This is a genomic window from Candidatus Paracaedimonas acanthamoebae, assembly GCA_017307065.1.
Classification (GTDB): Bacteria; Pseudomonadota; Alphaproteobacteria; order Caedimonadales; family Caedimonadaceae; genus Paracaedimonas; species Paracaedimonas acanthamoebae_A.
Genome location: JAFKGL010000014.1, coordinates 1 through 57,671, shown reverse-complemented (window position 1 = coordinate 57,671; position 57,671 = coordinate 1). Strand labels below are relative to the sequence as shown.

The window sequence follows — 57,671 nt, the reverse complement described above, 5'->3', positions numbered from 1 at the left end:
GATTGGCAAGAAATATACTTACCTATGGAGGAGCTGCTATCTTAGATATTGTTGCGACCTTTTTTGAAGAAGGTGGTATTCAAGAATACTTTAACTCTATTTTTAAAAACGATTTTCCCTACTGGTATGCTGAAAATCACCCGAAAATACGACGCACGATTGGAATCAGTAGTCTTATTTTGGGAGGGGTTCTTGCAATACCAGATTCTTGGTATGCATGGACTAAATTAACAGCTTTACCAAGAGGAGATTTAAAGACAGAAAACCATATTGATAATGATATAAGAATCCCAATTTTATTGTTTATGGTGTTTGATGGTTGGCCTAGAAATGGAGCTTTCCTGGCATCAGGATATGATGAGTTTATCTCAAATGCACGCCACAGAGGGCGTCAATTATTTTCGTGTCTATCTTGCCGCCGTATCAAGGCAATTGGGCGAGGAGATAAAATTGATCGAATCAGTAGAGCGGCTAAAAAACTTCAAGAAGTTGTTGATGATTTAAATCCAGACGGAGTAGACCAAATATATGATTGGCTCTTTAAAGGTCCTTCAGTAAATGGGGTGCAATAGGAAATAATTGATTAAAAATATGAAAAGAGGCAAGAGTTGACCTCATTTTAATTTAAGAATATAATTAAAAGATAAATATAACAGGGGAGAATATTATGACAGATCAAGCAAATTCCGATAAAAAAACACAAAATAATCCGTTTGAATTTTTTAAAGATATGAAGATGCCCTCAATTGATTATGAAGCACTTCTTGCTATTCAACGCAAAAATCTTGAAGCTTTTGCCGGTTCTCAAAAATCGACCATGGAGGCCATTAAAACAATTGCGGGTCTTCATCAAGAATATACAAAGAATGCCGTTGAACAAGCAAACCAAACGCTTAAGCAAGCCATGAGTGCTAAAACACTCGAAGAACAAATGAAAGTTCATGGCGATGCGGTTAAGGCGGGTTTTCAAGATTGGATGAAACATACGCAACATGTTGGAAAACATTTAACAGAAGCCAGTAAGAATTTCCATGAAGATATGAGCGCTTCAGTTAAGCAACACATGAAAAATGCCCAAGATTTTTATGAAAAAGCAAAGAAAACGCATTAATTTAAAAAGTTTTCTGAATGAATTATGAAAGGAGAGGCGAGATCCTCTCCTTTATTTTTTTAAGATAAGAGACATATGACTAATTTCATAAGCCTGATCTTTTACTCTCAAAGCATGAGGTTCAGTGCCCCATATTTTGAAGCCACAGGATTCATATAATTTTCGTGCAGCATTATTTGTCGTTTCAACCCCTAAATAAACGACGTGACATTCAATTATTTTTTGAGCGTGCTGAAGAGCTGACTCCATTAGCAGTTTCCCTACACCCGCCTTTCGATAGAGAGGTTGGACATAAGTTCCCCAGAGAGTGCATTTATGCTGAATGTGGGGGAGTTTTTCTTGAAAAAGACCAATAAATCCAACGAGTTTTTGGTCTATAAATGCCCCTAGAATAATTTCTTGCATACTTGTTTGACTGAGGAGGCTTTTATAGGCATTCATCCCACGAGATTTTTCGGCTTCATAGGAAGTTAGAAAACTTGTGGGAGAATTTTGCAAAGCCTCAAGGCGTAATTGAAAAAAGCTTTCTAAGTCATTCTCATTTAGGCGGCGCGTATAAGTTGAAGAATTCATGATTTATTGTTTCAATATTTCTTCATCTTAAGGAGATTAATCCTCGCCCATTCTCAAGGCCGCTAAGAAGGCACTTTGAGGGATTTCAACCTTTCCGAATTGGCGCATGCGTTTCTTTCCAGCTTTTTGTTTATCAAGCAGCTTACGTTTACGGGAAATATCACCGCCATAGCATTTCGCAAGAACATCTTTACGAAGGGCAGAAATCGTCTCACGTGCAATGACCTTAGCGCCAATAGCAGCCTGAATTGGGATCTTAAATAATTGCCGAGGGATCAGATCTTTTAAGCGTTCGCAAAGGGCACGGCCGCGCGTTTCGGATTGAGCTCTGTGAACGATACAAGAAAGAGCATCGACAGGTTCTGCATTAATTAAGATCGTTAACTTAACAAGATCGCCTTCACGATACTCATCAATCTCATAATCGAAGCTTGCATACCCTCGTGAAACGGATTTTAAGCGATCATAGAAATCAAACACGACTTCGTTTAAAGGAAGTCTATAAACAACCATCGCGCGATTCCCGACATATGTTAGGTCAATTTGTTCGCCACGACGGTCAGTGCATAAAGTTAATATCGCACCTAAATGTTCATCAGGGACCAATATAGTTGCTTTAATCCAAGGTTCTTCAATCGTATCAATTTTGCCGGCATCAGGAAAATCTGCAGGATTATGAAGTTCAATGTGTTCGCCATTTGTGAGGCGGATTCGATACACAACACTTGGGGCTGTTGTAACCAAATCAAGGTCATATTCGCGCTCGAGGCGTTCTTGAACAATTTCAAGGTGTAAAAGACCTAAGAAACCACAACGAAAGCCGAATCCAAGGGCTGCTGAACTCTCAGCTTCAAAGCTGAAGCTGGCATCATTCAGACGTAGTTTCGCGAGACTTTCCCGTAGATTTTCGAAATCATCTGCTTCAGCGGGGAAAAGGCCACAAAAGACGACAGGAATACTCGGTTTGAACCCTGTAAAAGGTTGATCTGTTGGTCGCTTTTCTTCGGTAATTGTATCACCGACTTTACAGTCAGCAACATGCTTGATACTTGCCGTGATGAAACCAACTTCGCCGGGATAGAGGCCATCAACCATCACTTTTTTGGGGGTAAAAACACCCACACTATCAACTTGGTGAACAGCGCCTGCGGCCACCATTTTTACTTTCATTCCTTTTTTAAGAATACCATCTTTAATGCGGACTAAAATGATAACGCCTAAATAGGGATCATACCAACTATCGATCAAAAGAGCTTTAAGAGGTGCATCAGGATCGCCGTCTGGAGCCGGGAGTTTAGCGACAAGAGCCTCTAAAACATCTTCAATGCCTATGCCACTTTTAGCGGAAACAACAACAGCTTCTGACGTATCCAGTCCGATGACATCTTCGATTTGCTTTTTGACGCGATCGGGATCGGCGGCCGGTAAGTCAATCTTGTTGAGAACAGGAATGATTTCATGATTGTTATCGATCGCTTGATAAACGTTTGCAAGAGTTTGCGCTTCAACGCCTTGGCTTGCATCAACAACTAACAGAGAACCTTCACAGGCGGCTAGAGATCGACTGACCTCATAGGCGAAATCCACGTGGCCTGGCGTATCCATGAGGTTAAGCTGGTATGTTTTTCCATCTTTCGCTTTATAGCTGAGTCTAACGGTTTGAGCTTTAATGGTAATGCCGCGTTCACGCTCAATATCCATGCTATCAAGGACTTGATCGACTAACTCACGTTCGGTCAAGCCACCACAGACTTGAATAAGGCGATCAGCCAAAGTTGATTTACCATGGTCAATGTGTGCAATAATTGAGAAATTGCGAATATGTGACTGAAGGGTCATGTGCGTAACTGGGCTCCGATTTGTTGTGCGGCTGAAATGATCTTGTCAGAAAGATCAGAGATTTGAGCTTCTGTCAAGGTTGCCTCGTGGGGTTCAAGTCGAATTGAAAGAGCAATTGATTTTTTGCCTTCAGGAATGCCAGTTCCTTGATAGACATCGAAAATACGGATCTCTTTGATAAGGTGTGGGTCACTCTTGCGAATTCCCGAAAGAAGCTTATCCGCTGGAAGGCTTTCATCTAAAATAAACGCAAAATCTCGTTCGACAACTTGATAGGGGCTTAACACTAAAGATTTTTTACGAAAATCTTTTTTTGGAAGCGGAATTGAATCGAGATAACATTCAAAAGCGATCACAGATGTCTCTAAATCAAACTCTTTTAAAAGGGTTGGGTGAATTTCACCAAAAGTGGCAAGCGTAACTTTGGGACCCAATTTTAAAGAAGCTGAGCGTCCAGGATGATACCAAGAAGAAGCTTCAGCGTGTAATTGAGGTATTGAAGCTTCAATGCCGAGGGAAGTTAAAAGGGACAAAACATCGGCTTTAATATCAAAGAAATCAATTGGTCGTTGAGGTGATGCCCAATGCTTTGCATTGGTTTCACTTGCTCGAATTCCGGCAACGACGAGCGTTTGTGTGCTCGATTGAAATTGAGGGCCAATTTCAAAGAGAGCTGGATTCTTAATTCCGCGAGAAAGATTACGAGAAATTGCCGATAAAAGATTGGGCAACAAAGAAGGTCTCATGTCTGAAAGGTCCCCGCTAATCGGGTTTTCAATTTTTAAATCAGAATGTCCGCCATTAAAGAGTTTAGCTTGTTTTTCAGAAAGAAAGGACCAGGTCAAAGCTTCATGAAATCCACGGCTAGCAAGAGTTCGTCTTGCAATCCAACGACGTTTCTGAGCGGCAGTAAGAGGCGTGTTATCTGAAAGTTGCTCATCTATATGAAGAGGAGGGAGATCTTCGGCAGGAATTGATTCATACCCTTTGACTCTTAAAACTTCTTCTACAAGATCTGCGCTTCCTTCGAGATCTTTACGCCAAGAAGGTGTGCGGACTTCATTTTGCGTGATATGACAGCCAAGCTTTTCTAAAATGGTGCGACTCTCGTCTTCAGGCAGATTCAATCCTCCTAAAGTACGTATCCGATTAAAGTCAAAAAGTATAGTCTTTGTCGTGTCTAGTAAATGACCTGTTCGGACCATTTCACTAGGTTCCCCCCCGCAAATATCTAAAATAAGCTGGGTGGCTTGTTCAATACATTCATCAATAAGGGCAGGATCTACACTACGTTCAAGACGATACCGTGAATCGGTTATAATTCCTGTTTTGCGGCCCGTCATCGCAATACTAATTGGATCAAAAAAAGCACATTCTAAAAAGGCATTTTGTGTCTCCAGTTGAGTGCCACTTTCCAGGCCCCCAATAATGCCACCGACAGCCACAGGTCCTTGTGTATCGGCTACAATGGTCATATCAGTGTCGAGCGTATAGCTTTTGTTATTCAGCGCCAACAAAGTTTCATTCGTTTGAGCAGTTCGTACTGTAAGATTGCCGTGAAGTCTGTCTGCATCAAAGATATGCATAGGGCGACCACGATCAAAACAAATGAAATTGGTAATATCGACGAGAGCTGAAATAGGACGAATGCCAATAGCTTTAAGCTTTTTTTGGAGCCATTGAGGACTTTCGCAATTGGTAAGACCCCGGATAAAGCGACCGGCGAAATAAGAGCATGCCTGTGAAGTCTCGAGTGTTACTGCCAGAGGGCTTTTATAAGAACCTTGAATCGGAGGAATTTTTAGATCTGTCAACGTGCCGAGGGGGGTGGCGGCTAAGTCCCGCGCAATACCTCTGACGCCAAGGCAATCTCCGCGATTCGGGGTAATTTCAACGTCTAGAATAGGATCATCAAGTCCGGCATAGACGGCAAAATCCATCCCCACAGGGGCTTCTTCCGGTAGCTCGATAATACCTTCAGATGTTTCCGCAAGCTCTAGCTCTTGCTCCGAGCACATCATGCCATTGCTCTCAACGCCTCTCACAGCTGCAATTTTCATGGTCATACCATTGCTTGGAATGGTGAGGCCTGGAAGAGCTAGGACCCCTTTCATTCCTTGACGAGCATTTGCGCCTCCACAAACAACTTGTAGTTTTTCTTGCCCTGTATCGACCAATAAAACCTTTAAACGATCGGCATCAGGGTGAGGGGTTGCTTCAAGCACATGAACAATTTTAAACCCTTTTAGGCGCTCACCAGGATGTTGAATACTATCCACGACGAGTCCCAAAGAATTGAGACGCTCAACGATTACCTCTAAGGAAGCTTCTGTTAAAAAATGTTCTTTAAGCCAAGAAAGAGTAAATTTCATTCGGATGTTCCTTCCATCAAAGCTTCAAAAGGAGAGAAGCCATAGTGTCTAAGCCATCTAAGATCGGCTTCATAAAAAGAGCGTAAATCAGGAATGCCGTATTTCAGCATCGCAACTCTTTCAATTCCCATGCCAAAGGCAAAGCCTTGATATTTTGTTGAATCAATTCCGCAATTCTCGAGAACCTTCGGGTGAATCATTCCACATCCTAAGATTTCAAGCCAATCTTGTCCGGGACCCACGATTAATTGACCATCTTTACGATAACAAGCAATGTCAATTTCGGCAGAGGGTTCTGTGAAAGGAAAATAGCCGGGGCGAAACCGTAACGGTAAATGAGGTTGATTAAACATCTCTTCACAAAAAGTTTGAAGGCATGCTTTTAAATGCCCCATATGGACGCCTTCAGCTACATATAATCCCTCAATTTGATGGAAAGTTGGGGTATGGGTGGCATCATAATCACTGCGATACACACGTCCTGGGGCAATAATACGAAGAGGTCCTTTTTTCTTTAACATGGACCGAATTTGGACAGGAGACGTATGCGTTCTTAAGACTTTTCTTTCTGTCCCTTCTGCAGTCGCGGGGAGATAAAACGTGTCATGATCTTGACGTGCAGGATGTTCAAGCGGGATATTGAGAGCCGTGAAATTATAAAAATCTTCTTCAATATCGGGGCCTTCGGCAACAGAAAATCCCATGTTCTTAAAGATGGCAATCATTTCATACATGACTTGAGAGATAGGATGAATCGTGCCAAGCGTTTGAGGACGAATAGGTAGCGTCACATCAATCTTTTCTTTTTCAAGGCGTGATTGAAGCTGAGCCGCTTCCAAAATTTCTTTTTTAGCTTCTAGGCTCATTGTAATCTGATCACGCAATGTATTCAATTGAGCCCCACGTTCTTTACGTTCTTCAGGATTTAAAGATCCTAAAGTTTTCATAAGATTTGAGATTTCTCCCTGCTTTCCGAGAGCTTGGACTCGAAGAGACTCTAACTCTTGCAACGCAGAGGCATCATTTATTTGCGTGAGAAAACGCTCAGCAATGGAGTGAAGTTCATTCATTTCCTTATCCTGTTAATCATTTAAAAGTGGTGCGATTATGCCATAGATTTTTAAAATGTCAGCAAATGAGTGACAAAAACCATACCCAACTTTTTTTATTTATTTTTCTACCATCTTGTTTTGTAAGGCGCGCTCAATAACCCTACTCTTATAATATACCACAGGAGCCTCATTTTTGGAAGAAAAAAATGAAAAATGTTCAATAAATATTTTATTTAAAATCAATTAGATATTGTAAAAAATAGAAGTTAGATAGAGTGATAAGCTTAAATAAACGAAAACGTTAAATTTTGACTCCTTTTGAGCGAAGGTAGGCCTCTATTTCTTGCTTTTCTTGAAGGTTTTCAAGAATAATAGCTTGATAGAGAGAGTAGCTAGCCATTTTTGGCGGGCGACCATAAAGCATTGTCCACTCATTCTTAAAAGCCATAATAAGCGCATGATGTTCTGGCGTCATTTTTTCTTTTAAATGATGCATAATTTTTTGATTTTCTTGCAAAGTTAAAGGATCGAGTCCCCAGATATCAATTTTCCAAAAATCTTGGATATTCTCATCAAAAGCGTTAAGGCTTAAACATAATCCTGATGTCATGGGAGGGCGAGGATAATTAAGAAAATCAATAAATTTTAATTTCTGAAGGCCTTTTTCTTTGATTAAAGAAGCAGAAATAATGCTGAGAATTTCTTTTGGATCTTGTTCTACTTGAAGGCCTAGTTGCAGATCAAGATCGCGCCATGTCATGGTCTTTAGAAAATAGCTTCCTGTGAAATAAAGAGGCCCGTGAGCCCGAATAATTCCAAAATAAGGAGCTGTCTGAATAAACTTATCAGCATTTTGTTGAAGATCATTCATGATAAATAAGTTACTCAGTTTTTATGATTTTATAGATAGCCTTCATTCTACGCTTAATTTTGTAACGTACAATGCTTAAGACAAAAATTAGAGAAGTGATTTCAATTGGTACGTTGTTGATAAGATTAGTAATAATTATTTTCTTAGGATACTTAATAAAAGGATGGAAAGACAAAGTGAGATGCATTAGAGCATATCAAAGATCTTAATAAAAATTAGACAATTGGATAAATTAAGAATATACTTATAGGGTGAGCCAGAAAAGTTTCTCTATATTCCCTCCCCTTTGACTTGCTGGTTCATCTTCTTTTCAAGAAATATTCCAGCTCGCTTCAATAAGTATATCGAGAATGTGAGATTAGGTGATTAAAAACACGAGAAATGAATCTAACTTCAATCCCCTCTCTTATTACTTATTAAAATAGCAGGAGAGGGGAGAGACGTTGTTTTTATAAGCTTAGGCTGCTTGAAGCGCTTTGTTTGCTTGATTAACAATTGCTTCAAATGCTTGTGGTTCACGAGCAGCAAGATCAGCAAGTACTTTACGATCAACTTCGATGCCAGCTTTATGGACACCGTTCATGAACTGTGAATAGGTAAGACCAAATTCACGTGCTGCGGCATTAATACGTTGGATCCATAAGGCGCGGAAATTGCGCTTACGTGTACGGCGATCGCGATAAGCATATTGAAGGCTTTTTTCAACAGCTTGAACGGCTGTACGATAACAATTTTTGCGACGACCAAAATAGCCAGAAGCCATTTTGATAATTTTTTTATGACGAGCGTGGGTTGTAGTCCCTCTTTTTACACGGGCCATGGTAGTATCTCCTCTTAAAGTCCGTAAGGAATAAAGTTACGTTTAATGATTCTAGCATCTTGGTCACACATGACGGTTGTTCCGCGTGCATTACGAATCATCTTCTGAGTACGCTTGATCATTCCATGGCGTTTTCCGGCTTGGGCCATAACAACTTTGCCTGTACCAGTCAATTTGAAGCGTTTTTTTACGCTACTTTTGGTTTTAAGTTTGGGCATTTTTCATTCCTATTTAAAGTGAATATTTAATAAAACTTGAGTGGATAGGCATGCCCTAAAGTTCTAATAACCTTACGCCAGGCCACTCATAAGACATCTTATAACAATCTTTATTGCCTTAATCAATACTTGAGTTTTTAGCTTTTCTGATCTTGTTTATTTTGATGCTGGAAAAATTTTGAGAACAATCATTCCTTATAAATAAAGAGTGTTTTGTAAAAAATGCAATGCTTGTATGTTAATTCCGCACTTGAAGATTTTTGATTGTTGTCTATATGTAAAATGTAAACAGTCGCCAATATGGAGTTAAATATGAGTCACCCTAACGCTCTTAAATTATACGCAGTTCTTAGATTAGGTTCCCTTCTTCTTATGGGAACAGCCTATGCCGGTGGGCATGGAGATAGTGAAATTCTTGGGGAAGAAAACCGAGAAGTCATGCCTCTTCAAGTTGGAAGGCACTATGATGCTGCATATCAATCAAGTTTTGTGGAAGGTGAGACAAGTGAGCCTATTGTGCATGCTTCTAAAAAACAAGTTGAGGCATATAAACGGCATGAAGCCCAATATGAAGAAGCACTTGTAAAGTCTCTTAAAGCCCATGATAAGCTTGAAAAAGCAAAGAAAAAAGGTAAAGACACATCAAAATTAACGAAAAAAGTTCAAAAGCGGGATCAACGTGTCCACGAGATTGAAGAAAAGCTAGAAGAAGATATTAAGGTTGGTGTTCAACAAGCGCTTTTAGAAAAAGAAGTTGAAAAATTAGACAAGAAAAGTTTTCTTCAACAAACTAAAGAAAAGGTGATTAAGGCTTTTTCTTCTAAGAAGAAAGCCAAAACTTCAGAATCGATTATCAAACCCGATTCTCAAGAGGAAAGCGACAATATTTTAGCGCTTCATGGAGGTGGATTTCGAGGAATTCTTGAGCTCATGCAATTGAAGGCACTCGAGGAAGAGACAGGCTTGAAAACTTTTGAGCTTTTCAAAGGAGGTATTTATGGCACGTCGACAGGAGGGCTTGCAGCTCTTATGTTAGCGCGCGGCATGTCTGCGGGTGAGGTTCTTGATGTTTATCTTAATAATGGAAATAGAATTTTCTCATGGAGTTATTCGGATTATTTCACGAATCCATTAGGACTTTTTCGTTCTGCCTATGATGCAACACAACTTGAAGCAGTTATTGAGGAACAAGTTGGAGATGCAATGCTTGCAGATGTAAAAGTGCCAGTTGGTGTAGTTGTGCAAAATGTAGATACAGAGGAAGGCATTTTGCTTTCTAGTGCTTCACATCCTGAAGTTTCAATGTTGGATGCTGGCCGTGGAACAAGTGCTGCAACAACCTACTTTGATGCTAAAGAGATTAAAACTAAGAATGGAACTTTTATTGCGCGAGATGGTGGGTTTTCCGCTAATGATCCAAGTGAACTTGCGTTGAGAGAGTATCGTAGGCTTAATCCTGGTAAAAAGCCAAGCATTCTTACCCTGGGAACAGGAGAAGTATCTGTGTATAAGCCTCACACGATGGCTGGGTTGTGGGCTTTTATTCACCCAGGTACAGATATGGAAATGATGTTCCATTATCAAATGACTCAAACTCGTAAGGCAATGAAGGATCATAAGGAGATAGGTGACATTGATGAGTATGATTACTTCAATATACAGTTGCCTACTAAAATTGACCTTGCAGATATAAGTTCAAAATCAGTTGCATTAATGCAACAATTAGCAACAACATTTATCCAAACAAATGAAGGGTTTAGGGCTTATATTGAAAGACGAAAACAAGAAGTCCAAAAAGGTCAAATGTTAAGACTTCCTCAAGAACGCGAACAAGTAAGTATTGTTAATGAACCAGCTCAGACAAACAACATAATAGACATAGCCGCTTAAGGAAAAGGCCCCTTTATGTAAAATCAAAGGGGCCATCTTATTTTCTCAAAAAAATAAGTTTAAAATGAATATAAAAATCTAACATGAGTTGAATTTTGATTCTTCATTTATTTGTTAACTATTTGTTAATTCTTGCTTTTCATCCTTATGTGTATTTGATGAATCTTATGTATGCATTATAGGCAATTGCGTACTTTCTTAAAATTTCTTATCAATAAGATCGTGAATTGAACCCTAACTTTAGGAGGTAGATCATGAAAGCACGACAAAACCCAAAGTGCGCACAAAAGAAATCCAAGTTAAAAATTTATGCAGCCACTCGATTAGCTTCTCTTTTATTAATGGGAGGCGCTTATGGCGTTCACGGAAATGGGGGGTCTCTCACTGAAGAAAATCGTGACGTTATGCCATCAGCCAGCAGGATGCATAGTATTGCTTGCGAATCAAGTTTTGTGGAAGGCGAGACAAGTGAGCCTGCTGTAAGTGCGTCACAAGTCACCGAATATAAGAAGGATGAAGTAGAATATGCGAAAGCTGTCAAAGATGCGTGGCAAGTTAATAAGAAACTTGAAAGAGCAGAGGCTGGCGCAGGATCTGAATTAGAACAACAAGCTCAAAACCTTGCTCAAAGTATTCATCATTATGAAGATAGATTAGAAGAAGCCATAGATGGTGGGGTACAGCGGGCTGTCCTTGAAGAGGGAATAAGCACTTCTTTTTCTAAGAAGCCAAACATCATAAAAAAGTTCATAACAGGTGCAGGTTCTAGAGAAGAAGAAAATATTCTTTGTCTTGATGGGGGGGGAATGCGTGGAGTTGGGACTCTTACAATGCTTGCAGCTCTTGAAATGAAGACAGGGCTAAGAACTCATCAATTATTTGATCGTATTTATGGAACATCAACAGGTGGATTAGCCGCAATCTTGTTAGCGCGTGGTCTTTCTGCAAATGAAGTTCTCGACCTCTACGTGAAAGAAGGTAAAGTTATTTTTGGGCGTAGTACCTGGGATATAATTTCAAATCCCGGTGGTTTCTTAGGAGCTACTTATCGGCCTGAAGGGCTTGAGAGTGTTATTAAAAAGTATGTTGGAGAGGCGGCACTGTCTGAAGTTAAAGTGCCTGTTACTGTAACTTCTGTTGATAGTAAAACAGGAGCACTGAAATTATTGAGCAGTGAAGATGGAGATACAAAAGATGTATCAATGCTTGAGGCAGGACGTGCAACAAGTGCGGCTCCCACTTATTTCCCTGGAATAGAGGTCACAACAAAGAAAGGATCGTACACAGCTATTGATGGAGGCGTTGGCTATAATAACCCTGCAACTATCGCCTTTGAACATGCGCGGGATCGTTATAAAGAGCAAGGGAGAAAAGTTAGAATAAACATGCTTTCCCTTGGGACGGGTACCGAATCATTCCTTCAGCTGAATAAAAATGCAGGAAAGTTAGGTTTTGGAAATCCTGGGAACATTCCTGGATTTTTTATGGGAATTACCGGGCAAGGTGTGGAAGATACAATGGCAAGGTTACATAAAAAAGGAAAACTTCAACATTATGCGCGGATACAATTTGGGCTCGAACAAAAAGTTGATCTTGCAGACTATAGTGAGTTAACACTGAAAAAATTACAAGAAGTTGCTTGGGCAACTGCTCATGGTGAAGAAATGTCAGCCTTTGCAAAATTATTAAATAAACAAAAAAGAGATATTAAACGCTAAGATAGTTCTTTTGTGAGTTAGTAAAAATGCCCTAGAAATTTCTTAGGGCATTTTTTTATGTAAATTTTCTTTACCTCTCATCATTTCTCGATTAAATTGCCGGTGAGTGCTTACTTAATAGATTAAAAATTGAAAGCATCTCATGCGCCCTTAGCTCAGTTGGATAGAGCGTCGGCCTTCTAAGCCGCAGGTCGCAGGTTCGAATCCTGCAGGGCGCACCATTTTTCTTATGCAATAATATCAGGAAGTAATTGACTTTTAAGTCTTAGGATTTGATCTTTTAAGAGTAATTTACGTTTTTTGAGCCGTTGTACTGCAACTTGATTGACGATGCGCTCTTCCATCATCTTTTCAATCATATGATCAAGTTCACGATGTTCCTCGCTAACTTTTTCAAGCTGCATTTTAACAATTTCCATTGATTCCATTGGCTTTAGTACTCGCGATTAATTAATTTTTTGACCATTGTACTATCACATTTATAAAAATTTTTTAAGTCATCTTGCGCATGTTATACCAAATGAGATAGGTTCTGAATAGTCTGTTCAATAGAAATAATTGGAAAACAATGACAAAAAAAATTGGAATTTTAACGAGTGGTGGCGATTGTGCCGGATTAAATGCTGTTTTAAGAGCGGTAACTGTGCGGGCAATCGATGGGTATGGCTGGCAAGTTTTTGGTATTAACCATGGAACGATAGGCCTTTTAAATCGTCCTGTGGGATATCGACCTTTGACAATAGAGACATTTGAAGAAGGCGTGTTCCATCGAGGTGGAACAATTTTGGGTACCACAACTAAAGGAGACCCTTTTGCATTTCCTATGCCGGATGGATCTTTCAAAGATCGTTCGATGGAAATTGTTGAAGGTTGTCGTATGCTTGGATTGGATGCTCTTATTGGTATTGGTGGTGATGGAAGTTTAAAGATTATTCATGAGCTTTGTCGGCGAGGTAGCATCCCCTTCGTCGCTATTCCTAAAACGATCGATAATGATTTAGAATGTACAGACCAATCAATTGGTTTTATGACTGCTGTAGATGTAGCGACAGAAGCTCTCGATCGTCTACAACCGACAGCTGCAAGCCATGATCGAGTCATGGTTTTAGAATTAATGGGACGAGACGCTGGGCATATTGCTTTAACAGCAGGTATTGCGGGGGGAGCTGACGTCATTTTGATCCCTGAAATACCTTACAAATTAGAACATGTTCAGAATAAGATAAATCAACTTTTAAAACGTGGGCGTAACTTTGCTCTTGTTGTTGTTGCTGAAGCTGTTAAAACTGAGGAAGGTCAACCTATTCAAATTAAAGATCTTTCTGGACGCGCAAGATATGGCGGAATTGGGCATTATTTGAGTGATCAAATTACGCGTCTTACAGGAGCAGAAACCCGTTTTATGGTTTTGGGTCACGTCCAAAGAGGGGGGCAGCCTGATGCTTCAGATCGTATTTTGGCGTCAGCTTTCGGTGTAAAAGCAGTTGATTTAATTGCTGAACAGAAGTTTGATCGAATGGTTGCTTGGCAAAATAGAACAGTTATTGATGTGCCTATTCTTGAAGCTATTGCGCGAAATAGAGCTGTTGATCCTGAAAGTGTGCTTGTACAAACCGCGAGAGGTTTAGGCATTTGTCTTGGGGATGAAAGTTAATTGAGTTATACTCAAAAACTATTACTTATGAGATTATAAAAGAAAGATTATCACCTAACTAATAAAAGTGATTATCCTTAAAGAAAGGAAGAAAAATGGTTGTTCCATTAATGCCAAAGGCAACGGCACTTTGGCTTGTTGAAAATACGACATTAACGTTTGAGCAAATAGCAGCATTTTGTGAATTACATCTTCTTGAGGTGCAGGCCCTTGCTGATGGTGAAATTGGTATTGGTTTGGTGCCTTTTGACCCTCTCGCTAATAATCAATTAACAGCTCAAGAAATTAAGCGATGTGAAGAAGATTCATCTAAGCATTTAATTCTTAAAGAGCATGACTCTATTTTAGATAAGAATCTGAAAAAAGGACGCTATACACCGGTTTCTTTGCGTAAAGATCGACCTGATGGTATTGCATGGATCTTAAAACACTATCCGCAAATGAATGATACTTTATTATGCAGACTTTTAGGGACAACAAAAGCAACTATTGATGCAATTCGGAATAAAACCCATAAAAAAGCATTAAATATTAAGCCACGACACCCTGTAACGTTAGGGTTGTGCACCCAAAGAGATCTTGATCAAACTGTTGAAGAGGTTTTGAAAATGCACCCAGAAGGGATCTAGCTTAGAAATCTTTTTTAAAGTTGAATTTTTTGCATTATAGATCATGTTGTTATTTGTAAGGGAAAATTTATTTTTTCCTAAGAATATCTCAACTATCTAAAGTAATCGCTCTTGCTATTTCGGCGAAGTCTAATAATTATGTAAATAATGCTAAGGGATTTTAAGAGAAAAAGCGGCCCTGCTTCTTGAACAGGCTTAGTGTGTTCACCAATAAGCTTTTAAAGGAGATGTCTCTAAGGCCATTTTAGACTTAGTTACAAGAGGCTCTCATTTTATATTTTATTGTACAGGAAGATGTTCTTAAATTTTCCTTCACAAACCTATTCATTCTTAATGCTATTTATCAACATCAGATTATTTAAAAAATTATGCGATGATGAGAGACTATATTTGGCTTCAAGAAACAATATTCTCTGAGGGAATCTTTAATAGGGACAATAATTTTAATAAAACTGCTTCTTCAAATTAACAGTAAAATGATTCGAAGAGATAGAGTTAGATAGTTTTTAAAAAAATAGCTGAGATTTTTATATTTACTGCCTTAAAGAGCAAGGAGAAATAAATCCTGTGCAATATTACACTAAAATATTAGCTGCATAAAATAGGATATTTGATCAGAAGTTTCTTTAGATAAAGCCCTTTGTAACATAACAACACTTAATCTTAATAAGCATTCAATGCAGCCAAATGAAGTGAAAATCACTTACGCGAAAATTTATAATTGAAATCATCTAAAAAAAATTAAAAACATTAGTAGGGCTCTACATTAAGTAAAGTTTTATTTTTACAATGGTTGAATCTTTCAATACTTGAAAACAAAATGACGTATGTTTACGAAAAGAAGTTGACTTTTTGAAATAGAATAATTATTTTTCATCCATTGATGGTTATATGGACTAAGAAAAACTAAGATAAAGAGTTTAGTTTACTAGGGCATTATAAACCAATGGAGGATGTATTCCTTATCAGTGTAGAATAAAAATTTAAGTATGTACTTAATATTTGTATAAGTACTTTTTGTATATGCTTTGAGATTAAATACATGTGAAAATGAAGCATCCACCATTTAGAATTTGTGGATAATAGGGCGTTATTGAGGCCTTCTGTAAAAAAGCCCCTTATAAAATAAAAAAAATCATAAGAACTAATTAATATTGAAAAAGGAGGCAAACGTCTAGAGTAACATGGGGTTAACATATGATTTCGGATAAGATAAGTAATTTGCAAGATACATTTTTAAATCACCTTCGTAAGAACAAAAATCCTGTAACTTTGTTTCTTGTAAATGGTGTAAAGTTACAAGGTATTATCACATGGTTTGATAATTTCTCTGTATTATTAAGAAGAGATGCGCATTCACAGCTTGTTTATAAGCATGCCATATCAACGATAATGCCTACAAATCCAGTGCAATTATTTGATGCTGAGAATGTAGATAACGAAAGTTAATGTTTGGTTTTTTCTGTGGCAATTAAGGAATTTTCTGAGCTTATAAAAAAATCGCAAAGAACAATTCTATTATATCCTAATTTTAAGAGCAATATTAGTTCTAATAGAGATCCTAATCTTAGATTGGTAGAAGCTAAAGGGCTTGCTAAAGCGATTGACTTAGAGATTGTTTACGCTGAAATCATAAATGTGCGAACACCAAAACCTTCTACTTTACTTGGAGAAGGCGTGGTTAGCACATTTACAGAAATCATTTCATTGCATCAAGCTGAGCTTGTAATTATTGATTCAAGCTTAACGCCTATTCAACAGCGTAACCTTGAAAAAGCCTGGAAAACAAAAGTTATTGATCGTACGGGCCTCATTCTAGAAATATTTGGAAAAAGAGCGCAAACAGCTGAAGGGCGTTTGCAGGTTGAACTGGCTGCTCTTATGTATCAAAAAAGTCGCCTTGTACGGAATTGGACTCACTTAGAGAGACAACGTGGAGGATTAGGCTTTATTGGAGGGCCAGGGGAAACTCAGCTAGAAGTAGATCGGCGCCTTATTAGTGAGCGGATTGCAAAGATTAAAAAAGAACTGACGCAAGTTGTTCGCACGCGCCAATTGCATCGTAAAGCAAGGAAACGTATTCCATATCCTATTGTTGCACTTGTAGGTTATACCAATGCAGGCAAATCAACATTGTTCAATTCTTTAGCAAATGCAGATGTTTTTGCTGAAGATTTATTGTTTGCTACTTTAGATCCAACAATGAGACAGGTAAGTTTACCTTCTGGCCGAGAAATTATTCTCTCTGATACTGTTGGCTTTATTTCTGAACTTCCAACGCAATTAATAGCTGCTTTCCGAGCAACTTTAGAAGAAGTTCTCGAAGCCGATGTGATTATACATGTGAGAGATATCACACATCCTGAAACTGAACATCAGAAAGAAGACGTACTGGCTATTTTGAAACAACTTGAAATAGAGGTTGATTATAACCCTAACTTAATAGAAGTTTTGAATAAAAGTGATCTTTTATCATCAGAAAATTTTTTGAATACTCAAGAGCAAGATAAATCTCACAAAGTATTACTATCTGCTTTAACGGGAGATGGAATCAATAATCTTCTTAAAGTCATTGAGACTAAGCTAGCATCTTCTTTGAAAGTTTTTACTTTTGATATTGAAAGCTCCAATGGGGCAGCTCTTGCATGGCTGTATCAGCATGGGGAAATTTTAGAGAGGTTGGATCAAGAGGAAAAAATATATCTTAAAGTTAGGCTTTCTCCCGCTAATTGGTCAAAGTACGAAAAAGAGTACTTTAAAGATAAAAAATCCGCTAATTTCCAAGAGATTTCACTCATAAATGAATATGAATAAAGAAATTTCCTAATTATATTTTCTATTAAATCTTATATTATTTAGAGACTAAAAAAGGAAGAGGGCAACGGTCACATAGTGCCCTCCAAAAATTAAAAAAAGAAGACTAAGAAGAAGTGTGACTAAACCATTTAGATATTAGCTCATTAAGTTTCCCGTTTGTTTTTAACTTCTTTAATGCCTCATTAAATTTTTCTGCCCATGGTGAGTTTTTAGGGAATGCTATTGCATAGTTCTCTTGAAATTCTTCAATAATGTTTGTTTGCAGATCTTTATTATTTTCAACATATGCTCTGGCAGGAGCAATATCTATAACAGCAGCATCAATTCTGCCAGCTTTAACTTCTTGAATGAGTTCTCCAAGTTTATTAAGGGGGATAAGTTGAACATTTTTTATTTTCCCAGCGATTTTTTTCATCATTTGTTCATAGGAAGAACCTAATTGAACCCCAATTTTTGTGCCTTCAAAATCTTTTTGTGTTGAAAAAGAACGATTTTTTAGACTAACAGAAGCTGGTTGAGCTGTGTAATAATCTTCTGAAAAACAGACACTTTTCTTTCGTTCTTCCGTAACAGAAAAAGTTGCCATAGCAAAATCTGCACGGCCTGAGAACAACGCAGGAATAATAGAAGCGAAATCCATATCCTGAATTTCAAGCTCAATATTCAGAACATCTGCAAGTGCATGGGCTAGTTCAATATCGAAACCTGTGATTTGCTTTGTTGTTGTTTGATGAAATTCAAAAGGGGGATTATCAGCTGAAGTTGCCAATTTCAAGATCTCTTTTTTGGAGGTAGAAGAATGTGTTTTGTCTTCGCACCCTGTTAAATAAAAAAGTGAGATACTGAGAGCTAATAAGTTTGAGAAAAGAAAGTATTTGATTTTCATAGTATTTTGCTCATTAAATTTAATTGTTTAGCATCCTCTTATATGCTCATTTCCAGTTATCGAAAAGAAGAAAATTTTTGATGTTATCTTAGATAATAAGTCAATGATATTAAAATTTAACAAGAGGCTTTTATTGTAGTTTTTATATGGTTTGTTTTTAACAAAAAGAAAAATTCTTACTTCAGGAGGCATTGCCTTAATAATGACCTTAGCTGCGCGTTTTTCTTATATATGATCTAGGTAATTTTTACTCAATTATTTTACTCACGTATATTTTTCTTATAGAACAGGGCAGGTTACGACGATAAATCTAATAGGGCGTCATTTAATAATGAGCATTATGAAGATAAGAAAATACTCATTTTCTTATCTAAAAATAGTTTAATAAATGGAGGAAGTCATGCAATTATATTTTAGATCTTTTATTGTTTTGTCATGTTTAAGTACTTTATCTGCTGCTTATGCGTGGGATTATGCTCATTATCTAGCAGAGCAAGAAGGAAAACAAATTAAGAAACATGGAAGTAGCGGGGCTTATCTACGCAAAGATCAAGCGGTTGAGTTGGCTGATAATTATAAAAAAAGCAAAAAATTGACAAAGATCGGTCAGCAGAATCGTAGAAATAAACATTTCAACGGAAGAGGATATGGAAAATAAAAATTCTTATTTTTTTGATAGAATACTATAAATAAAATATAAAAAATAAAAACAAACTAAACACCTTTGATGATAAATCGGAGGTGTTTTTTTTAAATCATACATTTTTCCAAGAATCTTATTTCTAAGATTAACTCAGGATTAAGTTAACCATAGATCATCAGAACAATAATTGAATATCCATAAAAATAGTCTATCTTTAATGTGCATTTTTTTATATCTAATTGATTTATTTAAAAAAAAGAAGACTTGTTTAAAAGCCTTGTAATTTTTCGTCATATTATAATATTTTGTGTTTCTGTGAATTTATGTAATCACCGTAGTAGTTGTGCGGTTTTTAAGAATGGAAAAAAATATTTAAAATGTCAGATTGTTCTCTTTTGACACTTATTTTAGCGGCCGGTAAAGGAACAAGGATGCGTTCTTCTTTACCAAAAGTCCTCCATCCCATTGGAGGTCGGCCTATGATCCATTATATTTTAGAGACCGCTTCAGCACTTCAACCTGAAAAAGTCGCCTTGGTTGTGAGTGACTCTCAAGAATCTGTTGTTCATTCTGCCCAAGAAATGGTTCCTGAACTTATTCCCGTGATACAAGAACAACAATTAGGGACCGCCCATGCTGTTTTATCGGCACGTTCTTTTATTAAGAATTTTAAAGGCATTATCCTTATCTTATTTGGCGATACGCCTCTTGTACGTCACGAAACTCTCTTAGAAGTTCTAGATCGTTTTAAGAATCCATCTCGACCTGCTGCTGTTATTTTAGGGATGCAGCTGGATGATCCCAAAATGTATGGGCGTATTGTAACTTCTCATAATAATCAAGTCGAAGCGATTATTGAACATAGAGAAGCTAACGAAGAGATAAAGAAAATAAAACTTTGTAATGCTGGAGTCATGGCTCTTGATGGAAATTACGCCGTTCAACTCCTTGAAAAAATTACACCTCAAATATCAAATCAAGAGCGATATCTTACAGATATTGTTGCTATAGCGCGAAGTGAAGCCCTAAAAGTTGAAGTAGTTATAGCTCAAGATCCGAGTGAGTTTGAAGGAATTAATACACGCAAAGATCTTGCGGAAATTGAGGCTAAGATCCAAAATCGTTGGAGAGCGGGTGCGTTGGAAAAAGGGGTTACAATGATTGCTCCTGAAACAGTTTTCCTGAGTTATGATACCCAAATTTCTTCGGATGTAACAATCCATCCGTATGTCAATGTGGGACCTAAAACTATTATTGAGGAAAATGTGACGATTCGTTCGTTTACAGATATTGAGGGATCTCATATTAAAAAAGGGGTGACTATTGGTCCTTTTGCTCGTCTTCGACCGACAACAATCCTTGAAGAAGGCGTTAAAATTGGAAATTTTGTTGAAGTAAAAAATTCAACATTGGGCATAAAAGCAAAAGCTAATCATCTTACTTATATTGGTGATGCTATCATTGGTGAAAAAACAAATATTGGGGCAGGGACAATTACTTGTAATTATGATGGTTTTAGTAAATGGAAAACGCATATAGGTAATTATGTTTCAATTGGTGCTAATTCTTCTTTAGTGGCCCCTTTAAAAATTGGTGATCATGCTTATATTGGAGCTGGGAGCACGATTACAAAAGATGTTGCCTCTGAGAGTCTCGCGGTTGCTCGTGCTCAGGTAAAAGAAATTGAAAAAGGAGCTCTTGCTCTACAAAAGAGAAAATCAACTCAAACACATAAAAAGGATGTGACATAAATGTGCGGAATTGTTGGTGTTATTAGTTCAACAGAGAAAAATGTTGTTTCTGACTTGGTAGAAGGGCTACGTCGGCTTGAATATCGGGGGTATGATTCTTCAGGAGTTGCTGTAATTGCAGATGGCGAGCTACAAAGGCGTCGTCGTGCGGGGAAATTAGTTAATCTAGAGGCCAATCTGAAAGAAGATCCTATAATCGGAAAGTGTGGCATTGCGCATACAAGGTGGGCGACACACGGTGTGCCAAATGATCAAAATGCTCACCCTCATCTAACCGAGAAAGTGGCTATCGTTCATAACGGTATTATCGAAAATTATCACCTCCTAAAAGAACAGCTTCTTGAAAAAGGAATTCATTTCAGTAGTGATACAGATACTGAGGTGATTCTTCATCTCGTTGAAGAATACTTAAACCAAGGTTTAAGTCCATTTAATGCAGTAAAAGAGACTCTTAGTGTTGTACGAGGTGCTTTTGCAATTGCTCTTTTGTTTCGAGATCATCCGGATTTATTAATTGCTGCACGTTTTGGCCCTCCTTTAGCAATTGGGTATGGGAAGGGAGAAATGTATGTTGGTTCTGATGCTGTTGCCCTTTCACATTTAACCCAACAAGTGACTTTTTTAGAAGATGGTGATATTGCTGTTTTAGAAGCTTCAACTGCCAACATTTATAATTTTAAAGGTGAATCTGTTAAAAGAAGCATCCAACAAAGTAAATTAGCTAATTCCTCTATTGATAAATCTGGGTTTGATCACTTTATGTTAAAAGAGATTCATGAGCAGCCAGACGTTATTCGACGTACTCTTTCAGAGTATTTGAATATCTCTCATACAGGATTACATTTTCGTCCTTTACCTTTTGCTTTAGAAAATGTGTCTCGCCTTACTATTGTTGCATGTGGTACCGCATTTTATGCTGGAATGGTTGCAAAATACTGGTTTGAAACCATTGCTCGTATTCCTGTTGAATTGGATATTGCTTCTGAATTTCGTTATCGTCAGCCTCCGATGCCCAAAGATGGTGTTTCGCTTTTTATCTCTCAATCTGGTGAAACTGCAGATACTCTTGCAGCTCAAGCTTATGTTCGTTCCCAAGGACAACCTTCATTAGGGATTATCAATGTTGCAAATAGTTCTCTAGCCAGAGCTGTTGATGTGACATTTTTAACGCAAGCAGGTCCTGAAATTGGTGTGGCATCAACAAAGGCATTCACAACTCAGTTGTGTGTTCTTGCTGTTTTAGCGCTTGCCTTTGCTCAAGCGAAGAAAACAATCTCAAAAGAAGAGTTTTCCCAGTATTGTCGAGATTTATCTCAATTACCTCTCCTCATAGAGCAGGCACTCGCTCTAAAAGATGATGTGGCAGATATTGCTCGCTCTTTATTAGAATCGGATAATGTCCTTTATATTGGAAGGGGAACGAGTTATCCTTTGGCTCTAGAGGGAGCCCTTAAGCTCAAAGAAATTTCTTATATCCATGCAGAAGGTTTTGCGGCTGGAGAGCTTAAACATGGCCCCATTGCTCTTGTTGAAGAAGGGGTGCCAACTGTTGCAATTGCCCCTTTTGATCCACTTTTTGAGAAGACGGTTTCTAATATACAAGAAATTCTCTCGAGAAAAGGGCCGATTATCTTATTAAGTGATGAAAAAGGACATAGTTTATTTACGTCACAAGCAATAAAGAGAATTGTTCTGCCGACAACGAGCTCCTTTATTGCGCCCATGATTTATGCTATTCCAACACAGCTTTTGGCTTATTATACGGCTGTTTTGAAGGGAACTGACGTTGATCAACCCAGAAATTTAGCAAAATCAGTTACAGTTGAGTAGATAAATGGCAAAAACCCTTGACGACAGTGTCCTTAATGACGTATTAGAAATTTAAAGTTTATGAATTTTGAAATGGAGATTAGAGTATGGCACGTCGTTGCATTATAACAGGTAAACAAGTTTTGGCAGGTAACAATGTAAGCCATGCAAATAACAAGACACGTCGTCGTTTTCTACCAAATATGCAAAATGTATCCTTTATCAGTGATATTATTGGGCGTGTAAGGATGCGTATTTCAACGCGTGCAATTCGGACCATAGAAACTAATGGCGGCATTGATGCTTTCTTAAAAAGCACAAATGATTCAAAATTATCAAAAGAAGCTCTCTCATTAAAGCGTCGTATAGAGCGTATTCAAGTACAAAAAGCTTAAATAATGAAAGAGCAGGGATAGGCCTGCACTAATCTATGACTTTAATATCTTTAACCAGAATGGTAGACTTTTTCCAAAGTTTACCTTCTGAAGCAATGGGCTGCTTAACATTTTTAATATGTAGCTTAGCAATCCTCGGGATTTTCCGTTATTACGGGGCTTTAGGGCTCTTTATTTATAATTCTCTCGCAATTATTGCAGGAAATCTTCAAGTTCTTAAAGCCGGGGAATTCTCCTTCTTAAATTATCCCATAGCTTTAGGAACGGTTGTATTTTCCTCAAGTTTTTTAACTTCAGATATCTTAACTGAATATTATGGGAAGCAGATTGCTCAAAAATCTGTTTGGTTAAGTTTTTTAATGTCTCTCTTATTAAGTATATTGATGTTATTAACTTTGGGAGTTAAGCCAATTGCAACAATTAATGAGGATTATATAGCCTTTAATAAAGCCCATGAAGCAATGTCCGTCTTGTTCTTACCAATTCCAACAATTTTGATAGCAAGCTTAAGCGCATACTTAATTAGCCAGTATACTGATATTTATATTTTTCAATATATTAAGAATTTAACAAAAGGAAAGGCTTTATGGTTAAGATCAAGTTTGGCTTTTATTGTTTCTTCGAGTATCGATAATATAATTTTTAGTACATTAGCATGGGTGATTTTGGCTTCTCATCCCGTTGAATGGAAAACGCTTATCTATACCTATATATTAGGGACTTATACGATACGTCTACTTGTTAGTCTTGCAAATACGCTTATTATGTATTTAGTAAGGTTTATTAACCCTTTTCGGAAAAATCTTATAGATGTTTCATTATCCAAATTTTCAGTTTGAAATTCAGAAAACGTCAAAAAACAATAAAGCACGCTTGGGGCGCCTGAGGACGCCTCATGGGGCTGTTGAGACCCCAGCTTTTATTTTCTGTGCAACAAAAGCTGCAATTAAAGGAGCAACTCCTCAGCAAATAGATGAAGCAGAAACTCAAATTATCCTATCTAATACCTATCACCTTATGTTGCAACCAGGCGGAGAGATCATAGAACGTCAAGGGGGATTACATCGGTTTATGGGATGGAATAAGCCAATGCTTACAGACTCTGGAGGATTCCAGATTTTTAGTTTGGGGCATGGCTCAGTCGCAAGTGAAATAAAAGGCAAGAGATTAACGAATCGTCCTAAGACTCTTTTGAAAATTACAGAAGAGGGTGCTCAGTTCAAATCCTACATCGATGGTCGTATGCATCTTTTAACACCTGAGAGATCTATCCAAGTACAGCGTCAACTAGGGGCTGATCTTATTGTAGTATTAGATGAGTGCACACCTTTTCATGTTGATAAAATCTATACACAACGCTCAATGCATTTATCTCATCGATGGGCTTTAAGAAGTCTTGCAGAATTTCAGAGAACGGATAATCAGCAGCAAGCTCTTTATGGCATTATTCAAGGCGGCGTATATAATGATTTACGCAGAGAAAGTACGCAATTTGTGAACGATCATCCCTTCTTTGGGCATGCTGTCGGGGGATCACTCGGGGCCTCAAAAGATCAAATGCACGATATTGTTGCATTAACGATGAGCCTTCTTGATCCTGCTCGCCCAGTTCATCTTTTAGGTATTGGTGGCGTAAGTGATATCTTTAATGGGGTCCGTCAAGGAATAGATACGTTTGATTGCGTTCACCCAACCCGGCTTGCCCGCCATGGCGGAGCTTTGGTTCAGCCCTCATTTTGGCTTAAAAATGAAGGGAAAGGGGGGGAGCATATTAATCTGCGTAATGCTCGCTTTAGAGAAGATTCACGCCCTATTGATGAAGCTTGCCCTTGTTCCACATGCAAAATATTTTCTCGATCATATCTTCATCATTTATTAAGAGCTCAAGAGATATTAGCGCTTCAAGCAATCACGATACATAATATTTCTTTTATGAATCGTCTTCTAAGTGCTATTCGAAGAGCTATCGCAGAGGATCGATTAGATGATGAAGAAAAAAATTGGGTGTTTGTAAAATAATTTCTGGTTAGATTAAGTGACTTTACACTGATTATTTAATATATAAATTTTGAAAAATTCAGAACCCTCTCTTTAAGAGTATAAGATATCAAGATAAAGAATTAACTGAGAAAGTTAGATCTCTCTCTTTAAAGAAGAGAATAGTAAGCAAATTGTTAAAAGTTATGAAAGATAATGATACACTAAGCTACAAATTTTTCAAAACTATATCTATGAATCACACAATTATAGATATAAAATTTTGAGTTCATTATTTTGAGAATTATTAGCTTAATTTTTTTTACAGAAGGTCTTTGCGTGTTTTGGAAATTTTGAATTGACCTCTTTTTCCCACGATATCATTTTATTAATAGTTCCATAGAAAAATTTGTAAAATGTAAAGTTGAATTTAATCAAAAAATTCTCCATTCAAAACAATCTTATTTTGCGTTCTTATAGAAAGTAGCTTGGATGAAAACAGTCCTGTAATTAGTTCTTTATTCTAGAAAACTAGGTAAGAAGGAGACTTTCATGAGGCGTTTATTAAAGACTAACATGTTTCCATCAACTGCAACTTATTCAAGTCCTTCTAAGCTAGAAGCCTCAGACCATAAGCTATGGAGTGATGAATTTCTTGAATTGGGAAACGGGAGTTTGTTTTATGTCTACAAACAAGATCCTAGTGTTTATGATACGACGACAATGAAACCTACGACGAAGCAGCCCCTTATTAAACAAATTTATCTTAATCGAAAAATAGGAGTGGGGCCTAAAGACCTTGAAATGAGAATTATCAGGAATAGGGTTTCTCCTAATTCTGATGGGGATTTTACGCATCTAGAAGAAGGAACGCTAGAGTTTGATTCAGCCCATACCTATGCTGTTGTAAGGCAAGTCTATGATATGTGGCGAGGGACGATTGATTCCATTATGCAAGAGCAAGAAGCAGGTAGCGGCTTTGGTTTGACTCACCGAGTGGCTGTACATTTTAATACAGATGTTACTGTACATAATAGTGATACTCCTCGAGTAAAAGCTGAGCCTGTGGTAAACCAATGGCTAAGCGGGCAATTGCCATCTCCAGAGAAAATTGCTTGTCAAGTCACTTATCTCAAGGCTAATAATGAGTTAGAAAATGTTTTTGTCACTCAAGCTGACCTTGGCTTAGCGCCACTGGATATGCTGTATATCTTTAACCCTGATAATCTGGAGGCGCGCTCCGAACTGGAAGATCGGGTCAGATTGTATGTTATGCAAAATCCCGAATTGGCGCCTCAACCTGATACGGTTTTGAAAATTAGCTACACTATAGCCGATACCAACCAATTCAGCTTCTTTGAAATTGCCCCTTTGATTCGTAGCTTAAGAGCTTTGTTACTGCGTTCCAGGCCATTACGTCCTACGGATATGATGCTGCCAACTGAGGCCAGCATTGAAGCTTCAGGAGTCATGCAGCTTGAAAAAAGTCGGGTAGCGTTTCTGGAAACTGATTTGAAAGCCATTAATAACGCAAAGTTACAACCTCTTTTGACCCAATTAACAAATGTGTTTCCAGCCGAAGGTCCGATTACCGAAACCATTTTGGCGAATATTGATAATTATATAGAAACCATGATAGATATCTGCAAAACATTGTCCTTATATGGCTTGCAGCAAACTGGCTTTGGTATATTTTTGGAAACCAAAGGTGGGATATACAAAAATTTGCGACAACTGTCTGAGGAGATAAAAAAGCGCTGGCAAGGTAGATTAGATGAATACAATGCCCTTATCACACACTTGCCACTCGAGGATAGAGAGCGCATATCCGTATTGTTAAAAGCCGAGCAGCTAATCTCAACTTCCTCTCTTGATCTTGCCGATAAAACCATCGCTCAGATTCAGGCTGAAGTAGAAGCTAAGAAAGCACAGTTTGATACTAAAAGGTCATTATTTGAAGGTTTTTCAAAAACAACCAAAACAAAACTCTATCAGGTGTTGAATGATTTCAATACGCTATTGATAGGACCTCTGCCTTATACTGATTTTGATTCACAACCGGTTTTGTTGACAGATATCCATAAGGCAGTCACGATTTTAGCTCAAGACATTTATACGCGTGCTCAACAGCTTGCAAATAATCTAAGTAAGCTCTTTGATGGTATAAAAAGCAAGTTAGACGAGTATGATTTACAAGCTGATAGAGACAAGCAGCTGCTTTTGTTGACCGATGCAGCTAAGGCAGTTTTTGGAGAGGAATTCTTGTTGGTTCCTTCCTTCCTATTATCGGAAAAACAAGGCAATGAATTGGCAAAAGCATACACTAGCAAGGAGAGTTTGCTAGATCATCAAAAAACCATAGTCGGGAATTCTTTTCCAATTGATGACTGGCTGTATGGTGTCGCGCGAGTCCGCGAGAAAATGCATCATTTAGAAAATTTATTATTTCTGACCGAAGCATTACAGACTAAATTACCTGACTTGCAGCCTATCCAGCTGCCGTTCGAAACTGGAGTTCCCTGGCTAGCATTGGAGTTTCCGGAAGCCGCGCTTGAGAAAATGAAGCGTGAAAATTTATTATATACTTCACTTTATGCCGGTGATTTCAATCAAATGAAAAATCAAAGTGGCTTGCTCTTAGATGAATGGACCGAAGTTATCCCCGCAAAAACTGAAACCACTGGGATCACATTTCACTTCGATAAACCCAACTCTGAACCGCCGCAAACCATACTCTTAGCGACACCACCCAAAATTAGCGGCGCTTGGCAGTGGCAAGATTTAGTGGATACTTTGCATAGCACATTGGATAGAGCACGGATCCGAGGTGTGGAACCCCAACAACTGGATAAAACAGATCTATCAGTATTTCTGCCGGCAACAATTCTGGCTACAACCTGGCGCCCGATCACCATTGCTACTGATCTGGCTATCGTTAATGACTTTATCAATAAGGTAGATAACCTATGAAAAATAAACTTACTATTAATAATATTGATGACGTGATCAATACAAACTCTCTGTTTCCAACCCTGACTCGCTACAACCGCCTGGAAAGCCGCCCACGCACAGACAATTTCCAACGGGTCATGCGTGCGGAGGTTCGCGACGCTTTGTGGATGCTCTGCAAACAGTGGCAAATGGGAGAATTTCTCGGTGATGATGCAGGAACTCCAGTTGCCGCAAAAATTCATGTTGAGGGGCAACGCATTACCAAATACCAGCCCGTTGGAGGCAGTGTTCAGAAATTTGATCATGACCACCTTTGGAAGCCACTGTAGAGCGGTGTGCCATTCCACTAACCAGTGCGGAAGTGCCAATCTCTTTAGATATACGGTTACAGCTGGGCAGGTGCTGGTTAAAGTTGCTTCCAGCAAGCGCCAGAGAAAAATTTAAGGCTTATGAACCTTATCAAATAACAAAACCAGATCCGACCAATAAAGCAGATGCAGCAATCTGCGCACATCCCGAGGCTTGGCAACAATTCCAAGCAGTAGCTGGGAGAGCTATAGATGGTATTAAGATATATCTCCATCTCAAGAAGAATCTTAGTCATTCGGCTTTTGATAGCATAACCTCACTGACTGACCCTGAAAAGAAAGAAATAGACAATCAAGGGCCGAAATTCATGGCTTGGTTCGAAAAACTTTACTTGCAACCGGAAGTAAACCAAACAGATGCCTGGCAACCTGAACGGTTAGAGTATCAATTCAACTGTGCGGTACCAAATGGAGAGGGAGGAGAAAAGGTTTTAAGCGCGGAAGAATACTATCAAAGACGTCTAGATTGGTATAGTTTTGATTGGGATAAAAGCCGATCCTCTTTGGGGACAAGCGATCAGGAAATTCTACCGAAACCAGTTGAAAAAAAATACACTACGCAAAGTTTTATTCCTACACCGGTGCGCTTTAATGGTATGCCTGACACTCGTTGGTGGGCGTTTGAAGATGGCAGACCAATTTCGGAGATATCAAGCCTGGGACCACAGAGCTGGCAAAGTTACTATTAATTGAGTTCGGTCTGGTGTACGCTAACGACTGGTTTATTTTGCCGTATACTGTGCCGAGTGGTTCAGTATTGAATATTAAAGGCTTGACGGTTACCAATACCTTTGGTGAGCGCTTTTGGATCGAACCTGCAGCAAAAGGTTTTGATGAGGATTGGCAACACTGGGCCATGTATTCTTTAAGTATCAAAGGTCAAACTAATCAGCCAGCAGATTTAACCTTGCTGATGTTGCCAACAGTTCCAAAGATCCAAGAAAGCGCTCCATTGGAAGAGGTTTCTTTAATTCGCGATGAGGTAGCGAATATGGTTTGGGGCATTGAAAACACGATTATGACCCCAAGCGGCTGGACACGTGCAGGCAATATTGCTGCCGAAGAATATCATCAGCATTTACAAATACTGCACGACAATTCAATAATAAATAGTTCAGTGCCGGTACAAATAGAATGGAAGGCTCCTTTGCGTTACGAGTTGATGACCACGGTACCAGAAAACTGGATTCCGTTTGTTCCACAGCATGTGCCGGGTGATACACGACAGACCCAGTTGCGCCGCGCTGCAATGCCAAGGTTATTGAAAAATGACTCTGACCCTAAGTATGAACGAATTAAGCCACGAACATCATTGCTACGACAAGGCTTGGATACGAAAAAACCCTTCTATATTTATGAAGAAGAGGTGCCAAGATCAGGTATACAGGTCCGTCAGACTTTTCAACGTACGCGTTGGAATAATGGAAAAGTTTTTATCTGGATGGGAGCTAGCAAAAGTATTAAACGAGGAGAAGGGCATAGTGGTTTAGCTTTTGACCAAATTGTAAACACTGGTTTGAAAGATTCTTAAAAGTCGAGTAACCATCTTTCTGGACTTGACTCATTTTAAGGACGTAGATATCCAAAAAGCATTAATTAATTGGCTTTTATCCTCAGAAGAGAAAAACCTTTTTTTCATAAACCATATGTAAACCATTTTCTCATTTTTATTTTTAAAAAGAATAAATATTAGAGAGAATAAATTAAGCGAAAACAAAGTATTAAATTGGTTTAGCCAAGGGGGAACGAACCTATGACCTCTACAATGCCATAAAAATTTTTTCCTGTTAGCGGTTGGTATTATACGTTCCTTGAAAATTTGTGCCCATTAAATTGGGTCAAATCTAAAAAAGATGGTTCTATGTAGGGTGATGACAATTTTTAGCAATTAATTTTGGAGAAAAATATAAAATCTATGAAACCCCTTGGTAGAAGTGGTGCCCGCTGCCAGACTCGAACTGGCATGCCTTGTTAGGCGGCAGATTTTAAGTCTGCTGTGTCTACCATTCCACCAAGCGGGCACACGCCACAACCTAACGTTTTCTTAAGATTGATGCAAGTGTTCTTACAAAAAATATATAAAAAATATTATTGTGAGAAATTTTAATCTTCCCCAATAAATTTTTTGTAAGCTTTTGCTGCAAATGATTGGGAACAATTTGTTTCTTTTTTGAATTTTTGGATTATCTTATCCTTTTGGTCTTTAGGTTCTAAAATTCTTTGCTCTTCAGCTAGTGCTTTCATTTTCAACAAACGTTCATCTGTGGATTTTTTCAGCGTTTTAAGTCCTTGAATAGTTAAACCTAATTGGGCGGCTAAATCTTCTTCATTTTCATCGTAAACAAATAAATTTTTTAAATTAGGTAGTAATAAAGTATCTTCAAAATATAAAACTTCAAGATATTCTAATCTATCATTGTATTTTTTATTTAATTTTTGAAATATATTTGTTAGTATTAAAAGATCGTTGTCATTAATTTCTTCTTCTAAATTCGAATTATTTTTTTTATATTCATCAGTTTTTTCATTTATTTGAGAGTGTAGACTTAATGCAAGCTGATAATCATTTTCTTCAAGAGATAATTTTATTGCTTGGTTTAGTTTTTCCTCATTAAATTCTTGCAAAGATCTTTGTATGGCTTGATTTAATTCTTGATATTCAAATTCAATATTACTGCAAAGGGCAGAATTATTGTATAATAACGCTGCTAATGGTAAGTAAATAAAGCCTAATTTCATTGTATTTTTCCTTTAATTTATTCATGGACAAAAATACGGTGAAAGATGAAGAATTGAAAATGCTCTTTAGGCAAATAAACTGTGCGCTTATTGCAACGATGAAAATTTTAAGAGAAAAACTCTTGCAAGCCCGATATGGCGCTCATTTAGAAGAGTTAGATAAGAAGGGAAAGAAGGAAGTTCATTAATAGATGTTTCGATGATGAATAAGGCATTTGGAGCTATCCATGCTTTTTCAAAAAGCTCTTTTAATGCTTTCTCTGTAAGCTCTTTGTTATAAGGAGCATCCATAAATATCAGGTCAAATTTTTTATAGGCAATTGGAAGGCGTCTAGCATCGAGGCGTGAAACCTTACAAATATCATCTACTTTCAGATGGGCGATATTTTCATAAATTATATGAATAGCCTCTCGATCAATTTCAATAAAATTTGCTGAGGATGCACCACGGGATAAAGCTTCTAATCCTAAAGCTCCAGAGCCTGCAAAAATATCTAAAACCTCTAACTCAGTGTATGTGCTGACATAATTATTCAAAATATTAAAAATTGTTTCTCGTGCACGATCAGAGGTTGGACGTGTTTTTAACGTATTGGGGACTTTAAGATTATAGCCTTTGTAGGAACCAGCGATTACACGCATAAGTTTGTATCTCTATGCAATTAATTAAAAACTTCATTTAGGATAATATTTAAAACCTATTAGCATTTTCATGAATCTTAATAAAGAAAATATTATACTTTAAAACTTAATAGATGTTCGTTTATGGTAGCCAATAATTAATCAAGAAAGAGGGTTTTAAGTGGCTGAGTTAAAAGGGAAAGTAGCGCTTATTACAGGGGCGACTAGAGGTTTAGGAGCTGAAATTGCAAAACGTTATGCTCAAGAAGGGGTAAACCTTATTCTGTTATCTCGTAATATAGCACAACTTGAAGCTTTAGATGATAGTTTAGCCTCGTCTGGAGTGAATATAACTCTTGTACCTTATGATCTTAAAGATTATGCAAGTCTTGAGAATTTAGCTCGAGCTATAGGAGATCGCTATGGGCGTCTGGATATATTAGTTGGCAACGCAGCTATATTAGGGATACTTGGGCCTATTCAGCAGGTTCCATCTTCTACGTGGCAAGAAGTCATTGATATTAATCTAACAGCAAATTTATATTTGCTTAAATTCTTTGATCCACTTTTACGTAACTCTTCTGGAGGACGAGCAATTTTTGTAACTTCAGAAGTGGCTCATGATATTTCACCTTATTGGTCGGCTTATTCGGTCAGTAAAGCAGCCCTTGAAAATATGATAATGCTTTATGCTCATGAAAATTTAAATTCGTCACTGAAAGTGAATTTAGTTGATCCTGGGAAAATTCGGACTTCCATGCACGCAGAAGCATGCCCTGGAATAGATCCTTTATCCATCCCAAGCCCAGAAGAATTCATGGACGTTTTTATCTATCTAGCAAGTGAAAAATGTCAATTAACTGGAAAAATCTTTAAAGCGCAAGAATTCAAAAATGAAAATTGAACTTAAAAAATAGTTCTTCATGTAGATTAATTATTTACCTCTTGAATCGTAAGGATTTTTACCTTTTCTCAAGAATAATCTAAGAGGTACCCCGGGTAAATTAAAGCAATCTCGCAAAGACGTTTCTAAATAACGCATATAAGAAGCGGGAAGATCCACGGGCTTACTCGCAAATAAAACAAATGTTGGGGGGCGAGTTTTAATTTGGGTGGCATATTTTATGCGGATAGGTGTTTGTCCTGAAAGAGGTGGAGCATGACGTGCTAAAGCACCTTCTAACCATCGATTCAGTTGTGATGTGGAAATACGAGTGTTCCATAATTGATATACTTCTAATACATGAGCCATCAATTCATCGAGATTTTTTTTCTTTAATGCCGAAGTAGGCTGTAAGCGAAGCCCTCTTGCTTGAGAGAGAAGGGAGCTTAAAGAACGCCTAATTTCAGGTAATGTTTGTTGGTCAGCTTCATCCCACTTATTCAAGGCAATAATGAGGGCGCGGCCTTCTTCTAGGACATGAGAAGCAATTGTGAGATCTTGTTTATTTAAAGGATCATTTGCATCCATCACAAGGACAACAACTTGAGCATACTTAATAGCTTCTAAACTATCTTGGACTGAAAGGCGCTCAAGATGCTCATCGATACGTGATTTACGCCTCATTCCAGCAGTATCAATCAGCTGGATAGAGCGGCCTTTATAAGACCAATCAATAGCTATAGCATCTCGTGTAATGCCTGGTTGATCGCCTGTTAGTAATCGTTCTTCACCCAAGAGTGCATTCATGAGAGTTGATTTGCCAACATTTGGCCTTCCAACAATTGCAAGCTTCAATTGTTCCTGGGGATTATTTTCAACTTCTTGACTTTCTAAGTCTATCGCATGAGGCGCCAAGGCTTGGTAAAGATCATCAACTCCTTCACCATGCGCCGCAGAAAAAGCAATAGGATCCCCGAAACCTAAAGTAAATGATTCTAAATAACCTTCTTGTTTTTTATGGCCTTCAGATTTATTGGCTACTAAAATTACGGGAGTTTTTAGACGTCTTAACATCTCAGCTAATTTTCGATCAGAAGCCAAAATAGGTTCTCGGCTATCAATAATCATTAATATGACGTCAACTTCTGCTAAAACATTCAGAGTTTGTGAGATAATCTGGTCTTTTATAAGAGCTGATTCAAAACCTTCGAGGCCAGCAGTGTCATAAATCTCAAGGTTTAAATCCCAAAGATGACCTTGAGTTTTTTGCCAATCCCGTGTCACTCCTGGAGTGTCTTCAACAATTGCGAGTTTGCGGCCTGCGAGTCGATTATAGAGTGTTGATTTACCAACATTAGGTCTTCCAACAATCGCGATTTTAAGATGTTTTGTCATATTCAGTCTATTGGTATGCAATTAAAGTTCCATTGTCGAGAAGGATGAGTAAAGTTTTATTAATTGCGATAGGAGAGAGGGTCGCTTTATATGGTAATTCAAACTTTTTAATTTCTTGACCATTCTGAGTTGAAAGCAATAAGCCTTGTTTATTTGAGCCAATTATCAACAAGGTATCATTAACAATGAGAGGACCTGCCCATAGAATTTTCCCTTGTTGTTTTTCTTGATCCACAAAATGTACAAGTTGTTGAGACCATACGATTTGTCCTGACTCTTTCATTAAACATACTAAATGATTATCGTTTGTAAGCATGAACAAATATCTGCCAGAAATAGCAGGTGTTCTAATGCCTCCCAGGTCACGATTCCAAACAGATTGCCCACTACGCATATCTAAGGCACTAATGCGACCGCTATGACTTACAAGGAAAACAAGATTCTTATCAATAATAGGGCGTGCTTTAATATGGGAAAGTGCTGATACAGAATCAAGTTGTTTGTTTGCTTGCAGGGTTTCAGACCATAAAGGGTATCCATTTTCTATACGAAGAGCAAATACTTCGCCAGAAGAGTAAGGGGTGACAATAACACCTGCATGAACGGCAGGACTGGCTCCGCCTAAAAGGCCAGCTGATTCAACGATGCCTGTATGAGTCCATAGGAGTTGGCCATCTTTCGCATTGAAAACTTCAAGTTGATTATTAATGGTTATAACAAAAATTTTTCCTTCAGAGACTGTTGGGGCTGCTCTTACAGGAGCTGAGGTAGGGAAGCGCCATAAAATGTTTCCTGTTTTCGCATCAATTGAAAGAATTTCTGCATGAGCTGTTGTTGCATAAATTTTTCCTTGATCATAAGCCAAGCCGCCTCCAAAAGGTTGAGAGGAGCTATCAGCCGGGATACAATATGTTTCCCATTCTTTTTCTCCATTTTGGATATTAATAGCACTCACCAAACCAATAGAATCGATAGTGTATACATGATTTCCTACGGCGATTGGGCTATTTAACAACCGATGTTCGGTAGAAGAGCCATGGCCTATATTTTTCTCCCACATCAAGTTGAAATCAGGATTTAAAAGGAGAGGAGGCATCACATGGCGTGCATTCCCTCCAGCCATAGGCCAAGTCTGATTTATTTCAGGCGCGTCAAGTTTTAAACTATGATCTTTTAATGTATCATCTACAGTGTATTTTTCAGTAGATAAGAGAACTGATTCACGAACTCCTTCTAGGGGGATTTTTTCTTTTTTTCCAAGAAAGCCGTCACATCCACTTAAAAGGATGGCCGTGAAGGCTATATATCCGTAATATTGTCTCATGAGTTGTCTCTTATTAAGTATTATTAATTTAAAGCACCAATTTGTTCTAAATAAGCCATGGCACGACTTTTGATGCTGGGTGAAGCATATCGATCTTCAATTAAGAACTTGAAAAGTTCTGCTGCTTTCTTCAAATTGTTTTGTCGAATTGCAAGAAGGCCTAAAAGTTCTATTGCAGACTGACGCCATATGCTTGTTCCGTTGGCAATTGGTTCAAGAAGCTTGGTAAGAGAGTGGACATCTTGATTTTCAAAACCTTCATATCCCCATAAGATAACAGCAAGCTCTCTAAATTTAGCTTCAACTTTCTTATCTTCAGAGAGGTTTAGATAAATTTTAAATCGTTCTTCTTGGCTGATATTTGATAAATGTGCTTTTTTAAATGCCGCCATCACGCTGTATCCGTCGTGCTCATTTTTTAGAGACTCAAGAATTTCTTTAGCTTTTTCAGGGAGGTTAACATCTGAAGCCTGTAAAGCTGCTTCATAGAGAGAAGCATGCTTTAGATTCTTTTGGTTCTTAAGATGTTCCCAAAAAACACTACCAGCTGTGATTAAAATGATTGAAAGAAGGGAGATGATAATTAAATTTGCATATTTTTTCCAAAATTTAATTAATTGTTCAAGGCGAACATCTTCTTTAATTTCTTCAATTATTTCATTCATTTCAGTCATTTAAAACCTCATTTTTTAATGCAGGTTACTCTAATGCAAAATTTTCTAGAAATCAAACCTTTAAGCCAGATTTAAGATTATTTATTTGAATCGTAGACTTTTAAGTAAATGAGAGATAAAGTCATTAGAAAAATAATTTTAAGTAAGAAGAGGGGCTTGTTATGGAGGGAAGAAAAAATTCTGTTCTGTCTGCATTAATTTTTGGGGTGTTTGTTGCTGTTGGATTGTCACTCTTAGGTTTTTTTATTTTCAGAGGGGCGCAAAGCATCAAGTTAGCCGAAAGATATGTGACAGTTAAAGGTCTTGTTGAGCGCATGGTTAAATCTGATCGTGCTGATTGGGAAATTGCAATAAGATTAAGTGGGGATAATTTAAGCGACCTTTATAAACAAATTAGTGAACAAAAAGCAAAAATCCAAGAATTTCTTCAAACCGTAGGTCTCGAAGAATCAGAGATCAAAAATACTTCACCTCAAGTCAATGATACGCATGCGCGCGATTGGGGTGGTCAACTCCCGCCTCATCGTTATATTGTCGAACTTTCTTTAAAAGTGGCTACCCAAAAAGTGGATTTAATCGAAGAAACAAATCGACATTTAGGAGAATTGGTAAAAGAAGGTGTTGCTGTTTCGCGCTCAGAGGTCAGATATCAGTATACTCGCTTCCGCGAATTAAGGCCTGAGATGCTTGCTGAAGCTACAAAAAATGCGCGTGAACTAGCTCAGCAATTTGCCGTAGATTCGGGAAGTGGTATTGGAGCTATACGCCGTTCAAATCAGGGTGTTTTCCGTATTATGAGTGCGGATGCTTCCCCTACCGAAGACTTTGATTCAGGCCATAATTCTTTATTTAAAAAGATTCGTGTTGTTTCTACAATCGACTTCTTTTTAATTGATTAAACAAAAAGAATAATATTTAGAATAATACCAAATTTGATTTATCTTCAGGTGTCCAAAATAAGAATTTTTGCATGATATCTTTAAATAATTGACTTGAATTCAAAAGATTTAGCCATGATTTTATATGAGGGTAAGGCTGGGCCTCGAACCAATTAGGTGTAACTCTGGAAAATTGCCGAATGAAAGGAAATATTGCTAGGTCCACAAAAGATATAGAGTTTCCTTTTAAAAATGGGGTCAATTGATCCTCAAGTTTTCTTACAAAATGTTCGCATTCCTCCCGATAGACCTTATTATTTTCTTCTGAATATCGGCCAGGGTATTTATAGCGATCTAAGGCATGTTTAAAAGTTGTGTCATTTTCTCGAATTAGTGAGAGTTCTTCTTTTGATAAATTTGATGCTGGGAAAGACCATCTCATGATATCTAAGCTTTCCTCAAGAAGAGTGCCATTTTCTAATAACATTATAGGGACAGTCCCTTTCGGAGAAAGAGTAAGCAATTCAAAGGGCTTATTTTTTAAATCTACTTCCCTATGTTCATGGGGAATTTTTGAGGAATAAAGTGCTAATCTTGCTCTCATCGCATATGGACAACGCCGAAATGAATAAAGAATAGGAAGATGAGATAGCATTGGATATTTCCTTAATTTAAATGGCAAAAAGAATATAACATAATTTTTAAATTTTCTGCTTTTAACGTAAGGTTCAAAGCGTCAGGAAATGGGAAAATTTTTCTGATGAAATATTTTTTGAATTTTCTCGTGTTTTCTTTACTTTATCTATTAATTATGCTGAGATAAATCAACTTATTACTATGACTTAAAATTGTTGTGAATATTCTAGCGTTTGAAAGTGCAAATTTTTCTCTCTCCATTGCAGTGCAAAACTGCGATAATCAGAGAGCATTCCGAGAAGTAAGAGAAGTACGAGGTCAAGATACTAAAGCGCTTCCACTTATTATTGAGGCCTTGCAAGAAGTAAATCTGAAATTTGAAGACATTGATCTGATTTCAACAACACTTGGTCCTGGTTCATTTACAGGGTTGCGTGTGGGCCTTTCTTTGGCGCGTGGCTTCAGATTAGCGTTAGGAATACCTTTAGTTACTTTTAATTCTTTTGATTGGGTTTTTGAGACAGTCAAAGAGAAACAAAAATATGAAGAAATATATGTTATTTTAAATTCTCAGCGAGAAGAATTATTTTTCAAAAAATATGCAATAACAAATCAAGATCCCGAATTACTTACAGGGCAAGAAATTGCAAATCTTATAACCTCTAAACCTACTTTAATTATAGGAGATGGTGCTATATTTGTTCAAGATTTAGTGGTTGATAGGCAAAATGTTGAAGTTATTACAAGCATGCCCACAGCTGAAACTTTACTAGAAATTGCAGCGAAAAATTTAAAAGCAAGGTATTACAGTGATGAAAAGCCATTTTACTTGCGATCACCTGATATAACGCAGCCTAAGAAATAGTGGATTACAAAATAGTACCTTTTAATTTTGAAGTATGTGAGCAAGCAGCGACTCTACATGCATCAGCTTTTGATTGTGCATGGTCAAAAAATGAATTTGAAGTTCTTTTAACTGTAAATCCTGGCGTTTTTGGTTTTAAAGCAGTTTCTTCAGAAGAGCAGTTATGTGGATTTATTTTATTGCAGTATATTATTGATGATGCCGAAATATTAACTTTAGGTGTTTCGAAAAATTGTAGACAACAAGGTATTGGAAAAGAATTAATAAAGACAACAATAAAGAAACTTTTTATAAAAGGGGCAAAGAGGCTACTTTTGGAGGTAAGTGAATATAATAAAGAAGCCCTTTTATTGTATAAAAGTTTAAATTTTAAGGCCTATGGGCGACGAAAAAATTATTATTTATTAAATGATAAAAAACAAGCTGATGCGTTACTTTTAGAAATCAAATTGAATAATTAATTAATTTACAAAAAATTGCTTGATTATTTAGAATAAATATTCTAAACCATTGGACAAAGATATAAATATATTAAAATATAAAAAGGGAATCATTTAGTTAAGTGAGGAGCTTTTTTTAAAGCAATCAAAGAAAAAAAATAAGTAAAAAAACAAGAAAGGAAATACAATGACAAACTCTCTTAATAAGCCCGTAAATGATACTCAGTCCTTTGAGCTGCTCAGTATGACTACTGATATCGTTTCTGCTTATGTTTCTCATAATACAATTGATATTAATGAGCTTCCTCGCTTACTTAAGCAAGTTTCTTCTACTTTAAGTGAATTAACAGGTCAGTCAACAGGGTTTGTTGATCGCCCAGAACCAGCGGTTCCTGTTAAAAAATCTATCAATGATGAATATATCGTATGCTTGGAAGACGGTAAAAAGTTAAAAATGCTGAAACGCCACCTAAAGACAGCTTACAACATGACACCTGAACAGTATCGTGAGCGTTGGGGACTTGGACCTGATTATCCAATGGTTGCTCCTAATTATGCGAAACAAAGAAGTTTTTTAGCGATGAAGATCGGTCTAGGTCGTAAACGTCGTGAAGCTGAAGCAGCTTAATTTTTAAAGATGCTCAAAAACAAAAGCGCGGTTCTTTACAAACCGCGCTTTTGTTTTTATTTTAACCTAAAGTATTAGAAATTTTATAATTTAAGATGTCTGATTTAAAAAAGAAAAAAAAATTATATATTAAGACTTATGGATGCCAAATGAACGTTTATGATTCAGAACGTATGGCAGATTTGTTAAAACCTTTAGGATTTATAGTAACAGAATTACCTGAAGACGCTGATATGGTGATATTAAACACCTGTCATATTCGTGAAAAAGCTAGTGAAAAAGTTTATTCAGAATTAGGTCGTATTCGAGAGTATAAAGAAGCTAAAAAGTTAAAAAATCAAAACATGGTTATTGCTGTTGCCGGGTGTACAGCTCAGGCTGAAGGAGAGGAAATTCTCAGGCGTGCACAATATGTTGATGTAATTGTGGGGCCACAAAGTTATCATAAACTTCCACAGATTTTGGCAGAAATAGAAAGAAAGACAGCTGTAACTGAAGGACCTGGTCGTGGTGTTTTAGAGATAGATTTTCCCATCGAAAGTAAATTTGATTTCTTACCTGAAACTTCTGACCCTCAGGGAGTATCCGCATTTCTCTCAATCCAAGAAGGATGTGATAAGTTTTGTCATTTCTGCGTCGTTCCTTATACAAGGGGAGCTGAATATTCTAGACCTGTTGAAACTATTTATGAAGAAGCTTGTCGACTTGTTGAAAAGGGTGTGCAAGAAATTACACTTCTTGGTCAAAATGTAAATGCATACCATGGAGCATTTTCTGATGAAGATGGAGAAATATGGACTTTAGGAAAGCTTATTCAATATCTTTCACTTATTCCAGCCCTTAAACGTATACGATATGTAACGTCCCATCCGGCAGATGTAAATGATGACCAAATTAATGCCCATCGCGATATTGAAAAACTCATGCCATATTTACATTTACCCATTCAATCTGGCTCCGATCGAATTCTAAAATTAATGAATCGGAAGCACACGGCTTCTTATTATTTAGATATTATTGATAAGCTTAGATCAGCTCGGCCTGATATAGCATTTTCTTCAGATTTTATTGTTGGGTATCCTGGTGAAAAAGATAAAGATTTTGAAGATACACTTGAGCTTGTGGCTAAGGTGAATTTTGCCTCTGCTTTTTCTTTTAAGTATAGTCCTCGTCCAGGAACACCTGCATCTGTACTAGAAGATCAAGTCCCTGAAGAAGTAAAAACAGAGCGTCTCTCTCGTTTGCAAGCTTTATTATTTGAGCAACAAAGATCTTTTAATCAGTCTCTGATAGGAAAAAAGATCTCTGTGCTTTTTGAAAAAGAAGGACGTCACTCAGGGCAATTAGTGGGGCGGAGTCCTTATTTACAATCTGTTTATGCCGAAGCTACACCACGTTTAATAGGGCAGTGTGTAGATATATTAATTACTCATGCAACTCAGAATAGTTTGACAGGAACAGTCATAATACAAGAAAAAGTTGCCATATAATTAGTAAATTAAAGAGGGGGAAGACTTTAATCATGGGAAATAATGCTCATATTACACTTGATGTAGAATTTGATGATAATCGTCTTTTATCCCTTTTATTTGGTGAACGTGATCAGCATTTGCTTAAAATTGAAAATAGTTTAGGCGTACTTATTAAAGCACGAGGAAATCAATTAATTGTTACAGGAGAATCAGGTAGTGTGGTTGCTGCACAAAATGTCCTTAATCGTCTTTATGACAGATTGAAAAAAGGACTTGTTGTAAGTATTGCAGAAGTTGATGCAGCATTACGAATGATCCTTGCAAGCAGTGTGAATGTATCTTCTCAAGTTCAAGAATCTTTTGAAGTGATTATACCGACGCGTCGGCGTGTTATTAGCCCGAGAACACCTGGGCAGACAAATTATATTCATGCCTTGCAAAAAAATGATTTAGTGTTTGCAATTGGTCCTGCTGGTACAGGAAAAACTTATTTAGCTATGGCTACAGCTGTATCTGCGTTGCTCTCTGGCCAAATTCAACGAATTATTTTATCAAGACCAGCTGTTGAAGCTGGAGAAAGATTAGGATTCCTTCCTGGAGATTTGAAAGAAAAAGTTGATCCTTATTTGCGTCCTCTTTACGATGCACTTTATGATATGCTGCCATCTGAACAAGTAAATAAGAGGCTAGTCTCAGGAGAGATAGAAATTGCCCCTCTTGCATTTATGAGGGGGCGAACCCTTTCAAAAGCTTATATCATTTTGGATGAAGCGCAAAATACAACTATTTCTCAAATGAAGATGTTTTTAACGCGGATGGGAGAAGATTCTAGGATGGTCATAACAGGGGACTTATCTCAAATTGATTTACCGCCGGGGAATATAAGTGGCTTGAAAGACTCAATTGAAAAATTGAATAATATAGAAGGAATTGCTATTAATTATTTTAATGAAAATGATGTTGTACGTCATCCGCTTGTTAGTAAAATAGTGCGGGCTTATGATAAATAAAATAAGTAATTTTAATTAATGGTGGCCTATTTTGTCCTCATTCACTCCTTTTGCAGATAAGTTTCAAGAACTCTCTATTCATATAAAAGATAAAGAATGGAAAAATCTGGAGTTAGATTTAAAAAAATTTACCTCTAGAATTGTTAAGCATGTTCTTGAACATGAAAAAGAAGATGTTTATGAAATTTCAGTTTCATTTGTGGATGATACTGCTATTCAACAGCTAAATTTTAAATATCGAGGAAATAACAAACCTACTAATGTGCTTTCATTTATATACAATGTAAAACCGCTATATGGTGATATTATTCTTGCATATAATACTATTCTTTGTGAATCAAAGGAGCAGAAGAAGCAATTTCAAGACCATTTAACTCATCTCGTGATTCATGGAACCTTGCATTTATTAGGATATGATCATGAAACGGAGAATGAAGCATTTGTTATGGAAGAACTTGAAAAGAGGTTTTTAAATTATTTTGGGATAGCAAATCCTTATAATGGAGAGGAGACAACTAGTGCTTAAAAAAATTAGAGGGATACTTGAAAAATTATCACTTCGACGAAATGAATCTGTAAGAGAAACGATAACAGAGTTAATTCAAGAGGCTCCTAAAGAAGAATCATCCTTAAACGAAGAAGAACGTATTTTACTTTCTAATACTCTTGCGTTGAGAGATATTACTGTAGACGATGTTATGATTCCTCGTGCTGATATAGTCTCAATTCCTCATGATATTTCTTTTAAAGATCTTACGAAACTGATGAGTGAGAAACCATTTACGAGATTTCCTGTTTACCATACAACGTTAGATGATGTTTTGGGGCACATCCACGCAAAAGATGTCGCTATTTGGTCAAAAATAAAGGACTTTGATGTACGTAAGATATTGCAACAAGTATTATTTGTGCCTCCTTCGATGCGTTTACTTGATCTTTTATTGCAGATGCGTGCCACTCAAATTCCTATGGCTCTCGTTGTTGATGAGTTTGGGGGGATTGATGGTTTAGTGACGTCTTGGGATATTATCCGTGAAGTATTAGGAGATCTTCAGGATGGTCATACTCCTGAAATTTCAGCTCAATTGACAAAGGAAAATAGCCGAACTTATGTTGTAGATGCAAGATTATTGATCCAAGATTTAGAAGAAGAAGTTGGCGCTATTTTAACAGCCGAAGAACGAGAAGATGACATCGATACAGTGGGAGGGCTTGTGATGTATATAACAGGTCGTGTTCCTGATCAAAAAGAAGTCATTAAACATAGTTCTGGGGTATTATTCGAAATCCTTGATGCAAGCCCTCGACGCGTTAACACTGTAAGAATTAAACTTCCTCCAAGATGATTAATAGAATGCTGATTTCGAGATCTTGGAGGGTTTTTACTATAGCTTTTTTATTGGGAGCTCTTGGAACTTTAGCTTTTGAACCATTTTCGTGGTTCTTCATGGTCTTCTTTTCAGTGGGAGGGCTTTTATGGCTCCTTAATAACGCCTCAACAAACTCATGGAAACAGGCTTTTGCGATTGGTTGGTGGTTTGGTTTAGGCCATTTTACAACGGGTCTTTATTGGATTTCTTTTGCTTTAGGTGTAGATTTGAAACAGTTTGGTTGGCTTATTCCTTTTATTGTTTTAGGACTTCCGGCTATTTTAAGTTTTTTTATTGCGCCAGTCACTTTTTTTGCGAAAACTTTACAAGTTAAAGGCTTAGAACAAGCACTTTTCTTTAGCATCACTTGGGCTTTTTTTGAATGGCTCCGAGGACATTTATTTACAGGATTACCGTGGAATCTTATAGGATATACTTGGGTGCCATATGAAACAATTAGCCAAAGTTTATCATTTCTAGGAATTTATGGCTTAAGTTTTATCACCATTTTTATTGCTACATTGTTATATTGTACTGTTACTGCGGAATCTCTTAAAAAAAGTCTTTCTTATTTTTTATTCGCGACCCTCCTTTTAGGAAGTCTTTGGGGAGGAGGAAAATGGCGTCTCTTGCATGTAAAAGAGGAATCAATTCCAGATGTCTATTTAAGGATTGTACAACCTAATATTTCTCAAAAACTCAAATGGAATCGCGAATATGCAGATAAGAATTTTGAACATATTTTAGCCCTTACAAATTCTCCTGCGAGAAAGAAAATTACGCATATTCTCTGGCCTGAATCCGCGATTCCTTTCTTCCTTGAATATGATCATGAACGTCGTCAACGTTTAATAAGTATTATTCCCTCTCAAGGATACTTAATGACGGGTGGTATTCGCCTTAAAAAACATTCAGTTTCTAACGTTCAAATTTGGAATAGTATATTTGTTATAACGGCAAAAGGTGAAATAGAGGAGATTTATGATAAAAGTCATTTGGTCCCTTTTGGAGAATATGTTCCTATGCGTTCATTTTTTCCAAGTTTTATTAAAAAGATAACAGTTGGATCTATCGATTTTTCATCTGGATTTGGCCCTAGAACTCTTAAAATAACAGGATTACCTCCATTTAGTCCTCTTGTTTGTTATGAAGGGATCTTTCCTGGAGAAGTCAAAGGAAGGGAAGGGGAACGACCTGAATGGATTTATAATGCAACGAATGATGCTTGGTATGGTCCAACTTCAGGTCCTTATCAGCACCTTGTTATCAATCGTGCTCGGGCTATTGAAGAAGGTTTACCTTATATGCGCGTAGCGAACACAGGAATTTCTGCTGTTATTGATGCTTATGGGCGTATCAAAGCAAGCTTACCTTTAGATACAGAGGGTGTCATTGATACAGAACTTCCTATGCCATCACCTTCACCAACGTTTTATTCTTTATATGGAGATCGTATTTTTTTTGGTCTTTTGTTCTTTTTCTCATTGTTATTTTTTTGCAGTTTCTTTAGTCAGAGAAGAAGTATAAAAAATAGAAATTGAGCAAAAGATGACACTACAAGCAGTCGAGAAATTTTATGGCCGGCGTAAAGGGCGTTCTTTAAAAAAGCAAAAAACAGAATTCTTGAAAACTTTAGATCTTTATAGGGTTAAATTTCCTTTGGATTTAAAAGAAATGTTCCCAAGTGTGCAAGAAATTTGTCTTGAAATTGGATTTGGTGGTGGAGAACATTTAGCTGCATTGGCTGAACAGAATCCAAAAGTAGGGTTTATTGGGGCCGAAGCCTTTATGAATGGTGTAGCATCTTTTTTACAATTTAGATTCGAGAAGCAACTTAATAACGTACAATTATTTCCCGATGATGTACGGCTTTTACTTCAAGAATTACCTGATAACTCAATTCAAAAAGTTTTTATTCTTTTCCCTGATCCTTGGCCTAAGAAAAAACATCATAAAAGACGAATCGTAAGCCCTAAATTAGTGGCTGAGTTAAGCCGGATAGTAAAAAAGGGGGGAGAGGTTCGTCTTGCTTCTGATGTGGCAGATTATATTGAGCATATGCAACAAGCATTTCAAACTGTTTCTGAATTTCAACTTCAACTATGTAGCCAAGAAAAGCCAGATGCTTGGCCTTCAACCCGGTATGAGATGAAAGCTTTAGAGGCTCATGATTATCCACAATATTTAATTTATTTAAAAAACTAAGTCACTTATTCTTAATTCTTTTAAGATTTACAACAATTTATTTACACGTTAATTTCTAAATTCAGAAATGACAAAAATGAAAAGTTCATAAATGTGTGGTATTGCAGGTTTTCTTGATTTTTCAAGAGCAACTTCTTCTGATTTAATGAAGAAACAAATTTCTCAAATGACTGCGAGCCTTTCTCACCGAGGGCCAGATGACGAAGGAATTTGGAATGAGGTTGAACAAGGGATTGCATTAGGGATGAGACGTCTTGCTGTCCAAGATTTGTCTCCAGCAGGTCATCAACCAATGATATCAAAGGATGGGCGTTACGTCATTGTCTATAATGGTGAGATTTATAATGCCCCTGAACTGCGCCAATTACTTGAAAAAGAAGGATTTAATTTTCGCGGTCATTCAGATACAGAGGTCATTCTAGAAGCTTGTGCTCGGTGGGGTATTGTTGATACGGTGAGTCGTTTAAACGGTATGTTTGCATTTGGCTTATGGGATCAAAAAGAAAAAAAACTGATACTAGTGCGGGATCGGCTTGGAATTAAGCCTCTATATTATGGAAAAATTGGAAAAACTCTTCTTTTTGGATCTGAACTAAAAGCCTTATTATCTTATGATAAATTCGAGCGAAAACTTAATCCAGAGGCCTTAAATAACTATTTTAAATATAATTTTATTCCTGCGCCACAGACAATTTACAATGATATTTATAAACTTTTACCAGGTACCTTAATAATTTTTAATGAGCATGGAAAAGATGAACGAAAAGTTTTTTGGGATCCATCAAAAATTGTTCAAGAAGGTCTCAATTTAAGAGAAAGCAAGATTTACGATGACAAAAGTACAATTGATGAGCTCGAGCGACTCTTAAAAGACTCTATAAAAAGACAGATGATAGCAGATGTGCCTTTGGGTGCCTTTTTATCTGGTGGTGTTGATAGTTCAACTGTTGTTTCTATCCTGCAAAGCTTAAGTTCTAGTCCTATAAAAACATATTCTATTGGTTTTGAAGAAGAAGGGTTCAATGAAGCTGAAAATGCTCGGATTATTGCTCAATACTTAAAAACAGATCATCATGAATTAATTCTAACACCTCAGGATGCGACTTCAGTCATCTCTCAATTGCCTAAGTATTTTGATGAACCTTTTGCAGATGCATCTCAAATTCCAACATATTTAGTTTCGAATCTTGCTCGGAAATCCGTAAAAGTAGTTCTTTCTGGTGATGGAGGAGATGAACTTTTTGCAGGTTACAATCGTCATCGTATCGCCGCACGAATGCAGAAGATTTATAGTTTTTTACCTTTAGTATTTAGAAATATTATAGGAAATAGCATAAAATTAGGAAATGAAGATTTTTGGGATAGAATGATTCCTTCAAGTCTTTTACCGCAAGCAGGAGATAAACTTTATAAATTTGCAAACATTTTGAAATCTAAAGATGCTAAAGAGCTTTATGAAATCCTTTTAAGTCAACGAAAAACATCTACAAATTTTTTACGAAACCAACACAATACGAATATATTTCAGTCTGAAAATCAGTTTTCAAACTTTATGGATTCAATACAATATTGGGATCTTATCAAATATCTTCCTGATGATATTCTTGCAAAAGTTGATCGTGCCTCAATGGCTGTAAGCCTTGAAGCACGTGTTCCACTTCTTGATCATCGTATTGTTGATCTTGCTTGGAAGCTTCCCCTCAATATGAAAATTAGAGATGGGTCCACAAAATGGATTTTACGGCAAATTCTTTATCGTTATGTTCCCAAAGGGCTTGTAGAAAGACCTAAAATGGGATTTGGTATTCCTCTTGGAAAATGGTTAAAAGGTCCCTTAAGGGATTGGGGTGAGGAATTTATTTCTGAAAACAGATTAGAAAATAGTGCTTTTTTTGAGGTGAAACAAGTTCGACAGATGTGGCAGAAGCATTTGCAAGGTCAGGGAAATTATCAACATCAATTATGGAGTATTTTGATGTTTGAAGCATGGAAAGAAGATCAAGAAAATTTTTAAAGGGAATTAATATATGACAATTTCTTATCGTACTTATGGATATGGCTCAGAACATGTAATTGTGATGCATGATTGGTTTTTTACAAGTTACGATGCTATTCAACCTCATCTAAATACGAAAAAATTTACTTATGCATTTGTTGATTTGCGTGGATATGGTCGTTCTAGAGCTATTACCGGCGAGTGTTCTATCGAAGAAGCTACTCAAGATATTTTAGCCGTTGCGGATGCTTTAAAATGGAGCCAGTTTCATATTATTGGGCATTCGATGAGTGGAATGATTGCTCAATACCTTATGTATAAAGCGCAAAAACGTATTTTATCATGTATTGCAATTACACCGATACCTGCTTGTGGTTCTCCTGTACCTGAAGAAGTAAAAGGATTTTTAGAAGAGGGGGCTCGAAATAATGATGAAATTGCTGAACAAATGATTGGTTTGATGACAAGTCATCGTTACGGGAAGAATTTTGCAGAACTTAAAGTAAGACACTGGAGAGAGAGCTCTTCTTCTGAAGCGAGAGTTGCTTATTTGAATATGTTCACAGAAACTAATTTTGTTGATTATATAAAAGGCCTTAAGACGCCTATTTTAGTGTTAGCAGGAGCTCATGATTCAGAAGGAGTGCAAGAAGATGTAATGCATGCAACATTTGGGAAATGGTACTCTAACATCCAGATAATTGTTTTAGAAGGGACGGGGCATTATCCAATGCAGGAAGTCCCTATAGCGCTCACATATGCCATTGAGGCTTTTCTCGAGAAGACTTCATTATAATACGTTATTTTTTAATTGGTTGATGACATTTAAAAATTTAAAATGAATTTTACAATTTTTAAACCGGCGAAGAAGGCAGTAATAACACCAATAAAAGTTACTGAAGCATAAATTAAGGCCCAAATGTTTAATCCTCTCTCCACGATGAGAGCATATTCTAAAGAAAATGCAGAAAATGTTGTAAAGCCTCCAAGAAACCCAGTTGTCACAAACTCTTTAAGCAAATTATTAGGTGTCCAATATGAGGCCATAAGTTCAATAAGAACTCCCATTAAAAAGCAACCGAATATATTAACTAAAAATATAGGGGCAGGGAAATATGTTAGAAAGAATGTTGGCAAATGGCGACATAAGATGGTTCTTAAAATTGCGCCAAAAGCTCCGCCGATGCCGACAGCGACTATAACACTTAATTTTATCATGTATATTAATCTTCTCTCTTATTGTCTCTACTTTCATCAAATTCTTATCATAGATTTCTTAAGAGAAGGCTAATCAGTAAAATCATAAATATAATTTTTGACTTAGATAGAAAAGCAATATTTTTGTCTAGAATTCTATTATGAGAACTTTGAACTGTAGTTCATGAGATTCTCAAAGTACTAAAAAAATTCATTAACAAGGCTTCCTTTTAAAATCCCTTAAAATTATTTCCTTTATTTGGAATTGAAACTAGTAGATCTTATTTAAGCGATAAATTTGATACAACTCGATATATAGAAAGAAAGGTGTTCTGTGAATAAAATAAATTTATTTTTGCTTATTAGTTCATCGGTACTCGTTGCCTGTAATCAGCATAAAAGAGAGCCATTCCTTGATGTTGAGCCAAGTGTGGAAGCTCCTTTGCCACCTCATGCACCAACAGAGCCTTTAGCATTCAATCAGTCAGAAAAATCTATTTTGTCTCCAAAAGAAGAATCTTCTCTAGAGATTGCTATCCCAGAAAAAGCACAGCTAGATCAACTTACAGAGTGGCATCCTAAAGAAGGGGATTTGGTAAGGGCAGGGGAACTTATAATGAAGTTGAAGAAAGAAACAGAAAGTAATTTAACTAATGAGAAAATGGTCTCTTATCTTGAAAATAATATGTCAATAAGCTCAAGTCAGGCTCACCTTATACTTGAAGAATTGGGATTAGAATAATTTTAAAGATGAGAATAAAAAAAGCTGAGGAATTCATCAGCTTTTCTATACATTAACATAGAAAGTCTATCCTAACTAACTAAAGCATTTTTCTTTTTTCGATTATTCTTATATCCAAGAATAATAATCAACACTAACAGAGAGACTGTTGCAATCACACCACTGAAAGAGAATGCTGACACTTGGCCATAATACTCTGAAATTACTCCGGCTAGATGATCAGCAAGATAGGCAGAAATTGCACAGATAATATAATAACAACCAAACCCAGTACCCCGTAAATCTGTCGGGACGATTTCCGCAATTAATGAGAGGAAAATGTTTTGAGTGACGCCATATTGGATTCCCCAGAAAAAACATCCAACATAAACCCAAAGAAGTGAATTTGCTGTTGCCAAGAAATGATCTGCAAGAATTAAAAATACAATTCCCATGGCTAAAAACCAATAACGGTTCATACGATCTGCTAATACGCCAACAGGGTAGGAAGAAAGACACCAGCCAGCATTAAAGATCAACATGATCGTTGGAACATATTCACTTTGAAGGCCAAAGTTATTGTAGGCGTGAAGAGTTAAAAACGTTTCACTAAAACGTGATAACATGAAAATAGAAGCAACGAGCATTAAGAGCCAAAAGGATGATCCAAGGGCTGGTAAATTTGACCAATGCATGCGTGAACGATTTTTTTGTTCAGGTAATGGAATCTCTGAAGAAACAGCAGAATGTGCAAATTTTTTAGGTTCATGAACAAAGAAAATGAGAATTAAGAAAGCGATAAATGCAGGTATAGCAGCTAATTGAAATACTTTTTTAAAATCACCACCCATCCAAATCATTGCACCAATTCCGGCAATCGCACCTAACAAAGATCCAGATTGGGCAAGAGTTCGTTTTAATCCATAAGAGGCACCAATCCGATTCGCAGGGGAAATATCTGCAACCATTGTATCTCGCGGAGTTGATTGGATTCCATTTCCAAGGCGTTCGACAAGTCGGGCTCCAAATAGAGGCATAAAGCTTGCTGCAAGGCTAAAAATTACTCTTGAAAGAACAAGCATGGTATATCCGACGAGCATCACAGGCTTACGTCGACGTAAATAGTCACTGAACATTCCGGATAATAATTTCATTAAGTAAGAGCAACCTTCTGCCACTCCTTCAACAACGCCAATCCACGCCATAGTAACACCTAAGGATTTCATATAAATCCCAATGTAGCTGTAGACCATGATGAACGACAGATTAACCAGGAACATCATCCAACCAAGAGTCCAAACAAGCTTTGGAATTGGTGCTAGAGTCGTTGCTGATCGAGAAGGTTCTTGAGAAGATTTATTATGGGTAGTTGTCATTGTTAATCCAGAATTATCATGTTGATATTCATAAAATTTATACCCTTTAAGAAAAGTTAAGCTACTAATACATATTCTGGAGTGGGAATTCAATGGTCTAAAATAAGATAATTTGAATTTTATGGATATTTTAAGCGATTGCACAGAAATTTTTTGCTCAAGTGTTTGATAAAAAATTTATTTTTTTAGAGTATGAAATAGAATCATGTTAAATAATTTTTTGAAACACCTCTGAAAAATAACTTTTGAGGTAATTAATTGAGTGTTTTTTTAAGAATTTAAAGGAGTGTTATGTCTTCTTCTAAGATGATTGAACGAGAAGTTTTATTTGGAAATCCTGAAAGAGTAAGTGTTCGCCTTAGTCCGGATGGAAAATATCTAAGCTATGTGGCGCCATATCAAGAAGTATTAAATATCTGGATTGCTCCTCTTAACAACGTTAAAGATGCTTTTGTTATTACTCAAGATGAGAAAAGAGGAATTCACAATTATAGCTGGGCTTTTGATGGCAAAACACTTCTTTATATGAAGGATCAAGAGGGAAATGAAAATTGGCAACTATTTTCTGTCGATGTAGAAACAAAACAGCATAAATGCTTAACTCCACAAGCCAATATCCAAGCACGCATTGAAAAATTAAGTCCTTCATTGCCTCAAGAATTACTTATTGCGATAAATGAGAGAGACTCAGCTTATCATGATCTTTATAAACTTAATATATGTACTGGAGAGAAGGTTCTTATCTTCAAAAACGAAAGTTATAGTGGTTATGTTTGTAATGAAGAGCTAAAATTAAAACTTTTAGCTAAAGAGACTCCTGAGGGAGGAAGTATATGGTTTTATCTCAATGAAGGAAAGGTAACACCTTTTCAAGAAATCCCTGTAGAAGATAGGCTTACAACAACGCCGCTTCGTTTTAATAAAGAAGAAACTCAACTTTATCTTATTGATAGTCGTGGCCGGAATACAGGGGGGCTTTTTGAATTTAACCTTGCGACAGGAATCCAAACATTAATAGGTGATGATGCTCGGACTGACATCAGTGATGTCATGGTAAACCCGATAACGAAAAAGATCGAGGCTTATGCAGTAACATATGGTCGCAAAGAATGGAGTTTTTGTGTTGAAGAGATCTCTGAAGAGTTAAAAACTCTCCAATCTATAAAAGAAGGGGATATCGAGGTATTATCCAGAACGTTAGATGACCAACATTGGATAGTGGGTTTTATAAAAGATAATAGCCCTTTGCATTATTATCACTATGACCGTCACCAAAAACAAAAGACTTTTCTCTTTTCAAATAGACCTAATCTTGAAAATATGCCCCTTGTAAAAATGAGACCGATGGTCATTAAAGCGCGTGATGGATTGGATCTAATGTGTTATTTAAGCCTACCGGAAGATTGCGAAAAGCCAATATGTCCTTTACCATTGGTTTTACTAGTTCATGGTGGCCCTTCTGCGCGAGATTATTGGGGATATGAGCCAATTCCACAATGGCTTGCAAATCGAGGATACGCTGTTTTAAGTGTTAATTATCGAGGATCTACTGGTTTTGGGAAAAATTTTCTTAATGCTGGTAATGGGGAATGGGGCGGCAAGATGCACGAAGATCTTTTAGATGCAGTGCAATTTGTAATTGATCAAAAAATAGCAGATCCTGAAAAAGTAGCTATTATGGGAGGAAGTTATGGCGGATATGCAACGCTGATTGGATTAACTTTTACGCCAGATATCTTTGCATGTGGCATTGATATTGTGGGCCCTTCCAACCTTGTAACTTTAGTTGAAAGTATCCCTCCTTACTGGAAACCCTATCTTGCGGCATTTAAAGTAACAATTGGTGCTGATTTTGAGACATTTGAAGGAAAAGAATTTTTGAAGACGCGTTCACCTATTCACTACGTAAATCAGATAAAAAAACCTCTTTTAATTTGTCAAGGAGCTAATGATCCTCGGGTTAAGCAAGCTGAATCCGATCAAATTGTAAAAGAAATGGAAGCAAAAAACATACCTGTTACGTACGTTCTATACCCAGATGAAGGGCATGGGCTAGCGCGTCCTCAAAATAGATTGTCATTTTTTGGTATTGCCGAAGCTTTTCTTGCGCAAAATTTGGGAGGAAGAAAGCAACCACTTGGACTTGCTGATTTTGAAAAATCATCATTCCAAGTGAAGGTAGGTAAGGATATTATCACAGATCTTAAAAATTATAATGCTGAACGAGATTGAGTTATATTATGGCAGATGTACGAATTTATAAGCAAAAAAAATCAGCAATGCAATCGGGACTCAGGCGAACAAGAAATTGGGTCCTTGAATTTATTCAACCTGCACACCTTTATATAGAACCTTTAATGAAATGGGCTGGTTCTATTAAAACAAATTCAGAAAAACAAAGACTTTTCTTCGAAACAAGTGAAATGGCTATCGCCTATGCTCGCTCAAAAAATTTGACGTATTTTGTTGAAAATTCTTCTCTTATTAAGGTGATCCCAAAACGGTATAGCGATAATTTCAAAAGACTTTAGATATTTATAAATATTTTTCTTGCTTTATGTTCTCTATCTCGTGTAAACAAAGGTCATTCCTGTTCTTATCGCGGGGTGGAGCAGCCAGGTAGCTCGTCAGGCTCATAACCTGAAGGTCAGAGGTTCAAATCCTCTCCCCGCAACCAATTCAATATTCTTTCAAAAACCTTATAATATAAGCTAATTTTTTACGACGTTTGGCAGATTTCGTAGAGATTTTATTATTTCCATGATTTTAAGAGCGTATGTTTCTCAATTATTAAAATTTCATAAAGGATGCATTTTAGCATCTAACATTTTTAAGAATAGCTATGATTGCAATTTGATAAAATAAACCCGTTGCTCTAAAGCTGTGTTCTCGTTAAGATCATGCCTTATAATTTAAAAGAGGGTTTAAATGTTAATTGAAAAAATTCGAGCACACTCTGAGAGTTGGTGGTTTCGTTCATTTCTTGGAATCTTAGCAATAACCTTTGGTTTCCTTTGGTATGGAAATGATTTAATTTTGGGAAGTCGGGGAAGCGGAATGACTATAGCATCTGTTGGAGGTACTAAGATTACCCTTCAACAGTTCTCTAGAGTCTTGAATTTAGAAATAAATCGAATAGAGGCAAATCTCAATCAAAAGCTTCTTCCTGATCAACAAAAACAGCTTTACCCTTTAGTTTTAGAAAGGCTGGTTAATGATACGCTTCTTAATAAAGAAGCACAAAGATTAGGCCTTACAGTTACAGATGATTTTTTGCGCAGAATTGTTACTGAAGATAAAAATTTTCATAATGAAAAAGGCGTATTTGATCGTGAAAGATTTAATGTTTTCCTTTCTCAAACAGGCTTAACTGAAGTAAATTTCTTTAATGAAATTCGTCAAGAAATTTTGAGAAATGAGCTTTTGGAAGCTATTTTTGGCGGAATTCAAGCTCCGGCAAGTTTAGTTCAAAGAATATATGCATTCATTGAACAAAAAAGATTAATTTCTTTTGCAACAATTGAGAGTGCAAAAATAAAGCTTGATCGTGAACCTTCTCCAGAAGAAGTAGAAGGGTTTTATGATAAGCATCATTCCCTTTTTACGGCGCCCGAATATCGAGATATTTCAGTCCTGACATTGAATATATCTAACGTAATGCCGCTAATTAAATTAGGCGAAGAACAAATTAAACAAGCATATGAGTCCCGTCTTGAAGAATTTAAAGGGCAAGATTTTGCAAAGGTAAAAGATAAAATAGTCGATGATTTGAGAAAACAAATAGCGGCAGATAGGCTGTATGAGTTAACTAATAAGATTGATGATGATATTGGTGGAGGAGCTACTCTTGAAGAAGTTTCTAAAAAATATCAAATTCCCATGAGTCAGATTACTAAAGTAGCTCATGATGGAAATCCTTCTTCTGATACGTTAAATTTTAAAGACCAACTTAATGACAAAGTTTTAGCTTTAAAGGTTATAAAAGATGCTTTCCAGCAAACACTTAATGTTGTTGGCAATGTTGTTGAAGCAGGAGAAAGTAAGTATTTTATTGCTCGGGTTGATAAAATTTATCTTTCTCAATTGTTTCCTTTTGATCAAGTAAAAAAAGAAGTTTACAAAGCTTTAGTATCTCAAATGAAGGGGCAAAAAGCAGCGAATTTAGGAATGCAATGGGTAGAAAAAATTAATCAAGGAGGGAATCTAGAGGCTCTCGCGGGGCTTCAAGGTTTTAAAGTATCTCACCTTAAAATAGGTCGACAAGGCCCTATTGCACCTAGTAATATTCGCTTTTCTGATGAATTTCTTTCAAAACTTTACCTCTTGCCGAAAAAGGTTGCGGCAGCTACATCCTTATTAAATGATAAAGGAGAAAAGGATATTATTGTAGCTACTGTGAAAGACATTGAAGCGGTTTCTATAGAAAGAGCTAAAAATGAAATAGCAGGGTTTAAAACAAGGATGAATCAAGAGCTGGCGAATGATCTTTTAATTCAATATTTAGAATCAATACGTCAGAGATTTTCAGTAGATTATAATAAGAAACTTTTCGCACAACTTATGAGTGCAAAGTCTTAGAAAGAGAATAAGGAAGTCTAAAAATGAAAATAGCAATACCCAAAGAGAGAAGAACCGGAGAAACGCGTGTTGCAGCTTCTCCAGATACCGTCAAGAAATTAGTTGGAATGGGATTTGAAGTTATCGTTGAGAAAGAAGCTGGTCTTTCAGCGTCAATTCCTGATGAACAATATCAAGAAGCTGGCGCAACTATAATGAAAGATTTTTCAAGTACAGTTTCTCAAGCTCAGATTGTTTTGAAAGTTCAAAGCCCACTTCATAAAGGTGAAGGAGAGCTTGATGAAATTTCTTTATTACCTAAGGATGTGGTTCTGATTGGTATGTTGTCACCTTATGCCAACCGTGAACAACTTAGTTATTATGTTAAATCTAAAATAACCTCTTTTTCTTTAGAATTTGTCCCCCGTATTACACGGGCTCAATCAATGGATGTGTTATCTTCTCAAACTAACCTTGCAGGATATCGTGCGGTTATTGAGGCGTCTCAAGTTTTTGACCGTGCTTTTCCTATGATGATGACAGCTGCAGGCACAATTGCACCAGCTCGTGTTTTAATATTGGGTGCTGGTGTTGCTGGACTTCAAGCTATAGCAACGGCAAGACGTCTAGGCGCTGTGGTCTCTGCTTTTGACGTTAGAGCTGCCGCAAAAGAACAAGTAGAGAGCTTAGGAGCGACTTTTGTTTTTGTTGAAGCCGATGAAAGTGGAGAAGGCTCAGGCGGTTATGCAAAAGAAATGAGTGAAGACTATAAAAAGCGACAATCTGCAAAAATTAAAGAAGAAATCGCCAAGAATGATATAGTTATCACAACAGCTCTTATTCCTGGAAAGCAAGCGCCACTTTTAATTACAGAAGATATGGTACAAGCAATGAAGCCTGGATCCGTTATTGTGGATATGGCAATCGAGGCGGGTGGAAATTGCAATTTAACGGAAGTTGGAAAAGTTAAAGAAAAACATGGCGTGAAAATAGTAGGTTATCCACAATTAGCAACTAGAATTCCTAGAGATTCAAGTGCCTTATACGCGCGCAATATTTTAAATTTCTTATCACTTCTTTATGATAAGGAAGCCAAGACGCTAAAATTAGAGTTAGAAGATGAGATTCTTCAAGCCGCAGTTTTAACTCATGGTGGAAAAATTATTCATCCGCAATTTCAATCTTAAGGAGATTAATAATGAATTTTGCACCACTACTTGAGAAGGCTCAAGACCTTATTAAACAGTCAACAGATTTATTAAATGCCTCAAATAATCTTAAAGAAGCTGTCTCTGCTGTTCAAGAGCAAGCTGCAGTTGCTGCAATGACGCAACAAGGAGTATCTCCTTTTATTTTTGGGCTTACAGTTTTTATTTTGGCAGTTTTTGTAGGCTATTATGTCGTTTGGCGTGTCACACCTGCATTACATTCTCCTCTTATGGCGGTAACGAATGCAATTTCAAGTGTGATTATTGTGGGAGCGCTCTTGGCCTCAGGTTTATCTGCTTTGGGATTTGCTAAGATTCTTGGTTTTTTGGCAGTTATCTTAGCTTCAGTTAATATCTTTGGTGGATTTATTGTTACGCAACGCATGTTGCATATGTTTATGAAGAAGAAATAAGGAAAATATGATGTCTGAAAATCTTTTAGCTCTAAGTTATCTTGTCTCCTCTGTCTTTTTTATTATGGCCTTGCGAGGACTGTCATCTCCAAAAACTGCTCTTGGTGGGAATATTTATGGTGTTTTAGGAATGCTCATTGCAATCGGTGTAACTATTGCTTCTCCATCTGTTGTTGGGTTTGAAATGATCCTTGCTGGTGTCTTAATCGGTGGTGCTTTAGGCACAGTGATAGCTCTCAGAATTCAAATGACGGCCTTACCTCAGCTAACAGCGGCTTTTCATAGTTTAGTTGGTCTTTCAGCTGTTTTTGTAGCGATGGCAGCACTTTGGAGTCCTGAAGCGTTTGGTATTGGCTTTTCAGGCAATATCAAAATGGGAAGTCTAATTGAAATGTGTCTTGGTGTGGCGATTGGTGCCATAACTTTCACAGGGTCAGTTGTCGCGTTTGCTAAATTGCAAGGACTTGTCAGTGGAAAGCCTCTGGTATTTCCATTCCAGCATCTTTTAAATGCGTTATTGGCTATTTTATTAATCTTTTTGGGGTATATGTTTGTTAAAACTGAATCTCATTTTATCTTCAGTATGATTATCATTATCTCATTTGTTTTAGGATTTTTATTAATTCTTCCTATTGGAGGAGCGGATATGCCTGTGGTTGTCTCAATGCTGAATTCTTATTCAGGATGGGCGGCTGCTGGAATTGGATTTACGCTTAAT

General features: G+C 37.0%; 55 protein-coding genes and 3 tRNA genes (1 of these 58 running past the window's edge). 40 read left to right on the top strand and 18 right to left on the bottom strand.

Features of this window, described 5'->3' with window-relative positions:
- Positions 1-572 carry the final stretch of a hypothetical protein gene (locus tag J0H12_03245; protein ID MBN9412927.1) on the top strand. 1,213 nt of this gene lie to the left of the window's left edge, so the window shows 572 of its 1,785 coding nt (coding positions 1,214-1,785); its start codon lies off the left edge, out of view; the stop codon is at positions 570-572.
- Between the two features lie 95 nt (positions 573-667).
- Positions 668-1,111 (top strand): phasin family protein, encoded by a 444-nt coding sequence (locus tag J0H12_03240; protein MBN9412926.1) that lies wholly within the window; start codon positions 668-670, stop codon positions 1,109-1,111.
- Positions 1,112-1,162: 51 nt separating this feature from the next.
- Here J0H12_03240 and J0H12_03235 read toward each other — a convergent pair whose 3' ends face one another.
- The 7 genes from J0H12_03235 to rpmI form a co-directional block, all read right to left on the bottom strand.
- Complete coding sequence (locus tag J0H12_03235) at positions 1,163-1,684, bottom strand: GNAT family N-acetyltransferase (GenBank protein ID MBN9412925.1); 522 nt, start codon at positions 1,682-1,684, stop codon at positions 1,163-1,165.
- A gap of 36 nt (positions 1,685-1,720) precedes the next feature.
- On the bottom strand, positions 1,721-3,523 hold the full coding sequence (gene lepA / locus J0H12_03230) for an elongation factor 4 (protein ID MBN9412924.1): 1,803 nt from the start codon (positions 3,521-3,523) through the stop codon (positions 1,721-1,723).
- Positions 3,520-5,895 (bottom strand): phenylalanine--tRNA ligase subunit beta, encoded by a 2,376-nt coding sequence (locus tag J0H12_03225; GenBank protein ID MBN9412923.1) that lies wholly within the window; start codon positions 5,893-5,895, stop codon positions 3,520-3,522. Before J0H12_03225 ends, lepA begins: the two co-directional genes overlap by 4 nt.
- A complete protein-coding gene (gene pheS / locus J0H12_03220) occupies positions 5,892-6,965 on the bottom strand; it encodes a phenylalanine--tRNA ligase subunit alpha (protein MBN9412922.1) in 1,074 nt (357 codons plus the stop codon). The genes J0H12_03225 and pheS overlap by 4 nt, the downstream gene beginning before the upstream one ends.
- A gap of 283 nt (positions 6,966-7,248) precedes the next feature.
- A complete protein-coding gene (locus tag J0H12_03215) occupies positions 7,249-7,818 on the bottom strand; it encodes a hypothetical protein (GenBank protein MBN9412921.1) in 570 nt (189 codons plus the stop codon).
- 457 nt (positions 7,819-8,275) lie between these two features.
- Positions 8,276-8,638: a 50S ribosomal protein L20 gene (gene rplT / locus J0H12_03210; GenBank protein ID MBN9412920.1), complete on the bottom strand. Its 363-nt coding sequence runs from the start codon at positions 8,636-8,638 to the stop codon at positions 8,276-8,278.
- A 14-nt stretch (positions 8,639-8,652) separates the two neighbouring features.
- A complete protein-coding gene (rpmI, locus tag J0H12_03205) occupies positions 8,653-8,856 on the bottom strand; it encodes a 50S ribosomal protein L35 (GenBank protein MBN9412919.1) in 204 nt (67 codons plus the stop codon).
- Between the two features lie 312 nt (positions 8,857-9,168).
- On the opposite strand from rpmI, the gene J0H12_03200 reads away from it, so the two are divergent.
- The 3 genes from J0H12_03200 (at position 9,169) to J0H12_03190 (ending at position 12,685) form a co-directional block, all read left to right on the top strand.
- Positions 9,169-10,746, top strand: a complete 1,578-nt coding sequence (locus J0H12_03200; protein MBN9412918.1) for a patatin-like phospholipase family protein — start codon at positions 9,169-9,171, stop codon at positions 10,744-10,746.
- 254 nt (positions 10,747-11,000) lie between these two features.
- Positions 11,001-12,464: a patatin-like phospholipase family protein gene (locus J0H12_03195; protein MBN9412917.1), complete on the top strand. Its 1,464-nt coding sequence runs from the start codon at positions 11,001-11,003 to the stop codon at positions 12,462-12,464.
- Between the two features lie 144 nt (positions 12,465-12,608).
- Positions 12,609-12,685, top strand: a tRNA-Arg gene (locus J0H12_03190).
- Positions 12,686-12,691: 6 nt separating this feature from the next.
- On the opposite strand, the gene J0H12_03185 is transcribed toward J0H12_03190, so the two are convergent.
- On the bottom strand, positions 12,692-12,868 hold the full coding sequence (locus J0H12_03185) for a DUF465 domain-containing protein (protein MBN9412916.1): 177 nt from the start codon (positions 12,866-12,868) through the stop codon (positions 12,692-12,694).
- Positions 12,869-13,032: 164 nt separating this feature from the next.
- Here J0H12_03185 and J0H12_03180 point away from each other — a divergent pair, with 164 nt between their 5' ends.
- The 4 genes from J0H12_03180 to hflX all read left to right on the top strand — a co-directional run bounded on the left by J0H12_03180 (position 13,033) and on the right by hflX (position 17,561).
- On the top strand, positions 13,033-14,118 hold the full coding sequence (locus tag J0H12_03180; protein ID MBN9412915.1) for an ATP-dependent 6-phosphofructokinase: 1,086 nt from the start codon (positions 13,033-13,035) through the stop codon (positions 14,116-14,118).
- Positions 14,119-14,213: 95 nt separating this feature from the next.
- Positions 14,214-14,747 (top strand): DUF1013 domain-containing protein, encoded by a 534-nt coding sequence (locus J0H12_03175; protein MBN9412914.1) that lies wholly within the window; start codon positions 14,214-14,216, stop codon positions 14,745-14,747.
- Positions 14,748-15,944: 1,197 nt separating this feature from the next.
- On the top strand, positions 15,945-16,196 hold the full coding sequence (gene hfq / locus J0H12_03170) for an RNA chaperone Hfq (protein MBN9412913.1): 252 nt from the start codon (positions 15,945-15,947) through the stop codon (positions 16,194-16,196).
- A 63-nt stretch (positions 16,197-16,259) separates the two neighbouring features.
- Positions 16,260-17,561: a GTPase HflX gene (gene hflX, locus J0H12_03165; GenBank protein MBN9412912.1), complete on the top strand. Its 1,302-nt coding sequence runs from the start codon at positions 16,260-16,262 to the stop codon at positions 17,559-17,561.
- A gap of 106 nt (positions 17,562-17,667) precedes the next feature.
- On the opposite strand, the gene J0H12_03160 is transcribed toward hflX, so the two are convergent.
- Positions 17,668-18,333 (bottom strand): transporter substrate-binding domain-containing protein, encoded by a 666-nt coding sequence (locus J0H12_03160; GenBank protein ID MBN9412911.1) that lies wholly within the window; start codon positions 18,331-18,333, stop codon positions 17,668-17,670.
- Positions 18,334-18,850: 517 nt separating this feature from the next.
- On the opposite strand from J0H12_03160, the gene J0H12_03155 reads away from it, so the two are divergent.
- From J0H12_03155 to J0H12_03110, 10 genes are all read left to right on the top strand, one after another.
- Entirely contained in the window at positions 18,851-19,108 is a 258-nt protein-coding gene (locus J0H12_03155; GenBank protein MBN9412910.1) for a hypothetical protein, read from the top strand.
- Between the two features lie 362 nt (positions 19,109-19,470).
- A complete protein-coding gene (gene glmU / locus J0H12_03150; protein MBN9412909.1) occupies positions 19,471-20,844 on the top strand; it encodes a bifunctional UDP-N-acetylglucosamine diphosphorylase/glucosamine-1-phosphate N-acetyltransferase GlmU in 1,374 nt (457 codons plus the stop codon).
- A complete protein-coding gene (gene glmS, locus J0H12_03145) occupies positions 20,845-22,674 on the top strand; it encodes a glutamine--fructose-6-phosphate transaminase (isomerizing) (GenBank protein ID MBN9412908.1) in 1,830 nt (609 codons plus the stop codon).
- 86 nt (positions 22,675-22,760) lie between these two features.
- Positions 22,761-23,048: a 50S ribosomal protein L28 gene (gene rpmB, locus J0H12_03140; GenBank protein ID MBN9412907.1), complete on the top strand. Its 288-nt coding sequence runs from the start codon at positions 22,761-22,763 to the stop codon at positions 23,046-23,048.
- Between the two features lie 35 nt (positions 23,049-23,083).
- Positions 23,084-23,887, top strand: coding sequence for a queuosine precursor transporter (locus J0H12_03135; protein ID MBN9412906.1), 804 nt, complete (start codon positions 23,084-23,086; stop codon positions 23,885-23,887).
- Positions 23,859-25,067 (top strand): tRNA guanosine(34) transglycosylase Tgt, encoded by a 1,209-nt coding sequence (tgt, locus tag J0H12_03130; GenBank protein MBN9412905.1) that lies wholly within the window; start codon positions 23,859-23,861, stop codon positions 25,065-25,067. The genes J0H12_03135 and tgt overlap by 29 nt, the downstream gene beginning before the upstream one ends.
- Positions 25,068-25,577: 510 nt before the next feature.
- Positions 25,578-27,995 carry a hypothetical protein gene (locus J0H12_03125; protein MBN9412904.1) on the top strand — a complete coding sequence of 806 codons (2,418 nt, stop codon included), beginning with the start codon at positions 25,578-25,580 and terminating at the stop codon, positions 27,993-27,995.
- Positions 27,992-28,306 (top strand): hypothetical protein, encoded by a 315-nt coding sequence (locus tag J0H12_03120; GenBank protein ID MBN9412903.1) that lies wholly within the window; start codon positions 27,992-27,994, stop codon positions 28,304-28,306. Before J0H12_03125 ends, J0H12_03120 begins: the two co-directional genes overlap by 4 nt.
- An 83-nt stretch (positions 28,307-28,389) precedes the next feature.
- Positions 28,390-29,034: a hypothetical protein gene (locus J0H12_03115; GenBank protein MBN9412902.1), complete on the top strand. Its 645-nt coding sequence runs from the start codon at positions 28,390-28,392 to the stop codon at positions 29,032-29,034.
- 14 nt (positions 29,035-29,048) lie between these two features.
- Positions 29,049-29,876 carry a hypothetical protein gene (locus J0H12_03110; GenBank protein MBN9412901.1) on the top strand — a complete coding sequence of 276 codons (828 nt, stop codon included), beginning with the start codon at positions 29,049-29,051 and terminating at the stop codon, positions 29,874-29,876.
- Between the two features lie 404 nt (positions 29,877-30,280).
- Here the strand turns inward: J0H12_03110 and J0H12_03105 are convergent.
- The 3 genes from J0H12_03105 to rsmD form a co-directional block, all read right to left on the bottom strand.
- Positions 30,281-30,366, bottom strand: a tRNA-Leu gene (locus tag J0H12_03105).
- 82 nt (positions 30,367-30,448) lie between these two features.
- Positions 30,449-31,084 carry a hypothetical protein gene (locus tag J0H12_03100; protein ID MBN9412900.1) on the bottom strand — a complete coding sequence of 212 codons (636 nt, stop codon included), beginning with the start codon at positions 31,082-31,084 and terminating at the stop codon, positions 30,449-30,451.
- An 87-nt stretch (positions 31,085-31,171) separates the two neighbouring features.
- A complete protein-coding gene (gene rsmD, locus J0H12_03095; protein ID MBN9412899.1) occupies positions 31,172-31,726 on the bottom strand; it encodes a 16S rRNA (guanine(966)-N(2))-methyltransferase RsmD in 555 nt (184 codons plus the stop codon).
- Positions 31,727-31,886: 160 nt separating this feature from the next.
- On the opposite strand from rsmD, the gene J0H12_03090 reads away from it, so the two are divergent.
- Entirely contained in the window at positions 31,887-32,609 is a 723-nt protein-coding gene (locus J0H12_03090; protein ID MBN9412898.1) for an SDR family NAD(P)-dependent oxidoreductase, read from the top strand.
- A gap of 30 nt (positions 32,610-32,639) precedes the next feature.
- Here J0H12_03090 and der read toward each other — a convergent pair whose 3' ends face one another.
- Genes der through J0H12_03075 form a run of 3 tightly spaced genes read right to left on the bottom strand, consistent with a single transcriptional unit; the run spans position 32,640 to position 35,981 of the window.
- The gene (gene der, locus J0H12_03085; GenBank protein MBN9412897.1) at positions 32,640-33,983 is read right to left on the bottom strand and encodes a ribosome biogenesis GTPase Der; all 1,344 of its coding nucleotides are present in this window, start codon (positions 33,981-33,983) and stop codon (positions 32,640-32,642) included.
- A 7-nt stretch (positions 33,984-33,990) separates the two neighbouring features.
- The gene (locus J0H12_03080) at positions 33,991-35,307 is read right to left on the bottom strand and encodes a PQQ-like beta-propeller repeat protein (GenBank protein ID MBN9412896.1); all 1,317 of its coding nucleotides are present in this window, start codon (positions 35,305-35,307) and stop codon (positions 33,991-33,993) included.
- A 23-nt stretch (positions 35,308-35,330) separates the two neighbouring features.
- Positions 35,331-35,981, bottom strand: a complete 651-nt coding sequence (locus J0H12_03075) for a tetratricopeptide repeat protein (protein ID MBN9412895.1) — start codon at positions 35,979-35,981, stop codon at positions 35,331-35,333.
- 161 nt (positions 35,982-36,142) lie between these two features.
- Between J0H12_03075 and J0H12_03070 the strand changes: the two genes are divergently transcribed.
- On the top strand, positions 36,143-36,880 hold the full coding sequence (locus J0H12_03070; protein MBN9412894.1) for an SIMPL domain-containing protein: 738 nt from the start codon (positions 36,143-36,145) through the stop codon (positions 36,878-36,880).
- 16 nt (positions 36,881-36,896) lie between these two features.
- On the opposite strand, the gene J0H12_03065 is transcribed toward J0H12_03070, so the two are convergent.
- A complete protein-coding gene (locus J0H12_03065) occupies positions 36,897-37,514 on the bottom strand; it encodes a glutathione S-transferase (protein MBN9412893.1) in 618 nt (205 codons plus the stop codon).
- A gap of 198 nt (positions 37,515-37,712) precedes the next feature.
- Between J0H12_03065 and tsaB the strand changes: the two genes are divergently transcribed.
- The 11 genes from tsaB (at position 37,713) to J0H12_03010 (ending at position 48,277) form a co-directional block, all read left to right on the top strand.
- Positions 37,713-38,360 (top strand): tRNA (adenosine(37)-N6)-threonylcarbamoyltransferase complex dimerization subunit type 1 TsaB, encoded by a 648-nt coding sequence (gene tsaB / locus J0H12_03060; protein ID MBN9412892.1) that lies wholly within the window; start codon positions 37,713-37,715, stop codon positions 38,358-38,360.
- On the top strand, positions 38,360-38,821 hold the full coding sequence (locus tag J0H12_03055) for a GNAT family N-acetyltransferase (GenBank protein MBN9412891.1): 462 nt from the start codon (positions 38,360-38,362) through the stop codon (positions 38,819-38,821). The genes tsaB and J0H12_03055 overlap by 1 nt, the downstream gene beginning before the upstream one ends.
- Before the next feature lie 166 nt (positions 38,822-38,987).
- Positions 38,988-39,428, top strand: a complete 441-nt coding sequence (locus J0H12_03050; GenBank protein MBN9412890.1) for a MucR family transcriptional regulator — start codon at positions 38,988-38,990, stop codon at positions 39,426-39,428.
- 95 nt (positions 39,429-39,523) lie between these two features.
- Entirely contained in the window at positions 39,524-40,918 is a 1,395-nt protein-coding gene (miaB, locus tag J0H12_03045) for a tRNA (N6-isopentenyl adenosine(37)-C2)-methylthiotransferase MiaB (GenBank protein ID MBN9412889.1), read from the top strand.
- A 32-nt stretch (positions 40,919-40,950) separates the two neighbouring features.
- On the top strand, positions 40,951-41,910 hold the full coding sequence (locus tag J0H12_03040) for a PhoH family protein (protein ID MBN9412888.1): 960 nt from the start codon (positions 40,951-40,953) through the stop codon (positions 41,908-41,910).
- A 31-nt stretch (positions 41,911-41,941) separates the two neighbouring features.
- Complete coding sequence (gene ybeY, locus J0H12_03035; protein ID MBN9412887.1) at positions 41,942-42,436, top strand: rRNA maturation RNase YbeY; 495 nt, start codon at positions 41,942-41,944, stop codon at positions 42,434-42,436.
- Entirely contained in the window at positions 42,429-43,256 is an 828-nt protein-coding gene (locus tag J0H12_03030; GenBank protein MBN9412886.1) for an HlyC/CorC family transporter, read from the top strand. The genes ybeY and J0H12_03030 overlap by 8 nt, the downstream gene beginning before the upstream one ends.
- An 8-nt stretch (positions 43,257-43,264) precedes the next feature.
- The gene (gene lnt, locus J0H12_03025) at positions 43,265-44,821 is read left to right on the top strand and encodes an apolipoprotein N-acyltransferase (protein ID MBN9412885.1); all 1,557 of its coding nucleotides are present in this window, start codon (positions 43,265-43,267) and stop codon (positions 44,819-44,821) included.
- Between the two features lie 7 nt (positions 44,822-44,828).
- Positions 44,829-45,485, top strand: a complete 657-nt coding sequence (gene trmB, locus J0H12_03020; GenBank protein MBN9412884.1) for a tRNA (guanosine(46)-N7)-methyltransferase TrmB — start codon at positions 44,829-44,831, stop codon at positions 45,483-45,485.
- 91 nt (positions 45,486-45,576) lie between these two features.
- Entirely contained in the window at positions 45,577-47,499 is a 1,923-nt protein-coding gene (asnB, locus tag J0H12_03015; GenBank protein ID MBN9412883.1) for an asparagine synthase (glutamine-hydrolyzing), read from the top strand.
- A gap of 13 nt (positions 47,500-47,512) precedes the next feature.
- Positions 47,513-48,277 (top strand): alpha/beta hydrolase, encoded by a 765-nt coding sequence (locus J0H12_03010; GenBank protein MBN9412882.1) that lies wholly within the window; start codon positions 47,513-47,515, stop codon positions 48,275-48,277.
- A 29-nt stretch (positions 48,278-48,306) separates the two neighbouring features.
- Here J0H12_03010 and J0H12_03005 read toward each other — a convergent pair whose 3' ends face one another.
- Entirely contained in the window at positions 48,307-48,699 is a 393-nt protein-coding gene (locus tag J0H12_03005; GenBank protein ID MBN9412881.1) for a CrcB family protein, read from the bottom strand.
- A gap of 313 nt (positions 48,700-49,012) precedes the next feature.
- Between J0H12_03005 and J0H12_03000 the strand changes: the two genes are divergently transcribed.
- Complete coding sequence (locus J0H12_03000; GenBank protein MBN9412880.1) at positions 49,013-49,420, top strand: hypothetical protein; 408 nt, start codon at positions 49,013-49,015, stop codon at positions 49,418-49,420.
- A gap of 71 nt (positions 49,421-49,491) precedes the next feature.
- Here the strand turns inward: J0H12_03000 and J0H12_02995 are convergent, their stop codons facing one another.
- On the bottom strand, positions 49,492-50,775 hold the full coding sequence (locus J0H12_02995; protein MBN9412879.1) for an MFS transporter: 1,284 nt from the start codon (positions 50,773-50,775) through the stop codon (positions 49,492-49,494).
- 291 nt (positions 50,776-51,066) lie between these two features.
- Here J0H12_02995 and J0H12_02990 point away from each other — a divergent pair, with 291 nt between their 5' ends.
- The 7 genes from J0H12_02990 to J0H12_02960 all read left to right on the top strand — a co-directional run.
- Positions 51,067-53,007 carry a S9 family peptidase gene (locus tag J0H12_02990; GenBank protein ID MBN9412878.1) on the top strand — a complete coding sequence of 647 codons (1,941 nt, stop codon included), beginning with the start codon at positions 51,067-51,069 and terminating at the stop codon, positions 53,005-53,007.
- A gap of 8 nt (positions 53,008-53,015) precedes the next feature.
- The gene (locus tag J0H12_02985; protein ID MBN9412877.1) at positions 53,016-53,306 is read left to right on the top strand and encodes an ETC complex I subunit; all 291 of its coding nucleotides are present in this window, start codon (positions 53,016-53,018) and stop codon (positions 53,304-53,306) included.
- A gap of 69 nt (positions 53,307-53,375) precedes the next feature.
- Positions 53,376-53,452: transfer RNA gene (locus J0H12_02980), tRNA-Met, on the top strand.
- Between the two features lie 251 nt (positions 53,453-53,703).
- Positions 53,704-55,353, top strand: coding sequence for a peptidylprolyl isomerase (locus tag J0H12_02975; protein MBN9412876.1), 1,650 nt, complete (start codon positions 53,704-53,706; stop codon positions 55,351-55,353).
- Between the two features lie 23 nt (positions 55,354-55,376).
- Complete coding sequence (locus J0H12_02970) at positions 55,377-56,519, top strand: Re/Si-specific NAD(P)(+) transhydrogenase subunit alpha (GenBank protein MBN9412875.1); 1,143 nt, start codon at positions 55,377-55,379, stop codon at positions 56,517-56,519.
- A gap of 11 nt (positions 56,520-56,530) precedes the next feature.
- Positions 56,531-56,953, top strand: coding sequence for an NAD(P) transhydrogenase subunit alpha (locus J0H12_02965; GenBank protein ID MBN9412874.1), 423 nt, complete (start codon positions 56,531-56,533; stop codon positions 56,951-56,953).
- Positions 56,954-56,963: 10 nt separating this feature from the next.
- Positions 56,964-57,671 (top strand): NAD(P)(+) transhydrogenase (Re/Si-specific) subunit beta (locus tag J0H12_02960; protein ID MBN9412873.1); only part of this gene is annotated, 708 nt, incomplete at its 3' end.

Excerpts from the sequence above, each read along its gene's own strand:
- J0H12_03240 (MBN9412926.1), top strand. The coding sequence starts at position 668 with ATGACAGATCAAGCAAATTCCGATAAAAAAACACAAAATAATCCGTTT.
- J0H12_03235 (MBN9412925.1), bottom strand. The coding sequence starts at position 1,684 with ATGAATTCTTCAACTTATACGCGCCGCCTAAATGAGAATGACTTAGAA.
- lepA (MBN9412924.1), bottom strand. The coding sequence starts at position 3,523 with ATGACCCTTCAGTCACATATTCGCAATTTCTCAATTATTGCACACATT.
- J0H12_03225 (MBN9412923.1), bottom strand. The coding sequence starts at position 5,895 with ATGAAATTTACTCTTTCTTGGCTTAAAGAACATTTTTTAACAGAAGCT.
- pheS (MBN9412922.1), bottom strand. The coding sequence starts at position 6,965 with ATGAATGAACTTCACTCCATTGCTGAGCGTTTTCTCACGCAAATAAAT.
- J0H12_03215 (MBN9412921.1), bottom strand. The coding sequence starts at position 7,818 with ATGAATGATCTTCAACAAAATGCTGATAAGTTTATTCAGACAGCTCCT.
- rplT (MBN9412920.1), bottom strand. The coding sequence starts at position 8,638 with ATGGCCCGTGTAAAAAGAGGGACTACAACCCACGCTCGTCATAAAAAA.
- rpmI (MBN9412919.1), bottom strand. The coding sequence starts at position 8,856 with ATGCCCAAACTTAAAACCAAAAGTAGCGTAAAAAAACGCTTCAAATTG.
- J0H12_03200 (MBN9412918.1), top strand. The coding sequence starts at position 9,169 with ATGAGTCACCCTAACGCTCTTAAATTATACGCAGTTCTTAGATTAGGT.
- J0H12_03195 (MBN9412917.1), top strand. The coding sequence starts at position 11,001 with ATGAAAGCACGACAAAACCCAAAGTGCGCACAAAAGAAATCCAAGTTA.
- J0H12_03185 (MBN9412916.1), bottom strand. The coding sequence starts at position 12,868 with ATGCAGCTTGAAAAAGTTAGCGAGGAACATCGTGAACTTGATCATATG.
- J0H12_03180 (MBN9412915.1), top strand. The coding sequence starts at position 13,033 with ATGACAAAAAAAATTGGAATTTTAACGAGTGGTGGCGATTGTGCCGGA.
- J0H12_03175 (MBN9412914.1), top strand. The coding sequence starts at position 14,214 with ATGGTTGTTCCATTAATGCCAAAGGCAACGGCACTTTGGCTTGTTGAA.
- hfq (MBN9412913.1), top strand. The coding sequence starts at position 15,945 with ATGATTTCGGATAAGATAAGTAATTTGCAAGATACATTTTTAAATCAC.
- J0H12_03155 (MBN9412910.1), top strand. The coding sequence starts at position 18,851 with ATGCAATTATATTTTAGATCTTTTATTGTTTTGTCATGTTTAAGTACT.
- glmU (MBN9412909.1), top strand. The coding sequence starts at position 19,471 with ATGTCAGATTGTTCTCTTTTGACACTTATTTTAGCGGCCGGTAAAGGA.
- glmS (MBN9412908.1), top strand. The coding sequence starts at position 20,845 with ATGTGCGGAATTGTTGGTGTTATTAGTTCAACAGAGAAAAATGTTGTT.
- rpmB (MBN9412907.1), top strand. The coding sequence starts at position 22,761 with ATGGCACGTCGTTGCATTATAACAGGTAAACAAGTTTTGGCAGGTAAC.
- J0H12_03135 (MBN9412906.1), top strand. The coding sequence starts at position 23,084 with ATGACTTTAATATCTTTAACCAGAATGGTAGACTTTTTCCAAAGTTTA.
- tgt (MBN9412905.1), top strand. The coding sequence starts at position 23,859 with ATGTTTCATTATCCAAATTTTCAGTTTGAAATTCAGAAAACGTCAAAA.
- J0H12_03125 (MBN9412904.1), top strand. The coding sequence starts at position 25,578 with ATGAGGCGTTTATTAAAGACTAACATGTTTCCATCAACTGCAACTTAT.
- J0H12_03120 (MBN9412903.1), top strand. The coding sequence starts at position 27,992 with ATGAAAAATAAACTTACTATTAATAATATTGATGACGTGATCAATACA.
- J0H12_03100 (MBN9412900.1), bottom strand. The coding sequence starts at position 31,084 with ATGAAATTAGGCTTTATTTACTTACCATTAGCAGCGTTATTATACAAT.
- rsmD (MBN9412899.1), bottom strand. The coding sequence starts at position 31,726 with ATGCGTGTAATCGCTGGTTCCTACAAAGGCTATAATCTTAAAGTCCCC.
- der (MBN9412897.1), bottom strand. The coding sequence starts at position 33,983 with ATGACAAAACATCTTAAAATCGCGATTGTTGGAAGACCTAATGTTGGT.
- J0H12_03080 (MBN9412896.1), bottom strand. The coding sequence starts at position 35,307 with ATGAGACAATATTACGGATATATAGCCTTCACGGCCATCCTTTTAAGT.
- J0H12_03075 (MBN9412895.1), bottom strand. The coding sequence starts at position 35,981 with ATGACTGAAATGAATGAAATAATTGAAGAAATTAAAGAAGATGTTCGC.
- J0H12_03070 (MBN9412894.1), top strand. The coding sequence starts at position 36,143 with ATGGAGGGAAGAAAAAATTCTGTTCTGTCTGCATTAATTTTTGGGGTG.
- J0H12_03065 (MBN9412893.1), bottom strand. The coding sequence starts at position 37,514 with ATGCTATCTCATCTTCCTATTCTTTATTCATTTCGGCGTTGTCCATAT.
- J0H12_03050 (MBN9412890.1), top strand. The coding sequence starts at position 38,988 with ATGACAAACTCTCTTAATAAGCCCGTAAATGATACTCAGTCCTTTGAG.
- miaB (MBN9412889.1), top strand. The coding sequence starts at position 39,524 with ATGTCTGATTTAAAAAAGAAAAAAAAATTATATATTAAGACTTATGGA.
- J0H12_03040 (MBN9412888.1), top strand. The coding sequence starts at position 40,951 with ATGGGAAATAATGCTCATATTACACTTGATGTAGAATTTGATGATAAT.
- lnt (MBN9412885.1), top strand. The coding sequence starts at position 43,265 with ATGCTGATTTCGAGATCTTGGAGGGTTTTTACTATAGCTTTTTTATTG.
- trmB (MBN9412884.1), top strand. The coding sequence starts at position 44,829 with ATGACACTACAAGCAGTCGAGAAATTTTATGGCCGGCGTAAAGGGCGT.
- asnB (MBN9412883.1), top strand. The coding sequence starts at position 45,577 with ATGTGTGGTATTGCAGGTTTTCTTGATTTTTCAAGAGCAACTTCTTCT.
- J0H12_03010 (MBN9412882.1), top strand. The coding sequence starts at position 47,513 with ATGACAATTTCTTATCGTACTTATGGATATGGCTCAGAACATGTAATT.
- J0H12_03005 (MBN9412881.1), bottom strand. The coding sequence starts at position 48,699 with ATGATAAAATTAAGTGTTATAGTCGCTGTCGGCATCGGCGGAGCTTTT.
- J0H12_02995 (MBN9412879.1), bottom strand. The coding sequence starts at position 50,775 with ATGACAACTACCCATAATAAATCTTCTCAAGAACCTTCTCGATCAGCA.
- J0H12_02990 (MBN9412878.1), top strand. The coding sequence starts at position 51,067 with ATGTCTTCTTCTAAGATGATTGAACGAGAAGTTTTATTTGGAAATCCT.
- J0H12_02985 (MBN9412877.1), top strand. The coding sequence starts at position 53,016 with ATGGCAGATGTACGAATTTATAAGCAAAAAAAATCAGCAATGCAATCG.
- J0H12_02975 (MBN9412876.1), top strand. The coding sequence starts at position 53,704 with ATGTTAATTGAAAAAATTCGAGCACACTCTGAGAGTTGGTGGTTTCGT.
- J0H12_02970 (MBN9412875.1), top strand. The coding sequence starts at position 55,377 with ATGAAAATAGCAATACCCAAAGAGAGAAGAACCGGAGAAACGCGTGTT.
- J0H12_02965 (MBN9412874.1), top strand. The coding sequence starts at position 56,531 with ATGAATTTTGCACCACTACTTGAGAAGGCTCAAGACCTTATTAAACAG.